This window comes from Sedimentibacter hydroxybenzoicus DSM 7310 (genome assembly GCF_013403245.1).
Taxonomy (GTDB): Bacteria; Bacillota; Clostridia; order Tissierellales; family Sedimentibacteraceae; genus Sedimentibacter; species Sedimentibacter hydroxybenzoicus.
The window spans coordinates 57,672-106,193 of the sequence record NZ_JACBNQ010000012.1; the positions used below are offsets into that span (position 1 = coordinate 57,672).

At 35.0% G+C, this 48,522-nt stretch carries 51 protein-coding genes and 1 pseudogene (1 of these 52 cut by a window edge); 16 read left to right on the plus strand and 36 right to left on the minus strand.

All coding sequences use genetic code 11. The features are described 5' to 3' along the window. A protein-coding gene (locus HZF24_RS11180; protein ID WP_179238407.1) for a TlpA family protein disulfide reductase crosses the window boundary here: on the plus strand, positions 1-45 show its end. It extends 495 nt beyond the left edge of the window; the window shows 45 of its 540 coding nt (coding positions 496-540); the start codon falls outside the window, past its left edge; it ends in the stop codon at positions 43-45. 135 nt (positions 46-180) lie between these two features. Here HZF24_RS11180 and ltaE read toward each other — a convergent pair whose 3' ends face one another. Beyond that, positions 181-1,206 (minus strand): low-specificity L-threonine aldolase, encoded by a 1,026-nt coding sequence (gene ltaE / locus HZF24_RS11185; RefSeq protein ID WP_179238408.1) that lies wholly within the window; start codon positions 1,204-1,206, stop codon positions 181-183. Beyond that, the gene (locus HZF24_RS11190) at positions 1,203-2,069 is read right to left on the minus strand and encodes a bifunctional 5,10-methylenetetrahydrofolate dehydrogenase/5,10-methenyltetrahydrofolate cyclohydrolase (protein ID WP_179238409.1); all 867 of its coding nucleotides are present in this window, start codon (positions 2,067-2,069) and stop codon (positions 1,203-1,205) included. Before HZF24_RS11190 ends, ltaE begins: the two co-directional genes overlap by 4 nt. A 137-nt stretch (positions 2,070-2,206) precedes the next feature. Here HZF24_RS11190 and HZF24_RS11195 point away from each other — a divergent pair, with 137 nt between their 5' ends. Further along, on the plus strand, positions 2,207-3,571 hold the full coding sequence (locus tag HZF24_RS11195; RefSeq protein WP_179238410.1) for an MATE family efflux transporter: 1,365 nt from the start codon (positions 2,207-2,209) through the stop codon (positions 3,569-3,571). Here HZF24_RS11195 and HZF24_RS11200 read toward each other — a convergent pair. Next, positions 3,559-4,107 (minus strand): GNAT family N-acetyltransferase, encoded by a 549-nt coding sequence (locus tag HZF24_RS11200; protein WP_179238411.1) that lies wholly within the window; start codon positions 4,105-4,107, stop codon positions 3,559-3,561. The two genes, HZF24_RS11195 and HZF24_RS11200, sit on opposite strands and share 13 nt — an antisense overlap. A 194-nt stretch (positions 4,108-4,301) precedes the next feature. Between HZF24_RS11200 and HZF24_RS11205 the strand changes: the two genes are divergently transcribed. Together HZF24_RS11205 and asnA are read left to right on the plus strand one after the other, a co-directional pair. Further along, the gene (locus HZF24_RS11205; protein WP_246346082.1) at positions 4,302-5,486 is read left to right on the plus strand and encodes an MFS transporter; all 1,185 of its coding nucleotides are present in this window, start codon (positions 4,302-4,304) and stop codon (positions 5,484-5,486) included. Positions 5,487-5,492: 6 nt separating this feature from the next. Then, the gene (gene asnA, locus HZF24_RS11210; protein ID WP_179238454.1) at positions 5,493-6,500 is read left to right on the plus strand and encodes an aspartate--ammonia ligase; all 1,008 of its coding nucleotides are present in this window, start codon (positions 5,493-5,495) and stop codon (positions 6,498-6,500) included. Between the two features lie 59 nt (positions 6,501-6,559). Here the strand turns inward: asnA and HZF24_RS11215 are convergent, their stop codons facing one another. From HZF24_RS11215 to HZF24_RS11240, 6 genes are all read right to left on the minus strand, one after another. Continuing rightward, on the minus strand, positions 6,560-7,867 hold the full coding sequence (locus HZF24_RS11215; protein WP_179238413.1) for an acetyl-CoA hydrolase/transferase family protein: 1,308 nt from the start codon (positions 7,865-7,867) through the stop codon (positions 6,560-6,562). A gap of 110 nt (positions 7,868-7,977) precedes the next feature. Beyond that, complete coding sequence (locus HZF24_RS11220) at positions 7,978-9,300, minus strand: GntP family permease (protein WP_179238414.1); 1,323 nt, start codon at positions 9,298-9,300, stop codon at positions 7,978-7,980. A gap of 140 nt (positions 9,301-9,440) precedes the next feature. After that, complete coding sequence (gene fabG, locus HZF24_RS11225; RefSeq protein WP_179238415.1) at positions 9,441-10,184, minus strand: 3-oxoacyl-[acyl-carrier-protein] reductase; 744 nt, start codon at positions 10,182-10,184, stop codon at positions 9,441-9,443. 21 nt (positions 10,185-10,205) lie between these two features. Beyond that, positions 10,206-11,378: a thiolase family protein gene (locus HZF24_RS11230; RefSeq protein WP_179238416.1), complete on the minus strand. Its 1,173-nt coding sequence runs from the start codon at positions 11,376-11,378 to the stop codon at positions 10,206-10,208. A gap of 17 nt (positions 11,379-11,395) precedes the next feature. Beyond that, on the minus strand, positions 11,396-12,223 hold the full coding sequence (locus HZF24_RS11235; protein ID WP_179238417.1) for a BKACE family enzyme: 828 nt from the start codon (positions 12,221-12,223) through the stop codon (positions 11,396-11,398). A gap of 49 nt (positions 12,224-12,272) precedes the next feature. After that, the gene (locus tag HZF24_RS11240; RefSeq protein ID WP_179238418.1) at positions 12,273-13,319 is read right to left on the minus strand and encodes a ketopantoate reductase family protein; all 1,047 of its coding nucleotides are present in this window, start codon (positions 13,317-13,319) and stop codon (positions 12,273-12,275) included. A 309-nt stretch (positions 13,320-13,628) separates the two neighbouring features. Between HZF24_RS11240 and HZF24_RS11245 the strand changes: the two genes are divergently transcribed. Next, a complete protein-coding gene (locus HZF24_RS11245; protein WP_179238419.1) occupies positions 13,629-15,056 on the plus strand; it encodes a sigma-54 interaction domain-containing protein in 1,428 nt (475 codons plus the stop codon). 114 nt (positions 15,057-15,170) lie between these two features. Here HZF24_RS11245 and HZF24_RS11250 read toward each other — a convergent pair whose 3' ends face one another. The 4 genes from HZF24_RS11250 to HZF24_RS11265 all read right to left on the minus strand — a co-directional run bounded on the left by HZF24_RS11250 (position 15,171) and on the right by HZF24_RS11265 (position 18,954). After that, positions 15,171-15,860: a KilA-N domain-containing protein gene (locus HZF24_RS11250; RefSeq protein WP_322790738.1), complete on the minus strand. Its 690-nt coding sequence runs from the start codon at positions 15,858-15,860 to the stop codon at positions 15,171-15,173. 226 nt (positions 15,861-16,086) lie between these two features. Next, a complete protein-coding gene (locus HZF24_RS11255; protein WP_179238420.1) occupies positions 16,087-16,749 on the minus strand; it encodes a DUF6320 domain-containing protein in 663 nt (220 codons plus the stop codon). 11 nt (positions 16,750-16,760) lie between these two features. Beyond that, a complete protein-coding gene (locus HZF24_RS11260; protein WP_179238421.1) occupies positions 16,761-18,032 on the minus strand; it encodes a hypothetical protein in 1,272 nt (423 codons plus the stop codon). Next, the gene (locus tag HZF24_RS11265; RefSeq protein ID WP_179238422.1) at positions 18,022-18,954 is read right to left on the minus strand and encodes an alpha/beta hydrolase; all 933 of its coding nucleotides are present in this window, start codon (positions 18,952-18,954) and stop codon (positions 18,022-18,024) included. Before HZF24_RS11265 ends, HZF24_RS11260 begins: the two co-directional genes overlap by 11 nt. 217 nt (positions 18,955-19,171) lie before the next feature. On the opposite strand from HZF24_RS11265, the gene rd reads away from it, so the two are divergent. Beyond that, a complete protein-coding gene (gene rd / locus HZF24_RS11270) occupies positions 19,172-19,330 on the plus strand; it encodes a rubredoxin (RefSeq protein WP_179238423.1) in 159 nt (52 codons plus the stop codon). 78 nt (positions 19,331-19,408) lie between these two features. Beyond that, a complete protein-coding gene (locus HZF24_RS19250; protein WP_218835294.1) occupies positions 19,409-19,852 on the plus strand; it encodes a response regulator transcription factor in 444 nt (147 codons plus the stop codon). On the opposite strand, the gene mnmA is transcribed toward HZF24_RS19250, so the two are convergent. From mnmA to HZF24_RS11290, 3 genes are all read right to left on the minus strand, one after another. After that, the gene (mnmA, locus tag HZF24_RS11280; protein WP_179238424.1) at positions 19,845-20,921 is read right to left on the minus strand and encodes a tRNA 2-thiouridine(34) synthase MnmA; all 1,077 of its coding nucleotides are present in this window, start codon (positions 20,919-20,921) and stop codon (positions 19,845-19,847) included. The genes HZF24_RS19250 and mnmA overlap by 8 nt on opposite strands. A gap of 92 nt (positions 20,922-21,013) precedes the next feature. Further along, positions 21,014-21,772 carry a twin-arginine translocase subunit TatC gene (gene tatC, locus HZF24_RS11285; RefSeq protein WP_179238425.1) on the minus strand — a complete coding sequence of 253 codons (759 nt, stop codon included), beginning with the start codon at positions 21,770-21,772 and terminating at the stop codon, positions 21,014-21,016. A 14-nt stretch (positions 21,773-21,786) separates the two neighbouring features. Then, on the minus strand, positions 21,787-22,701 hold the full coding sequence (locus tag HZF24_RS11290) for a ketopantoate reductase family protein (protein WP_179238426.1): 915 nt from the start codon (positions 22,699-22,701) through the stop codon (positions 21,787-21,789). A gap of 192 nt (positions 22,702-22,893) precedes the next feature. On the opposite strand from HZF24_RS11290, the gene HZF24_RS11295 reads away from it, so the two are divergent. Further along, positions 22,894-23,109 carry a heavy-metal-associated domain-containing protein gene (locus tag HZF24_RS11295; protein WP_179238427.1) on the plus strand — a complete coding sequence of 72 codons (216 nt, stop codon included), beginning with the start codon at positions 22,894-22,896 and terminating at the stop codon, positions 23,107-23,109. Positions 23,110-23,292: 183 nt separating this feature from the next. Here HZF24_RS11295 and speE read toward each other — a convergent pair whose 3' ends face one another. Both speE and speD read right to left on the minus strand, forming a co-directional pair. Beyond that, positions 23,293-24,141 (minus strand): polyamine aminopropyltransferase, encoded by an 849-nt coding sequence (speE, locus tag HZF24_RS11300; protein WP_179238428.1) that lies wholly within the window; start codon positions 24,139-24,141, stop codon positions 23,293-23,295. Beyond that, positions 24,141-24,977 (minus strand): adenosylmethionine decarboxylase, encoded by an 837-nt coding sequence (gene speD, locus HZF24_RS11305; protein WP_179238456.1) that lies wholly within the window; start codon positions 24,975-24,977, stop codon positions 24,141-24,143. Before speD ends, speE begins: the two co-directional genes overlap by 1 nt. A 126-nt stretch (positions 24,978-25,103) precedes the next feature. Between speD and HZF24_RS11310 the strand changes: the two genes are divergently transcribed. Beyond that, positions 25,104-25,811 carry a Crp/Fnr family transcriptional regulator gene (locus HZF24_RS11310; RefSeq protein ID WP_179238429.1) on the plus strand — a complete coding sequence of 236 codons (708 nt, stop codon included), beginning with the start codon at positions 25,104-25,106 and terminating at the stop codon, positions 25,809-25,811. Between the two features lie 141 nt (positions 25,812-25,952). Here HZF24_RS11310 and HZF24_RS11315 read toward each other — a convergent pair whose 3' ends face one another. From HZF24_RS11315 to hcp, 6 genes are all read right to left on the minus strand, one after another. Next, on the minus strand, positions 25,953-27,359 hold the full coding sequence (locus HZF24_RS11315; protein WP_179238430.1) for an MATE family efflux transporter: 1,407 nt from the start codon (positions 27,357-27,359) through the stop codon (positions 25,953-25,955). 141 nt (positions 27,360-27,500) lie between these two features. Beyond that, the gene (locus tag HZF24_RS11320) at positions 27,501-28,676 is read right to left on the minus strand and encodes an anaerobic nitric oxide reductase flavorubredoxin (protein ID WP_179238431.1); all 1,176 of its coding nucleotides are present in this window, start codon (positions 28,674-28,676) and stop codon (positions 27,501-27,503) included. A 70-nt stretch (positions 28,677-28,746) separates the two neighbouring features. Beyond that, positions 28,747-29,301 carry a hemerythrin domain-containing protein gene (locus tag HZF24_RS11325; protein WP_179238432.1) on the minus strand — a complete coding sequence of 185 codons (555 nt, stop codon included), beginning with the start codon at positions 29,299-29,301 and terminating at the stop codon, positions 28,747-28,749. A gap of 4 nt (positions 29,302-29,305) precedes the next feature. Beyond that, positions 29,306-29,905, minus strand: coding sequence for a hypothetical protein (locus HZF24_RS11330; protein ID WP_179238433.1), 600 nt, complete (start codon positions 29,903-29,905; stop codon positions 29,306-29,308). Positions 29,906-29,993: 88 nt separating this feature from the next. Then, entirely contained in the window at positions 29,994-30,203 is a 210-nt protein-coding gene (locus HZF24_RS11335; protein WP_179238434.1) for a DUF1858 domain-containing protein, read from the minus strand. Positions 30,204-30,297: 94 nt separating this feature from the next. Then, positions 30,298-31,941: a hydroxylamine reductase gene (hcp, locus tag HZF24_RS11340; RefSeq protein ID WP_179238435.1), complete on the minus strand. Its 1,644-nt coding sequence runs from the start codon at positions 31,939-31,941 to the stop codon at positions 30,298-30,300. A gap of 280 nt (positions 31,942-32,221) precedes the next feature. On the opposite strand from hcp, the gene HZF24_RS11345 reads away from it, so the two are divergent. Continuing rightward, positions 32,222-32,494, plus strand: a complete 273-nt coding sequence (locus HZF24_RS11345) for a GNAT family N-acetyltransferase (protein ID WP_179238436.1) — start codon at positions 32,222-32,224, stop codon at positions 32,492-32,494. Positions 32,495-32,639: 145 nt separating this feature from the next. Here the strand turns inward: HZF24_RS11345 and HZF24_RS11350 are convergent, their stop codons facing one another. Then, the gene (locus HZF24_RS11350; protein WP_179238437.1) at positions 32,640-33,221 is read right to left on the minus strand and encodes a glutathione peroxidase; all 582 of its coding nucleotides are present in this window, start codon (positions 33,219-33,221) and stop codon (positions 32,640-32,642) included. Positions 33,222-33,350: 129 nt separating this feature from the next. Between HZF24_RS11350 and HZF24_RS11355 the strand changes: the two genes are divergently transcribed. Next, positions 33,351-34,958 (plus strand): amidohydrolase, encoded by a 1,608-nt coding sequence (locus HZF24_RS11355; RefSeq protein WP_179238438.1) that lies wholly within the window; start codon positions 33,351-33,353, stop codon positions 34,956-34,958. 563 nt (positions 34,959-35,521) lie between these two features. Further along, positions 35,522-36,874 carry an alanine/glycine:cation symporter family protein gene (locus tag HZF24_RS11360; protein ID WP_179238439.1) on the plus strand — a complete coding sequence of 451 codons (1,353 nt, stop codon included), beginning with the start codon at positions 35,522-35,524 and terminating at the stop codon, positions 36,872-36,874. A gap of 82 nt (positions 36,875-36,956) precedes the next feature. Here the strand turns inward: HZF24_RS11360 and HZF24_RS11365 are convergent, their stop codons facing one another. Continuing rightward, the gene (locus HZF24_RS11365; RefSeq protein WP_179238440.1) at positions 36,957-37,658 is read right to left on the minus strand and encodes a B3/B4 domain-containing protein; all 702 of its coding nucleotides are present in this window, start codon (positions 37,656-37,658) and stop codon (positions 36,957-36,959) included. A 131-nt stretch (positions 37,659-37,789) separates the two neighbouring features. Here HZF24_RS11365 and HZF24_RS11370 point away from each other — a divergent pair, with 131 nt between their 5' ends. Continuing rightward, positions 37,790-38,353, plus strand: a complete 564-nt coding sequence (locus HZF24_RS11370) for a spore coat protein (protein WP_179238441.1) — start codon at positions 37,790-37,792, stop codon at positions 38,351-38,353. Positions 38,354-38,414: 61 nt separating this feature from the next. On the opposite strand, the gene HZF24_RS11375 is transcribed toward HZF24_RS11370, so the two are convergent. From HZF24_RS11375 to HZF24_RS19050, 5 genes and pseudogenes are all read right to left on the minus strand, one after another. Next, entirely contained in the window at positions 38,415-38,741 is a 327-nt protein-coding gene (locus HZF24_RS11375) for a branched-chain amino acid transporter permease (RefSeq protein ID WP_179238442.1), read from the minus strand. Then, on the minus strand, positions 38,738-39,436 hold the full coding sequence (locus tag HZF24_RS11380; RefSeq protein ID WP_246346084.1) for an AzlC family ABC transporter permease: 699 nt from the start codon (positions 39,434-39,436) through the stop codon (positions 38,738-38,740). Before HZF24_RS11380 ends, HZF24_RS11375 begins: the two co-directional genes overlap by 4 nt. 129 nt (positions 39,437-39,565) lie before the next feature. After that, positions 39,566-39,757 carry a Sec-independent protein translocase subunit TatA/TatB gene (locus HZF24_RS11385; protein WP_179238443.1) on the minus strand — a complete coding sequence of 64 codons (192 nt, stop codon included), beginning with the start codon at positions 39,755-39,757 and terminating at the stop codon, positions 39,566-39,568. Between the two features lie 259 nt (positions 39,758-40,016). Continuing rightward, positions 40,017-40,412: pseudogene (locus HZF24_RS19045) on the minus strand (C-GCAxxG-C-C family (seleno)protein); the annotation flags it as partial. Positions 40,413-40,436: 24 nt separating this feature from the next. Then, a complete protein-coding gene (locus HZF24_RS19050) occupies positions 40,437-40,670 on the minus strand; it encodes a hypothetical protein (protein WP_246346086.1) in 234 nt (77 codons plus the stop codon). A 391-nt stretch (positions 40,671-41,061) separates the two neighbouring features. Between HZF24_RS19050 and HZF24_RS11395 the strand changes: the two genes are divergently transcribed. Beyond that, positions 41,062-41,790, plus strand: coding sequence for a YetF domain-containing protein (locus HZF24_RS11395; protein ID WP_179238445.1), 729 nt, complete (start codon positions 41,062-41,064; stop codon positions 41,788-41,790). Positions 41,791-41,865: 75 nt separating this feature from the next. Further along, entirely contained in the window at positions 41,866-42,231 is a 366-nt protein-coding gene (locus tag HZF24_RS11400; protein ID WP_179238446.1) for a DUF4363 family protein, read from the plus strand. Between the two features lie 67 nt (positions 42,232-42,298). On the opposite strand, the gene HZF24_RS11405 is transcribed toward HZF24_RS11400, so the two are convergent. Further along, complete coding sequence (locus tag HZF24_RS11405; RefSeq protein WP_179238447.1) at positions 42,299-43,213, minus strand: DMT family transporter; 915 nt, start codon at positions 43,211-43,213, stop codon at positions 42,299-42,301. Positions 43,214-43,315: 102 nt separating this feature from the next. Here HZF24_RS11405 and HZF24_RS11410 point away from each other — a divergent pair, with 102 nt between their 5' ends. After that, the gene (locus tag HZF24_RS11410) at positions 43,316-43,669 is read left to right on the plus strand and encodes a two pore domain potassium channel family protein (RefSeq protein WP_179238448.1); all 354 of its coding nucleotides are present in this window, start codon (positions 43,316-43,318) and stop codon (positions 43,667-43,669) included. Positions 43,670-43,686: 17 nt separating this feature from the next. Here HZF24_RS11410 and HZF24_RS11415 read toward each other — a convergent pair whose 3' ends face one another. The 4 genes from HZF24_RS11415 to HZF24_RS11430 all read right to left on the minus strand — a co-directional run bounded on the left by HZF24_RS11415 (position 43,687) and on the right by HZF24_RS11430 (position 48,239). Further along, positions 43,687-45,663, minus strand: a complete 1,977-nt coding sequence (locus HZF24_RS11415) for an FtsX-like permease family protein (protein ID WP_179238449.1) — start codon at positions 45,661-45,663, stop codon at positions 43,687-43,689. Beyond that, positions 45,656-46,423 (minus strand): ABC transporter ATP-binding protein, encoded by a 768-nt coding sequence (locus tag HZF24_RS11420; protein WP_179238450.1) that lies wholly within the window; start codon positions 46,421-46,423, stop codon positions 45,656-45,658. The genes HZF24_RS11415 and HZF24_RS11420 overlap by 8 nt, the downstream gene beginning before the upstream one ends. Before the next feature lie 136 nt (positions 46,424-46,559). Further along, positions 46,560-47,567: a sensor histidine kinase gene (locus HZF24_RS11425; protein WP_179238451.1), complete on the minus strand. Its 1,008-nt coding sequence runs from the start codon at positions 47,565-47,567 to the stop codon at positions 46,560-46,562. After that, complete coding sequence (locus HZF24_RS11430) at positions 47,568-48,239, minus strand: response regulator transcription factor (RefSeq protein WP_179238452.1); 672 nt, start codon at positions 48,237-48,239, stop codon at positions 47,568-47,570. Positions 48,240-48,522: the final 283 nt, after the last annotated feature.

Below are 48,522 nucleotides of genomic sequence, written 5' to 3' on the forward strand. Positions count from 1 at the left end.
ACATATGAACAAATGGAACAGTTGTACGGATATTTTGAAGAATAATAATTAAAAGTCATCTAAGATTGCTTGTGTCATTCCGAGCGATAGTGAAGTGTGTCCCCTTACCGCTGACAGATCCCTCGCTGTCGCTCAGGATGACAAGTACAAACTTAAGCGCTTAGATGATTTTTGTTATGCCTATGATATTAATGACTTCATTGTATCAATCACATAATCTATATCTTCCTTTGTAACGTCTATGTGGCACACGAATCTGTATTCATCTGCTTCTATGCCGTTTATCTTTATGTTTTTTTCATACAGCTTTTCTATCAATGTTTTTTCGGATATGACGTCTTCTGCCATTCTGAAGAAAACCATATCTATATCTAATCTGTCTCTTACAACCTCAACGCCTGGAAGCTCCGACAATCTTTGTGCCATGTATTTAGCATTTTCATGATCCTCATGTAACCTGTCCGCCATTTTTTCCAAAGCAATGATACCTGCAGCCGCAATAATTCCTACCTGTCTCATTCCTCCGCCCATCAGTTTTCTGTATTTTCTTGCTTTGTCTATAAAGCTTTTGCTTCCTGCAATCATCGAGCCTGCCGGTGCGGCTAGACCTTTAGATAAACAAAACATTACCGAATCGCAATTTGCGGTAATTTCTTTAGGATCTACTCCTAAAGACACTGCCGCATTAAACAATCTTGCACCGTCCATGTGAACAGGTATGGAGTGCTTTTCCGCTATATCCTTAATCTCCTTCAAAATGCTTAACGGAACAACTGAACCGCAGCCGTGAGCTTCTTCGACGCAAATAAGCCCTGTTTCAGGCTCATGTATGTCATCCACACGAATTGCATTCTCCACATCGATTGGCTTCATTATTCCGTTTACAGTTTCTAACGTCCTGAGCTGCACTCCGGCTATAACTGCTGAGCCGCCTACTTCATGGACAACTATATGATTATTTTTGCCTATTATTACTTCCTGCCCTCTGTTTGTATGTGTCAAAAGGGCTAATTGATTTCCAAAAGTACCGCTGGGAACAAACAAAGCAGCTTCCTTTCCAACCTTTTCGGCAGCCAATTTTTCAAGCTTATTTATTGTCGGATCATCTCCGTAAACATCGTCACCGACCTCGGCGTTAGCAATTGCTTGTCTCATTTCATCCGTAGGCATTGTAACAGTATCACTTCTTAAATCTATAAATTTCATAATACACCTTCCTGTTTATTCAAAAGTTTGCATGCCTTTATAACATGTTTTGCAAGTATGGCAGTTGTGACAGAGCCAACTCCTCCCGGAACGGGAGTAATTAAGCTTGCCTTGTCTATACATTCATCTGTTTTTACATCACCTGTCATTGTTCCTTCTTCGTCAACATTTATTCCCACATCTATTACTACTGCGCCATCCTTTACAAAATTGCCGTCTACCATTTGTGATTTCCCCACCGCAGCAATTAAGATATCGGCGTTTCTCGTAACATCACTTAAATTCTTAGTTTTGGAATGACAAACAGTAACTGTAGCATCCTCTTTCAATAAAAGCATAGCCATCGGTTTACCTACAACCATAGACCTTCCAAGCACAACAGAGTTGCTTCCTTTTAAGTTAACCTTATTATATTTTAATATTTCCATGGCTGCTAACGGAGTACATGGAGGAAACCCTGTTTCATCTCCTTCATAAACCTTTGCGGCATTTATAGGGTTAAAACAATCAATATCTTTTTCAGGTCTGATAATAAATTTAACATCATCCTCATTGATTTGCTTTGGCAGAGGTCTGAATAACAGTATACCGTGGACTGATTCATCATCATTAACCTTTTTTAACGCCAAAATAAAATTTTCCTGACTGATATCTATAGGTAATTTTAAAACCTCACACAATATATTGCATGATTCCATCCTCTTTAATGCGGCTCTTTCATAAGCCAGATCATCTTCTCTTTCACCGACCCTTACGATCATAAGCTTCGGGTTTATACCTTTTTGTTTGATTTTTTCTGCTGCTTCCTTAACTTCCTGCGTGATAACGTTAGCAACATCCTTGCCTTTTATTAAATCGCCCATTTTCATCTCCTGTTTTAATTATAGCTATTTATTCATTATAGTATATATCAAAAACCTACCATATTACAATATATTAAATTGACAATTTATATCAAATTGATTAACATAGATAATAGTTTTATACAAAGGAGCAGAATATGAGTGACTTAAGACAAAATAAAATGGGAACTGAATCCATGACAAAGCTTGTGATAGGTATGTCTCTTCCTCCTATATTTTCAATGTTTATACAGGCAATGTACAATGTAGTTGACAGCATATTTGTATCAAAATTAGGTATGGAGGCATTGACGGCAGTATCTCTTGCATTTCCGATGCAGCAAATTTTAGTTGCCTTGTTTGTGGGAACCGGAGCAGGTACATCATCAATTATTGCCAGGCGCCTTGGTTCAGGAGATATGGAAACAGCAAATAAAGCCGCAAGCCATAGCATTATAATAAGCATTCTTTATTCTTTTATAATGGTATTTCTCGGACTATTTTTCACAGACTTTTTTGTTTCGATCTTTACTGAGGATCCATATTTACAATCTTTAACTTCACAGTATTTAAGAATAATATTGATTTTTTCATTCAGCAACTTCATCTATCATGCAGGTATGTCAATATTGCAATCTACAGGAAACACTCTGACTCCCATGCTGGCTCAGCTAGTAGGAGCCATAGCCAATATTATATTGGACCCGATAATGATTTTCGGTCTTTTGGGATTTCCCGCAATGGGTGTAAGAGGTGCGGCATATGCAACAGTTATAGGACAGCTTATATCGCTAATCATAATTTTTTACGTATTTAAAAAGGATAAATCCATAGAAATAAAGCTCAGAGGATTTAAATTTGAAAAAGTAATTTTAAAGGATATATTTTCTGTTTCGTTACCTGCAATTGTAATGCAATCCTTAGCTTCTGTCATGATAAGCGGATTAAATATAATTTTGATATCCTTCAGCGAAGCTGCAGTATCTGTTTTAGGGATATACTTCAAGCTTCAGTCCTTCGTATTTATGCCTGTATTTGGCATGATGCAGGCACATAGAGCAATTATAGGATACAATTTCGGTGCAAAAAACAAAGAACGAGTATTAGGTTCGTTAAAAACAACACTGATATTTTCTTTAATTATTATGGTTTTAGGAACCCTTATTTTCCAATTCCTTACGGAGCCTATGCTCAATTTGTTTGACAGCAATGAGGAAATGATGGAAATAGGTATCAATGCACTTAGAATCATAAGCTGGACATTTGCTCCAGCTGCTGTAGGTATAACCATAAGCTCGACCTTTCAGGCATTTGGAAAGGGAATTTTAAGCTTAATAATATCATTTGCCAGACAGCTGATAGTATTACTGCCTGCTGCTTATGCCCTATCAAAAATAGGAGGTTTGGACTTATTCTGGTACTCATTTACTATTTCAGAGATTGCAGCATTTTTAATTTCCGTTCCTACCATAATCTATTATCTGAAATCTACATTTAAATATTGGAACACTCAATCATTGTAAACAGCAAAATGAATGTGGTCTTCCCACTTTCCGTTAATCTCCAGGTAGCGTTTTGAGAAACCTTCCCTCTCAAAATTAAGCTTTTCCATTACCTTAAGAGATCTTAAGTTTCGGGGAACCACATTTGCCTCTATCCTGTGAAGTTCGAAATCGTCAAACATTATTTGAACCGTTCTTTCTATTGCTTCTGTCATATATCCGTTATTTATTTCATCTTTATCTAATTTATATCCTAAAAAGCACGATTTGAAGTTTCCCATAATTATATTGCTGTAGCATACATTTCCTATCAGCTTATTGTCATCCTTTTTAACAATCCAAAACCTCACTAGCCTTTTATCCTTAAACATATCATATTCCGTAAAAAGCTTTTTCTTTTGATATGACAAAGTATAGAAATCCCTTGTACGCCTTGGCTCCCATTCATTCAGGAAGCTATGGTTTCTTTTATAGTAATCCAATACTTCGGCTGCATTTTTTGGTTTTAAAATCCGCAGATATAATCTGTCTGAATCGTATCTTGTTTGCCTGAACATATTTTACTCCTTTTTAATTGTAATTGAGGACATTCCTCTGACTTCCAGAGAATTTCCCTTTAGAAAGAGGTGTGTCCACTTTTCTCTGACGTTTAATTCTATATGCCTTATAAATATAAGTCAACTATTTTGCTTTACTATATATTTTTTTTATGATAGTATATTAAAATATTGAAAGGTTAACGTATGAAAGGATGAGCTTTTTGGTTAAAAACAATAAAATATTTTTAATATTTACTTTGTTTTATTTATACATTACTATCGCGCTCTTTGAAAGCACAAAAGGGAACTTTATTCCTTTTTTTATGGAAGAGTTTAATATAAACAACAGTACTATAAGCTTAATCCTCAGCATAAATACGGTGGGAGCTATAATCGGAAGTTTTCTGGCAGGACATCTGTGTGAAACTAAAGGTCACAAGTTTGTATATATAATTGGCTCGGTAATTTCAACAATTGCAGTATTGATTGCCCCATTTACTAACAATGTATTCAGTTTGGGACTGTTCAACTTTATTTTTGGATTAGGAAGATCCTTTATAGCCATAGGTGTTGATTCCATGGTGCCGGTGCTTTCCGTAGGCTTTGAATCAATACTTATGAACATAACTCATTTCATGTACGGAATGGGAAACTTTGCGGGACAAAGTGCAATAGGTGTATTGCTTTCTCAAGGAAATACCTGGAGAAATATTTATATTTATCTTCTTATATTTTTCGTCATAGCAATAATAATGTCTTTGGTTATAAAAACACCCAATATACATATCAAAAGCGAAAAAACATATAAGAAAGAGGATTTTTATAAAAATCCTTATGTCTACATGCTTATCATAGCTCTTACATTTGGACTAATCTCTGAAACTGTAATGCATACATGGTTTATAAGCTATATGAGAGGAACGTACGGACTTGATCCTGCAGGTGCAGCAAAATATGCATCTATTTATTTTTTATTGTTTGCATTGGGAAGGCTGTTTGGAGGATTTGTACTGAACAAAACAGGCAACATAAAGGGTCTGGCAATGTCTTTAGTTATAAGCTCAGCTTTTATCATTATCGGCTTACAGATAAAAAGCAGCGGACTAATATTAATAGCAGCATCAGGATTGTTTGTATCCATAACCTTTCCTACAATGATGGTTATTATAAGCTCCGTATTTAATCAAAACGCATCCTATGCAATCGGCTTTATTGTAACGATAAGCAATATACTAAATGTAATAATGTTTAACATTGTAGGAGCATTAAATGACATTTTAGGAACATATCGAGCTTTTTATACCGCTCCGATTGCTCTGATATGCTGTGTAATTATGCTGATATTAATAATACTAAAAGAAAAAAAAGAAAATTCAATACATAAATTGGAGGATTAAATGTCAATAGAAAAATTAATAATACCTGAGGGCTATGTAAGCAAGCTTTCACTTTTAGAAACTCAAATTGCAATAAAAAAAATAAAGGATTTCTTTGAATCTGAGCTGTCAAGAAACCTATCACTCATAAGAGTATCTGCTCCACTTATGGTAAGACCTGAATCAGGTCTTAACGATGATTTGAACGGTATTGAAAGAGCAGTCCGTTTTGACATGCTGGAAACTAAGTATGATGTTGAAATAGTTCAATCATTGGCTAAATGGAAGAGAATGGCCCTTGGAAGCTACAGATTTGATACGTATACAGGACTTTATACGGATATGAACGCTATCAGAAGAGATGAGGATTTGGATAACATACATTCTATTTATGTTGACCAGTGGGATTGGGAAAAAATAATTAAAAAAGAAGACAGAAATAAAGATACCCTGATGCAAATAGTAAAACAAATTTATAATGCATTCAAATCTACAGAAAAGTATCTGGAAAGCTTGTATCCATTTTTAAGAAATGAGCTTCCTGAGGATATTTATTTTATTACAACCGAAGAGCTTTTACAGTTATATCCCGATAAAACTCCTAAAGAAAGAGAATATTTGATTACAAAGGATAAAAAAGCGGTATTTTTGACTGAAGTAGGTAAAAAATTATCTGACGGCACAATCCATGACGGCCGTGCGGCAGACTATGATGACTGGAACTTAAACGGAGATATATTATTTTATTTCTCTACATTGGATATTGCATTAGAGCTGTCGTCAATGGGTATCAGAGTTGATAAGGAGGCTTTGCTTAGCCAATTAACAGAAAGAAATCAGATGCATAAAGCTGATTTTCCTTTCCATCAGGATGTAATAAACGAAAAAGTGCCTTTTACTATCGGAGGCGGAATCGGACAATCAAGAATGTGCATGTACTTCTTACAAAAAGCACATATAGGAGAAGTTCAATCAGCGGTGTGGTCAGAGGACATGATAGAATTGTGCAGAAAAAACGAAATACATTTACTGTAGAATAACAATGCTGCTCTATAGCAATGAAATATAAAAAATTCAGGAATATCCTGAATTTTTTATATTAAATTCATTTTTCGGGCCTCGAACGAAAGCTCTTCTCTGAATTTCGGATGCGAAATATTTATTAACTCTTTTACTCTTTCTCTTATTGATTTACACTTTAACCTTGCAACTCCATATTCAGTTACTATATAATCAACTTCGTTACGAGGTGTTGTAACTATCGATCCCGCTGTTAAAATGGGCTTTATTTTTGTAATTGTTTCATTTTTAGCGGTTGACTGGATAGCAATTATAGATTTACCTCCATTAGATTTGGCCGCACCCCTTACAAAATCTACTTGACCTCCTACACCTGTATATTGTCTTGGTCCTAAAGATTCTGAACTTACCTGACCAAACAAATCCACCTCTAAGCATGAGTTTATAGAAATTAAATTATCATTCATTCCTATAACATAAGGATCATTGACATAATTTACAGGATGAAATTCCACTCCGATATTGTCGTTTATAAAGTCATACATTCTTTTAGACCCTAATGCAAATGTTACTATACTTTTGCCTTCATGTATGGTTTTTCTGCTGTTTGTTATAATGCCTTGCTCTATTAGATCAACCATGCTTTCAGTAAAAAGTTCAGAATGTATCCCTAAATCATATTTGTTTTTTAATGCAACAGCCGCTGCATTTGGAATCCCTCCGATTCCAAGCTGTAAGGTCGCTCCGTCAGGCACCAGTTCAGCGATGTTATCTCCAATAATTTGTTCAACATCTGAAATATTTTTAGAAGAAAGCTCCGGCAATGAGCGGTTGTGTTCACAAACCGCATCAACCTCATTAATGTGTATAAAGCAGTTACCATGAGTTCTCGGCATATTTTCATTAACTTCCAAAAATATCTTTTTAGCTGCCTTCTTTAACGTCATTGAGCAGTCACCACTTACTCCAAAGCTGAAATACCCATGCTCATCCATTGGGGATACTGCAGCATAAAACACATCAGGATTTAAGTAATCCTCATAATAAGAAGGCATTTGGTGATAATATGCGGGAATATATTCAATTTTATTATCCCAGACTGCTTTTCTTACAGTATCAGATCCTATAAACAAAGATATATGATCAAATTTTCCCTTTAAATCGGTATTTTCCCATAATGCATTATTTGAAATAGATAAAAGGGTTATTTGAATTATTCCATTTAAATTTTCATTAATTGCACGATTTGCAATGGCTTCCGGAATAGAAACCGGCTCTCCTGCTCCAATAACAGTTGCACACATTGTATTAGATTCGATTTGTTTTGCTATTTCATCAGCTGTTAAAAGTTTTTGATTGTAAACATCTTTCCATATATTCATAGTCTCTCCTTCAATTCAATGGCAGTGTCAGTAAGACACTGCCATTTTATATTTTTGTGCGATGTTGTCATATCGCAGTATATAATAGTAAATTTAAAATTTCTTTATTTTTAGAAAAATATAACCAGTACTGCTAAAGATACTACCGTAATAATAGTTGGTATTACTACAGTTGTCACAAATATATGCTTGTATGCATTCTTGTGAGTAAGTCCAAGTACTGCAAGTGTCAGGAATATTCCCGGTGAATGCGGTAAAGTATCTAATGCACCGGCAGATATACTCACCAAACGATGCAGAAGATCTAAATTTGCACCTGATGCTAAAAAGCTGTCTGTAAATGCACTGAACATTATTCTTAATCCGCCTGATGATGATCCTGTTATAGCAGATACTACGCTCGTAGCAACAACACCTTGTGTATATGGATTCATTTTCAAGCTTAATACCCAGTCAACTATTGATGCAAAAGCCTGAGAGTTTGATACTACGGCTCCAAAAGCAACAACTCCCGCAAATCCTCCAATAGCGCCGATACCGCCTTCTAATCCGGAAGATATTATCTTTTTAATATTTTTCCCTTTGAATTTATCAAGATTGAGAACACATACAACCACAGTACCGGCTAACATAGCTCCCGTAGCAAGCATGGTTGAATTAAGTCCGAATCTGCTTCCTGCTACAATAATAGAAAGCAATATTATTATAGGTAAAAATGCTTTGATGGGTGATGGCAGCATACTGCGATCCTGAATTTCATTTTTTTCAATATCAAAACCTTCAGGATTTACCCAGCATTCGTTATTAGCTCTTACTTTCTTTTCACTGTAATTAAAATAAAACAACGTCATTACAATAAATGCTATTGAAGCAACAATTCCGAAAATAGGAGCAGCAGTTAATGTTGTTCCCAGAAATTCAGTAGGGATTACGTTTGTAAGCGCAGGCGTTCCCGGAAGAGAAGTCATTGTAATTGTCGACGAGCCGGCCGCTGTTGCAGCTACTATTAAATGCCGAGGCAAATTTGCTTCTTTGAAAAGCGTGTATGCAATTGGTGCCAAAGCATATATAACAACAAACAGGCTTATACCTCCATAGGTCAGCACTACAGTAATCGCATAGCAAACAAGTAACACTCTTGCCCTGCCGAACCAGTCAATAAACTGATACGCTATAGATGTTGCACTTCCGGATTCACTCATAAAATTAGCGTACATGCTTGAGCAGCATAATAACAAGAAATATCCTGCATAAGCCCCTACGTAACCGTTCATATAGAATTCTGAAAATCCCTGCCATATGCTGATTCCATTTGTAAGTATTACTACAAGGGAAGCCAGAAGTGTAGATGCAAGAGCACCTAATCCTCTGTATGCGCCAACGGCAAGTACTATTACCGCTAAAAAAAGACCAATAATAGCAAACGTATTCATAATATTTTCTCCTTTATATTTTAATATTTTTTAATAAATAATTTTCTTTATTCATTGAAAACATCAAGTTGTACCCCTGCCTATAGAGGCAGGGAACATCTTAATTCAGTTATAAATACTTAATAAATGTTCTGTATTTTCTACGATCTATACATTGCACCATTTATGCTAAGTGTAACTCCGCTTACAAATCCTGCCTCTTCTGATGCAAGAAAAGCTGTGGCCGCTGCAATATCTTCAGGTTCGCCCGGTCTGCCAACCGGAATACTTGCAATTATTTCGTTTCTGATCTTCTCCGGAATTTCCTGTGTCATAGCAGTTTCAATAAAACCCGGCGCTATAGCATTAACAGTAATTCCCTTTTTCCCCAATTCCATAGACAGAGTCTTAGTCAATCCGATTATCCCTGCTTTTGCTGCCGAATAATTTGCCTGTCCAAAGTTTCCGGAAAGACCGACAACCGAACTTAAGCTTATGATTCTGCCGTATTTGTTTAACTCCATATATTTACTTAATTCCTGTGTAACAATAAATACAGATTTCAAATCAGAATCAATCACTTCATCCCATTGCTCATCAGTCATCTTTTTAAAAGATGAATCTCTGGTTATCCCTGCATTGTTGACTAATATGTCAATACTTCCGTATTTTTCAATAACCTTTTCTCCAAGAGCTTTAACCTCTTCCCTGTTTGTTACATTGCATTTAAGACCAAATGCTTCTCCACCATCATTTTTTATTTCAGCAACAGCTTCATTTACTTTATCTGCATTTCTGCTTGTTACTACGACCTTTACACCTTCTTTTGCAAGTCTTTTCGCTATTGCAAGTCCGATACCCTGAGTGGAGCCTGTTACAACCGCAACCCTATTATTAAATATCATGATATACCTCCCTTGGCGTTATTATTTAGGATTTTGTTCCATTTCAAAGATACCTGCCGCACCCATTCCCCCGCCAATGCACATGGTTATCAATGCATATCTGCCATTTGTGCGTTTCAGTTCGGATAGTGCCTTGCAAGTAAGAACTGTACCGGTAGCACCAAGCGGATGTCCTAAAGCCATAGCACCTCCATTTGGATTAATTTTCCCCAAAGGCAGCTTTAATTCACGTATACATGCGATTGTCTGCGATGCAAATGCCTCATTGATTTCAATTACGTCCATATCATCAATAGTCAGACCGGTACGCTTCATCACTTTAGGCACAGCAACAATGGGACCTAAACCCATAATATCGGCAGCAACACCACCGACAGCAAAAGATACAAATTTCGCAACAGGAGTATAGCCAAGCTCTTCTGCCTTTTCACGTGCCATCAATATAATAAATCCAGTTCCGTCAGTCATCTGTGATGATGTAGCAGCAGTTACTGCACCATCTTCCTTGAATGGTGTTTTTAATTCAGCCAGCTCTAACATATTTGTATTTGGTCGTATTCCTTCGTCTTGTGATATAACAATCAATCCGTTATCTGTTTCTACTGTTATGGGAATAATCTCATCAATGAATTTTCCGGCATCTCGAGCAGCTGCTGCCTTTCTATGACTTTCTACAGCAATTGCTTCCATTTCATATCTTGTTATTTCACAGCGTTCAGCAACATTTTCGGCAGTCAGACCCATAGAAATGTAAGTTCCGGGAATTTGTTCTGACAAAAGTGCATCCTGATATTCTACTGGATGCAGCATGTTCATGTCAGTCATCATTTCAATTCCGCCGGCTATTACTACATCCATCTGATTTGCCATAATTGCATTCGCAGCCGCAGCTACAGTTTGAAGACCGGATGAACAAAACCTATTGACTGTCTGCCCCGGTACAGAATCAGGCAAACCTGCGCGCTGAGCAATCAAACGACCTATATTATAACCTGTATATCTTTCCGGTGTAGCACATCCTACAATAACATCATCAATAACAGCCGTATCAAAGCCGGGCAGCTTTGCGATAACGCCTTTCAGTGTCTGTGCACCATATTCTATGGGATGAGTCTTTGCGAAAGAACCTTTATATGCTTTAGCTAAAGGTGAGCGTCCATACGCCACTACAACCGCATCTCTTTTGTTGTTCATAGTTACCTCCTAAAACTTTAATTAATACCAAGCATTTCACGTGCTTCTGCAGGAGTAGCCGGCTGCTTGCCAAATTCCCTGACAATTCTTACGGCTCTATCAACCATCGATGGATTTGTTGCCTTCTCTCCATGAGACATATAAAGATTATCCTCCAGACCAACGCGCAAATGTCCCCCTAGGGCTAAAGCTGCATACATAATCGGAAGATGTGCTTTTCCTATTCCGCAAGCCGACCATATAGTGCCTTCCGGAAGATGCTGTGACAAATATAGTAAATTTTCAACAGTTGCATCCATTCCTCCTAAAACCCCAAGGACAAGCTGGCACCACATAGGTTTTTCGATATATCCTTTTTCAATATAATGTTTTGCATTTCCAAGCATGCCGTAATCAAATATCTCCACTTCCGGTTTAACATTATACTGATTGTAAACATTACATAGCTTCTTTAAGAAAGAAGGATTGTTATCAAATATTCCAATATCTCCCCAATTAAATGACCCAATATCGCACGAGCCCATTTCAATCTCCGGAATTCCGATAAAATGGGCCATCCTTTCTTCTTCTGATAAATCAGCTGCTCCGGATGATGTGCAGTTAATAATTACATCACAATCCTTATGTTCTCTTATTAAGCGAACACTTTCTCTGAATCTTTCTATGTCCATAGTACCTTGACCATTTTCATCTCTCATATGAAGATGTACAATAGCAGCTCCTGACTTCCAGCTTGCATAAGCAGCATCAGCTATTTCCTGAGGCGTGTATGGAACAGCCGGATTCTTCTCTTTTGGTGACCAGGCACCTGTTAAAGCACATGAAATTATTACTTTATCTTTCATAATAAATCCTCCTAAATTTTTTATTTTTATGATTCAGATATAATTTATGTTATTTTGCTTTGTACATATCGTAAGTAAACCAATTGCTACTAAAATATTTTAGATTGCTCATGGACAAAGGTAATTCTTTGTTCTCAATTTTTTTAACGATTTCAATAACAGTATCGTTAAATGGAGTCGTAATTCCATGCTTTTTGCCTACTTCAGAAACGTAACCGTTAATCATTTCAACCTCTGTAATCTTGCCTTTTTCCAAATCCTGAAGCATACTTGCCTTGGCATTAGGTGCAAATGAATACATGTATATAAACATCTTCTGATTTTCATTAAATTGCTCTTGATCCTTAATAGACAAGGAATCAGGAGATAAACCCAAAACCAATGGCGGTAATTTATAGCCTTCTGCCTCACAACAAACCTTAACCTCACGTCCTAAATAGCTCACGCAGGCCCTTGCTTTTTCATTCTGCATCACTTCACCAAATGTACATCCGCAAGCAGCAGACATGCCGCTCACACATGCATTATTGACCAGCTTACCCCACCTGGAAGCCATAAGGTTAGCCGACACCGACGTTGTACCCATATGGTTCAGAATCTCTGCAATTTTCTGTATACGGTCGGTAATTTTCCCGTTAATTTCTCCAATATCAAAGAAATGGTCAAGATTGCTCACATCTTGTGTCAATTCTGAGACTCCGGGAGCAGAAAAAGTTGCACTCCATAATACTGCACCGCCAACCGTACGGTTTTCACCAATATACTTTGCAACAAAAGGCTCCGGTACACCGTTCTGAAGTGTACAAACAGTACTGTTTTCACCAAGATGAGGAATCAACCGAGGAAGAACAACTTCATTAGCTGTTTGTTTCGTAAACAAAAAGACAATGTCATAAACACCTTCCATTTCATCGGGTGTATATGCTTTGACAGGAACCTTGAAATCGACTTTTCCAATAATATGAGCACCCTTTTCATTCAATGCTTTTACATGCTCTTCGTAGCTGTCGATAAAATCTACAGGACATCCATTCTTTATTAAGAATGCACCTAGTACGGTACCCATAGCCCCACAACCCACAATAGCAATTCTCATAATATTAACCTCCTAATATTACATTCAAAAAATATTTATATTAACAACCTTATAAAAGCAACTATTATGCCAATATGTTTTATTTATATAAACGGATATAATTATTGTAAATTTCTGTTATTTAAAGTGTTGAAAACACAACGAAACCACATGATATAAATTTTTAGGCTTCGTATAATATATTTGAATTTTTCCATAAAAATATATTTGCGATATTGCAAATATTCGCATTTACGCAAATTATTCTTGCATTATCGCGAATTTGATAATATAATTTAACTTAACGTATATAGCGAAGGGGGATTTTTAATGGAACAAAACTGCGAATTTTTATCTATAATATTAGAAAATATAGATATTGGTATTTTTGTATTGGACGCAGAAGGCAATTACCTGTACGTTAATAATGAATATTGCAACATTCTTAATAGACCAAAGGATAGTTATGATGGCATGTCTATTCCAAAATTTAAAGAGCAGGGATACCTGACTTACAGTGTCTGGGAAATGGTCATGGAGAAAAAAGAGCCCGTAACCACTATTGTCACAATTAATGATTTTATATTTCATAAGGTGTATCATTTTTTTACTACCGCTACCCCGACCTTTAATACAGATGGCTCAATCAAGTACATTTTTTTTACACAGGAGCCAATTGAAAAGACAAGCAAGCGTATTCAGACCGGTATGCTAAACCGTCATGTCATAACAGATCATATGATTAATCCAAGGGATAAGCAATTTGATATCATAGCTGAAAGTCCCCAAATGAAGCAATTGCTGGAAATGCTATCTCAAGTATCGAAGACAGATGCATCAATACTAATTTCGGGACCATCAGGAGTCGGAAAAGAGGTTTTAACAAAGTATGTTCATCAAACGAGCCTTCGCAGCAAGGGACCGTTTGTTGTATTGAATTGTGCTGCAATTCACGAAAATCTTATAGAATCCGAACTGTTTGGTTATGAGAAAGGTGCCTTCAGCGGAGCATCTTCTTCAGGGAAAGAAGGGATGATAGAAACAGCTAACGGCGGAACCTTGTTTTTAGATGAAATCAACTCTATGCCCCTTGAGCTTCAGGCAAAACTTTTACGTGTGCTTGAAACTAAACAGGTTATTCGTTTAGGATCTGTATTACCGAAAAAAATTGACTTTCGTTTGATATGCGCAACGAATGAAAATCTTTTAACTCTTGTTAATGAAAAACTGTTTCGTGAAGATTTATTTTACCGTATTAATGTAATATCAGCATATATACCTCCGTTAAGTGAGCGCAAGGAAGATATAATACCCTTAGCTTTATTTTATTTGCAATATTTTTGTGATAAATACAGCTGTGTAAAAGCATTTCATGAAGATCTGTTAAATTCCATGCTTTCTTATGAGTGGCCCGGAAATGTCAGGGAGCTACGAAATTTTATCGAACGTCTGATTATAACATCCCCTGATACAGAGCTTGTAATTTCAGACATTCCGCAGAAAATTATCGTACAAAATGCAGGGAAAGCAACCAGTACAGTTACACAGCCAAATTTGCCGTCAATTGACGGTATCCCTATGAAGCCCAACGAAACATTTTCATTAAAATCTTATATGGATGAATGCGAAGAGCAGTTGCTGCGCAATCTTTTAGCACAGCATAAATCACCATCAAAGGTGGCACAATTACTAAAGCTCAATCTATCAAATGTTTATCGCAAAATAAATAAATATAATTTGAAGTCTATAATAGAATAGTCTACATTATAAGACATCGTAATCACTTAGAACGCAGTGACAAAATATAACTAAAAAGAGATAATTGAACAATTTTCAATTATCTCTTTTAATGCTGTGTATTGGTTCTACGATTCATTTTACTCTACATCCTTGGACCCACACTTCCTTTAAAATTGCGTTATAGTTTTCCATATTTGCCAAAACCAACAATTGATTTAATGTAGCGTAATCTCTGATGTTTCCACTTTTACCGGAGTTTTCGTCTCTCCATTGCTTAGCGGTTATTCCAAACAAAGCTACATTTAATACGTCGGCTTCGTTAGCATATGTCATCGAAATTTGGTAAGAAGTCAATTCCGGCGGAATTAAATTTTCTTTGATGGCATCTGTATGAATTCGATAATTTAGCTTTGAAATTTCACGGTTCAAATTCCAGTTCAGTGAAAGTGTGCTGCTTTTATCACTCTTGAGTCTTTTATAGTCTTTAATAATATAGAGTTTGAATTCTGCCGATATCCAAGATGCAAATTCAAAAGCAATGTCAGAATGTGCAAAAGTTCCTCCGTAACGTCCTGATTTAGATACAATGCCAATGGCATTTGTATTTTTTATCCATTTTTGAGGTGATAGTGTGAAAGCATTATAACCGGCTTCTTTTTTAAACCTATCGAATTCGATAGGTTTAAAATTAGGATTATGCAATTGTTCCCATAATCCTAAAAATTCAATAGTATCTTTGCTTCTTATCCAATTATTAATAACAATAAATGGTTCGTCGCTTTTGTATCGTGCGATGTCTGTAAGAGATATAAACTCATCCACTGTTAATGTTTCATACAGGGAATAACCTGAATCTCATATATATCTTAATATTTGGTAAAGCATCTACATAAGCGGTGTCTATTTTTTAAATGGATTCTCGAATACTATGAGTATCTCTCTCATAGGACTATCGTACTTATTACTGTCTTTGAAGAAATCCTCAGCATATCATAATGGTGCATTAGTGGAAATTGAAGCGATTGCCGAATTTCAGGATTAGGGGATATCACATATGCAATCTTCGCTTTATTTCGGCTAAAAGCTTTCTATCTTCAAATATTAAGATTGTCGATAGAGAGATTATACTTGTTACGATACATATGAGGGATGGGTACAATACGCTCAACCCTCCGGTAAATATGAATATTATGGGTATTATGCCGAACAATCCGTCAATGATTATATATACGATATAATCCTCAATGTAAAGCTTTAACACCTTCGAAATAACTGCCATTGAGAGCATTGCAAAAAAGCATACAAATGGTATCACATAGCTTATGGACCAGCTTCTCCATCCGGTCAAATAATCCCAAACGATGGCTATTACGGATATTATCATTACCTGGTAGATTATGTTTTTATGAATGTTTTTTCGTTTATTGATTGCAGTAATCAAGCTTGCCCAGACAGAGCCAAGCCCTCCCAATATAAATATCGACCATGCTCCCCAATCATCGAGAAGAATATTTAAAGCAGCCGTCGTGCTTGCTATTATAATTGAAACTAACAGCAATATTTTAAAAAAGAAGCTGTGTTCTTTGTATACAAACATAATCTGAGGAAAAACCTCGTCCTGGGATTTATCTCCCTTTAGTGTTTCCTGACACAGCGGGCAATTCTTTCTGTTGCCTACAACTTCAACTTTACAATTATTACAATATTTCACTTTAGCACATCCTATTCTTCATTTACTATATTTGATTCTATTATAACCGGCAGATTTAAGCTTGTAAGCTGCTTGAAAAAACGCCTCTGTATTTCCGTGCTCACAAATGCCGACGTAAAGCTGATTCTCAATTTATTTTCATAAGAACATACACATGCCTGCAGTTTGTTTGTACTGACAAATATGTCAAATGATGATATGAACTGCTTGATTTCATCCGGAACTACAACCTTTCCCACATTTGACAATGTTGATGTATAGCTTCTGTCTACAATGCTGTTGGCTATCTTTAAGGCTATATCCTTTATGCCGAGGGGGATTGCCCTAAGCAAGAAATTGTGCTCTAAGGATGAAAGGTTGTTTATTCTTTTAGCTAATATTTCCTCAGTAAGATTTTCCTCAAATTCTTTTTTCAAATGCTCAATCACTTCTCTTAAATCACTGCTTCCGGATGCAAAATTGTAGCTTACGTTGATAACTCCAAAAAAATTTCTTGCGGTTTCCGAATAAAAATAATTTCTTAAATTAACCGGAATACTTAAAACAACTGACCTCTTTTTATGTCTGATTGGTATTTCTTCATTTATGGCACACATCAAAATTGCCGCTAAAAAAATTGTCAGAGATGTATTATATTCCTTTGCCTTTTGTATTATAGCATCTACGGGGACAATTCCTTCAATTACACTTATTCTGTATTCCGGAATTTTCATTCCACGAAGCTTATATGCTGTGACGTTTTTCTTTTTAGCACCTACAACCGTAGAGGAATAATATTTTTGAAAGCTGTCATCCATTTTCTGAGCCACCGACGCTTCTATATCCAAGTGAGGAATTTTGTCTTTAAATTTATATTCATATTTTATGATTATATAATGAAAAACAAGGGTCTTAAAAAACTGAAGAGCTCCTGCTCCGTCAGACAAAGCGTGGTAAACCTCAAAGCTTATCCTTTTTTTATAATACATAACCCTAAAAAGTAATGTTTTATTGTTTTTATCATATAGAGGTGAGCATGGCGGAAGATTCTCCTCCATTACCACCGGCTTAAAATGACTCATTTCAAAATAATACCAAAATAAGCCGCTTTTAATTATTGATTTATATAACGGAAATGCATCTACCGTTATATTTAACGCATTCTGCAGCGCATTTTTATCGACATTATCATATAGCTCACATGCAAATCTGAAAACCTTCGTGTCACTTTTCTTACTGTTGGGCGGAAAAATTTTAGCTGCGTTATCTAATTTTTTCCAATCCGTTACTTTCTTATTTTTCAATTGTTTCACCCCGTTGTCTGCTGAGAAAACTGTTTATAATTTCATAGCTTAATCTAACCTGAGGAAATCTCAAGGGTAGAGCAAAATAACCGTGAAGTGCATCCTTAACCCTGTATATTGAAACATAATTTCCTGCCTCTCTAAGCATTTTACCGTACTCTTCCCCCTCATCCCTGAGCGGACAATATTCTGCCGTTATAATAAGTGTATCCGGCTGTTCTGATAAATCCTTTGCCAGTAAAGGTGCAAAATATGGACTTTCTAAATCTTCTTTTTTGCTTATATATAAGTCCATATAGTCATTAATTCTTTTAGAAGTAAGCAAATAATCTGTTCCATAATCATGAACCGATTGAAACGTTGAAGTTTCGCTGTGGTCATTACATGTTGCCGGATAAATTAATATTTGGCTGTCAATCTTAAATTCGTTGCGTTCCTTCGCTAAGAGAGACAAACAAGCCGCTAAATTTCCTCCGGCACTGTCACCTATCAGCGTAACCTTTCCGTTGTTAATTTCTTTGTTTGTAATAAAAAGCTTTGCAACCTGATAGCAATCCTCCAATCCTGCCGGAAAGGGATTCTCCGGTGCAAGCCTATAATCTACTGACACTACCTTGTGATTTGTCATTTTGGCCATATTGGCACAAACTTTACTATAGCTGTCAATATTACCTGCAACCCAACCGCCGCCATGGAAAAATAATAGAACAGGAAAATCACCCTCTCCCTCAGGCGAAAAAATTCTTACGGGAATAGCATGCCTGCCGGAATCAACGGCACAATCCCATGTATTGTATAAGGGCTTTAAAGATTTATTAGCTAAATTAACTAAATTTCTATATTGTAAATAATTTTTCTTTATATCAAACTCTCTGTAGGATATAGCTTTTAACGCTGCTCTTACTACTTTATTTATAGCCATAATAACCTCAATTTATTAATTTACATTATTATATCATAAGTGCAAGCCGCTTATCGTCTTGCTTCACACCGATATATGCATTATATATATATATAACATATGTGTCCACTAATATTTGAATTTCTAACTATAATTTTAATTTCAGTAATCTGTTGACATTTTAAACTATTATATTTACAATATTATGTAAGTATAATATAGAAGAGGAGGAAACAATATGCAAAAATACGTTTGTGATGCATGTGGTTATGTATATGATCCTGCAGAAGGAGATCCTGATAACGGTATAGCACCTGGAACATCTTTTGATGACCTTCCGGAAGATTGGGTATGCCCGTTGTGTGGAGTTGGTAAAGACGAATTTTCACCGGAATAAATTGTAAAAGACTGTGAGCTTCCCCCCTTTTGAAGCTCACAGTCTTTATCAGTAATTGGATTATTCGGTTTTTTCAACTTGGGATGCCTGTATACTCAAGTTCTTATCAGATATGTTATAAGTTATAATAATTGTTATACCATCATCGTTGCTTATATTAAACCTATACATAATGCAATAAATATAATTAAGCAAAACCCAAGCACAGGTACAAAAACAAATATACCTGAATTTGATGATCTTATTGAATGCATATCGACAAAAGAGGAAACTGACCCTGACTCATTAATTCTAAATGAATTTTTGAGCAATCTAAGGACGCTTTCCCCTTCAGAACGTGCGGTATTTAATTTATATGCCGAAAACAATACGGCTAAGGAAATTGCTGAAAAGTTGTTCTTAAGCATTAATACCATAAAAACTCACACTAAGCATATTTACGCCAAGCTAAACATAAAATCAAAGGATGAGCTTTTGCTTTATGTTGAAATGCTTAAGGAATCAGGTAAAAAAATTATATGATTGTGCCGCCGCCGATAACAATATCCCCGTCATAAAATACAACGTGTTGACCGGGAGTTATGGCTCGTTGCTTATTAATAAATTCAACCAATATTCTATCATCGTCAACCGGGTACAGTAATGCCTCCGTTTCTTTTTGGCTGTATCTGGTTTTTACTGTTGCACTCATTGTTTGAGTCAATTTTTCAATAGCAATCATGTTAATATCTACTGCTGTCAGCCTGTTTTTATAAAGTTCTTCTTCACTTCCCAGAGTAACAGTATTTGTATCTTTGTGCTTATCAATTACATACGCAGGCTTGCCAAGAGCAATACCGAGTCCTTTTCTCTGACCTACGGTGTAATGAATAATGCCCTTATGCTCACCCACCGGCTTGCCCTGAGTGTCTATGAAGCTGCCTTTTTTAGATTCAACACCCATTTTATTCTCAAGGAATCCCGCATAATCTCCATCCTGGACAAAGCATATATCCTGACTGTCCGGTTTCCTTGCATTAATCAGATTTTTTTCTTCGGCGATTTTACGAACCTCAGATTTGCACATACCGCCTAAGGGCAGTAATGTTCTTGATAAATCGTGCTGCGTCAATACGTACAATACATAGCTTTGATCCTTGGATTCATCGACTGCCTTTTTTAACAGATATCTTTTGCTTACATTGTCAAATTCTATTTGGGCATAATGACCGGTTGCAATATAATCTTTTTCCATCAACATTGCCCTTTGAATAAGCTTGCTGAATTTAATGTATCTGTTGCAGTCGATACAAGGATTGGGAGTACTTCCCGATTCATAGCTTCTTGCAAATTTTTGAATTACTTCATCCTTGAAGGTTTCCTTAAAATTAAACACAAAATGTTCTATCCCCAATTTATGACACACTCTTCTTGCATCCTCCACATCCTCCAAGGAACAGCAGGTTCTTGTTCTGCAAGATGTTAAAATATCTTCGTTGTCAAATAATTTCAATGTTGCTCCGCATATATCATAGCCCTGGTCTCTAAGCAATACTGCCGCAACAGAGCTATCCACTCCGCCACTCATAGCTACCATAACTTTTTTATTCATGTTTTTCTCCTTTAAAAAAACAGGACAATATTGTCCTGTTTAAATTGTAATTACAAATTATTATATAGCTAATGATTTTTAATGTCAAACAGTTAGTTATCATCCAATTCGGCTTTTTTCTTTTTTTCTTTTCTTTCAATGAGGGAAGCAAACAATACTCCAACCTCAAACAATAAAATCATAGGTACTGCAAGCAGTATTTGCGTTATAACCTCAGGCGGAGTAAGTATTGCCGCTACAATAAATATAATTAATATTGTGTATTTTCTGTTTTTCTTTATGAAGCTTACGCTTATGATACGGAATCTTGTCAGTATAACCATAATTATAGGCAGCTCGAATATAATTCCGAATGATAAAAGAGTATTTATTACAAAGGTCAGATAACTGCTGAAGCTTATCATCTCTTCGATTTCTTCAATCTGGAATCCCATGAAGAATTGAAGCATTATCGGAAGTACTACTAAAAATGCAAACACTACTCCTGCTATGAAAAATATCCCCCCTACAAACAACGAGGTAGCTATAGTCCTTTTTTCTTTTTTTTTCAGACCGGGACTTACAAAAATCCATATCTGCAAAATCAAAAACGGAGCAGACACTACAAAGCCGCTTATAACGGCAATTTTAACGTATGACAATAAAAGCTCTGCCGGAGCAATAAATACAAAATTTATATTTGGAGCTATATCAATTATATACCTGACTATCACCTCAGAAAAATTATAGCTTACAAATACTGAAACAATCAAAACAACACTTGAATATATTAACCGCTTTCTAAGCTCTGTCAAATGCTCAACCAAGGTTAAGCTTTTCGCATCATCCTTTTCCTGTTTCTTACGCATCATTATCACCTTCTATATTAATATAATTCTTCTATTGATTTAATTATGCAATACAACACATGATTTACAGGTGTAGGTATATTAAGTTTTTTACCCATTTCAATAACTGTTCCGGCAAAGTAATCAACCTCTGTTTTTCTTTTCGCCTCAACATCCTGAAGCATTGAAGTCCTACCGTTCGGTGAAAAGCCGCTCATCAAGGTTACAAATTCCTCTATGTCTTCTTCCCTTAAATCAATGTCAGATGATTTTGCAATTGCCAAAACCTCCATCATTGCTTCTTTGTATAATGTTAAATTAGTATCTATACTCGTTATTTTTCCATAAGGAGCTCTTGTTATTGCTGTTATCTGATTAGCTCCCACATTAAGCATGAACTTCTTCCAGATTGTGCGTATCATGTCAGGAAATACAATATTCTCTATACCCGCTTTGTTAAAGCAATCAGAGACAGCTTGTACATCTTGGGATATTGTGGTATTGTCTGCTTCACCAAAATGTATTACTCCGTCAACCGTATTGGTTACTCCTTCTTCCGACCTCTGAGCATCAATCTTCATAGACAATCCGTAAAGAACCTTGTTTTCGGGATATGCAGCATGAATTCTTGACCTTGCTGTTACTCCGTTTAGAAGTGTAATTAAAATTGTTTCCTTGCCGACAAAATCTTTCACATCATCTATTGCTTGTGCCAATTGATAATTCTTTACACAGAATATTATCAAGTCAATTTTTTTATTTAAATCACCGTTTGAAATAATCTCCGGATAAAATGTTTTGCCGTTCAGGGTAAAACCATCTTTTTTTAGCTTTTCCTTTCTGCTCTTATCAGCAATAACCGCAAAATCTGAACCGTATGTGTTATACAATAAATTTCCGTAAACTGTTCCAACAGCACCCATTCCAATTAATGCAACCGATTTTATCTTCATTTTCATACCTCTTTGTTAAATTATAACTAAATTAAATGTCACATGCCTCTATATGTGACATCAAAACCTATTCCATTATAACGGAATTAAATATATTATGCAATGCAAATAACCATACTTTTGACTTAAATCAAATAAATATAATTTGAAATCGTATATAATAGGTTATAATAGAAAAACGGAGGTATGTTTATGAAAAAATTAACATTGCAATTAGAAGAGCTTGGTTGCCCAAGCTGCGTGAAGAAAATCGAAACAGCATTGAAAAAACAGAATGGTGTAACTGAGGTAAGCGTATTATTCAACTCAAGCAAGGCAAAAATTGAATACGATGAAGAAAAAATCGATCCTGACAATATATCCAAGGTTGTGACAAATCTAGGTTATGAAGTATTAAACTCAAGGTAAGCAGATGACCCAAATCTCTGATTTGGTGTCAGTCGCTTATCCTGAACGATAGTGAAGGATCTCGTATGACAAACGATGAGATCCTTCACTGCGTTCAGGATGACAGAACAGACAGCGATTAAGAATTAAGCACACTGACAGAGACCCGTTCGCTTTTGTTAGCGAACGGGTCCCAAAATCAAATCAGGCATTACTAAGTAATTTTTTTACGTAATTAGGTAATGCAAAGCAGCCTTTATGCAGCTCCGTATCATAATACCTCGTATCAATTTTAATTGAATTCCACCATTCCTCATTTAAATCCTTAACAGGGTCATATTTTTTAGAAGCGAATCCAAACAACCAATGCCCCGAGCCGTATGTCGGTATGTGTGCCTGATATACCCGTGCTATAGGAAACACTTCCTTGATTTTTTTGTGAGCTTTTTGCATTGCTTCCTGTTCTCTTTTGTAATATGGGCTTTCATGCTGATTAACCAATATCCCGTCTTCTTTTAAGGCTTTAAAGCAATTTTCATAAAATTCCTTTGTAAAAAGCTCTACACCGGGTCCTATTGGGTCCGTAGAATCAACAATGATTAAATCGTATTCATTTTCTTTGGTTTTAACAAATTTAAGACCATCCTCAAAATACAATTTAACCTTTTCGCTATTTAACCTTGAAGCGGTAAAGGGCAAATACTCCATAGAAATATCCACAACCTTTTTGTCGATTTCAACCATTTCAATCTTCTCCACCGAGTTATATCGTGTAAGCTCTCTTACCGTTCCACCATCTCCGGCGCCTATAACCAATATATTTTTTATATTTTGATTTACAGCCATAGGAACGTGAGTTATCATTTCATGGTATATGAATTCATCCTTTTCTGTAAGCATAACAAAATCATCTATTATCAACATCTTGCCAAACTCCGGTGTTTCAAATACATCAATCTTTTGAAAATCACTTTGTTCACTTACAATATGTCTGTCTACTCTTATTGAAAACCTAACATTCTCTGTATGTTCTTCAGTAAACCATAACTCCATTAATTGTCCTCCTGAAAAATATTCATACCGCTAAATATTTCTATCATTTCTTTCCTCAAGTTATCAGAAATCTCTAATCTTTTCCTGGGCGGAAGTTCAAACACATCCTTATTAAATAAATAATTTTGCAAATCAATATCCTTAATAAGCATTTTTGTATGAAATGTATTTGCCTGAAAAACATTTATATCAATAGCATCATATTTTTTTAATGTTTCTCTATCTATATAATCTTGTATTGATTTTATATCATGATCAATAAAGAACTTCTTACCATTTATATCTCTTGTAAATCCTCTGACACGATAATCTATAGTTATGATATCCGAATCAAAACTATTTATCAAATAATCCAGCGCATTAAGTGGAGATATTTGACCACATGTTGAAACGTCTATATCAACACGAAACGTGGAAATTGCATTTTCCGGATGATGCTCCGGATATGAATGTACGGTAACATGGCTTTTATCTAAATGTGCATGTATGGTTTCGTGTTCAAGCGATTTTTTACAAATATCCTTGCCAAGATTGCATGATTCATCAATTTCTTCGGGAGTTAATGCTCCCTCTGCTATTAAAATATTTACCGATGCTCCCTGCGGATCGTAATCCTGTTTAGAAATATTTAGAATATGCGCTCCGATTATATCGGTTACGTCGCATAAAATCTGCGTAAGTCGTTCAGAATTATACTGTTCGTCAATATATTCTATATACTCCATTTGCTCTCTTTCGCTTTTTGCATAACAAACATCATAAATATTAAAACTAAGCGATTTTGTAAGATTATTAAATCCATACAATGCCAGCTTTTTTTCCAACCCTAACACCACTACCTTTCTTTTTCTAATTTGTTTATCATTATAAACTATACATACTTCTATAGCAAGGTATAATTTAGCTTGATAAAAAACCAATAAATTGGTATCATTAGAAACAAAATAGCCAAGGGGGGAAATATGAAATCCTGTAGCCATTGTAATCACAAGGACCATTACTGTATTGATAATGTGCCTATTTTTCGAGATCTTCTTCCTGATGAAAAGGAAAGCATAATGAATTCATCGAATCAGAAAAACTTCAAAAAAGGAGAAATAATATTCACTCCCGGTGATTCCTTCGATGATTTGTTTGTTGTTAATAAAGGTATGGTTAAAATCTCCAAGGTTTCAAGTTTAGGAAAGGAACAAATTTTAAGAATTCTTAAGCCTGGAGATTTTATGGGGGAATTAACTCTATTCAGCAAATCAATATTAAGCAATACCGCGGAGGCGTTGGAGCAAACGGAAATTTGTATTATTCAAGGAAATAGAATCCGTCAGCTTTTAATTCAAAGCCCTGAAATAGCAATTAAATTTCTTCAAAAATATACGGAAAGAATTGAAGAAACGGAAGAATTGATTGAACAGATAGGACTTAGAGATGTCGAGCAAAGAATTGCCAATTATTTATTGATTGAAATAGAAAATAACCGGATTATTAACAATAATGGAAAATATGAAGTAGCTCTGCCTGTAAGCAAGGGCGATTTAGCGGCACTTATCGGTACTACTCAAGAAACATTGAGCCGCAAGCTTTCACTTTTTCAGGATAACGGATGGATAAAGCTTAAGGGTCAGAGGATAATTGAGGTTGCTGACATTAAAAGATTAGAGAGTATCAGATGATACTCTCAGGCTGCTGAAAAAGCCCCCCTGCATCGTTACCGTTCATCCGGTCAATCCTCACGTATGTCTAATACGCTGCGGTTGCCCGGCTTCCGGCGCCTTGCAGGATGAACTTTTTCAGCAGCCTATCATCTTGTTATTTTATACTTTTATTTTTGTCCAGCTGCCTTTTAAAAACCTCATATAATTTATAAATAACCTTAATACCTGATCAGTGCCAAATGCAAACCAGGCGCCAATCAATCCAAATCCTAAAGGATAACAAAACAGCCACGTAGCACCCGGTCTTACTAAGCCAATACTTAAAAATGATGTTATAGCTACAAATTTTGTATCACCCGCGCCTCTGAGTATTCCGCCTACAACTACGTTTGATGATTGTATTGGAGCCGTAGCTGCAATGGTGAGCATAATTGCCGCTCCTGCCGCTATCACGGCTGCATCATCTGTAAACAGAGATACAAGGAAAGATCCCCCAAACAAAAATATGAATACAAATATTAAGCCAACAGTCAAAGCTATCCTCTGAAGAGATTTACCGTATATGGTTGCCAAATCGGATCTTTTTGCACCTAAGCTCTGACCTACCAATGCAGATGCCGCAATCCCCAAACCATCACCAAATGCAAATGAAATACTCATAATATTCACACATATCTGATGAGTTGCATAGCTTATCATTCCTAAGCCGGCGACTAATTTATTTGTAGTGAAGAAGCCTACACGCATAAATACCTGCTCAACAAATGCACTGCTGCTAATACCTAAAACACTTGATATTATTTCCTTTTCTAATTTCCAAGATTGTTTTTTACGAAGCTCTAAAAATTCATGAGCAAATGTAATGGATTTTAATGAAAGTAAAAATCCTACAGTATTGCCTATGGCAGTAGCTATGGCTGCACCCGTAACACCAAGTTCAGGAAATCCTAAATGTCCTTTTATCAGCAAAAAATTAAAGAATAAATTCACCAAGTTTGCTGCTATGTTTGTTTTCATTGATATTTTTGTATTGCCCGCACCCCTTTGCGCAGCATTTATTGTTAAGCTTAAGGAAGTAAAAAAATTACCTACACAGATTATTCTAAAATAAGTTACCGCAATTTCCACTACTTCCTCTTGAGCACCGGCAAATACAATCAACGGTCTTGCATAAATAATACCCAGCACTGATAATATTAATGATAAAAAACCACATATAACTAATGATTGCCTTAACGCTTTGTTAGCATCCTCTCTGTTGTCTTCACCTTTTCTTCTGGCGACGACAGCAGTAACCCCTATATTTAAAGAAAATATAACTGCTAAAAGTATCAGCCTCGGTTGGGTGGTTATACCGACTGCTGAGATGGCAGCCGCTCCTAATGAGCCAACCATTATTAAATCTGCAGATGATATAAGCTGGACCAGAACAGCTTCTATCGCTGATGGCCACGCAACCTCTATTGCATTTTTATATACTTCTTTATCAGAAGGAATATCCCCAACAATCTGGTCTTGTCTCACCATAAATTTATTGGAATAAATACGCCCTAAAAATTTTGTCATTTCTTTCTCCTTTATTTCAATCCCAATTATATGTTACCTCTTTTATAATAATAATTCAATACGCATTATGTTACTGATAGATAATAAAAAACTGCCTAGTTATTCACACTAAGCAGCCTCTATTGCTTTTTATTAAAATTTTTAGGTTAAGGAAGCTCCGAATTCTTTACATCTGTTGATTGCATCTTCATCAGGATTCCAAAGCTCTTTTATTCCTTCTGATATTACTTCAAACTTACTTTCCTTTAGATCTTCCGTAACTATTTTTACCGCTTCTCCACTCCATCCGTAAGATCCAAATGCTGCAGCCTTTTTATCTGTAAACTTCAGCCCTTTTATCATTTCCAGCAAGCTTGCCACAGATGATAAAATCCCATTGTTGATTGTAGATGAACCGATGAGTATCATTTTGGATTTAAACACTTCGGTGATAATATCGTTTTTATCTCTTTTCGCACAGTTAAACAGTTTAATAGTTACGTCCTTATCCTTGCTTTTAATACCTTCTGCTATTGCTTCAGCCATTCTTCTTGTGCCGTCCCACATTGTGTCATAAATTATGGTTATTTGATTTTCTTTATAACTCTTCGCCCATTCAACATATTTATTAACTATCTGCAGAGGATTATCTCTCCATATAATTCCGTGACTTGGGCAAATCATACTGATTGGTATGTTTAGTGCAACAACTTCCTCAATTTTGCTTACAACAAATTTACTGAAGGGAGTAAGTATATTTGCATAATACTTAAGAGCTTCAGTAAACAATTCTTCTTGGTCTACCTTATCATTGTACATCAATTCGGACGCATAATGCTGACCAAAAGCATCATTGCTGAAAAGTATATTTTCTCCTGACATATACGTCATCATAGAATCCGGCCAATGCAGCATTCTTGCTTCAACAAAGACTAATTTATTTTTACCTATGTCAAGAGTATCACCGGTTTTTACCTCAACAAAATTCCAATCCTGATGATAATGTCCCTTTATTATTTTAACTCCGTTTTTAGTACAATAAATAGGCGTATCAGGTATTTCTCTCATTAAATCGACCAATCCACCGGAATGATCCACTTCGTTATGATTCATAATTATGTAGTCAATTTTGTTTAAGTCAATTTCTTTTTTTAGATTTGCAACAAATTCCTTTGAAAATGGCTTCCACACGGTATCAATTAAGACCGTTTTCTCATCCCTTATTAAGTACGAATTGTAAGATGATCCCTTGTGTGTTGAGTACTCATCTCCATGAAATCTGTTCAGTTCCCAATCAATTTTTCCTATCCAGCTTACAGTATCTGTTAATTTAAACATATTTGCACCTCCCGATTTCCATTTATATTAAATATATATCAAATGATTAACTATTACAACATTTTAATCATTACAGATATCTTTTTTCCAAGTTCTCCAAAACATCAACATAATATTTTTGTGTTCCCTTTTTTTCTGCTTCGAGCTCAAATGCTTCTGTTTTTAAATTAATTTCATCAATAATCTCTTTAGGAAGATTTGTTTCTCCAAATTTATAAACCGCATCGTTTTCTTTAGCAATATGTCGTTTCAACAGATGAGTATATCCTACCGCATTACTTATTATGTCAAGCTTACTTTCCTCATCTCCGTTTTTAACTCTTTCCAAGGCATCTCTCAGATCACTCATATACAATCTTCCTAAATCGTGCTCTACAAGCATGCCGTGAGTTATTAAGTTTTCACCTAACTTTCCCAGCTTAGTTTGCATTTCCTTAAACAAGAATTTTTCTTCTTTACCGTGATGATGTTCATCAGCATAATTTTTTATAAATTCAATCATTTTATAAAAATCATCGTAATTTATATCTTCACCCTTCATCACTTTGTAGCATGCTTTTCTCACAACATTCAACATTCTAAGTATATAATCATGCTCCATTACCATTACTTGCACACTGTTCATACTTTTAACTCCTTGAAATTTTATATGTATCATCACTTATTTTTTCATATTTGATATTTGATGGATTTAACAATCCTTTAATGAATTCATCTCTAAGCATGTAATAGATTTTTATATCTCCCTTTGCTTCACTCCAGTATTTGCTGTGTACGCATTCATATCTTTTCCAAACAACTTCATTTTCATCTTGATTTACAACAGCATTTACATGGTCGCAGGGCATTCCGTCCAATAGCGTATCGTTTACGGCCTTAAATGCTTCCTCTATCTGCGAATTACTGTTTAACGGCGAGTAGTTCTCTCCGTTTCTAAAGAAAATTTCCTTGATTTTTTCAACCGAATCAGATGTTTTGCTAAGCAATGCGGTCACTGCAAAAGCAAGTTTTGTTTCAACCTTTGATACTTGGTTCTGAAGCCATCCATGAATATTTCCTACATCAATAACCTCATCTAATGGCTTTAAATCTCCGTCACCATATTTTTCACACAAATTTTTTTTAAAATATGTGTCATCCGTCAAAGCTAATATATCTTCAACTATATTATTTTGAATTTTAATTTTATTGTATAGCCAAAAATGTATTGGTCCTAAAAAAGCGCTCATTTGTGCATCCCCTTTCCTCTGGTAAAATAATGAGCATGATATATCATGCTCATTATATCATGCTCATTGTTTTACGTCAATTTATTCATTATTGTTCAGAATTCTGAAAATTATTCAATCTCTGAAGCAATTCGTCCACGTTAAATCCATGTACCATCGCAGCATCTTCGATTGATTCCATTTGGGATGAAGGGCATCCTAAGCAATGCATTCCTGCACCCATCAATATTTCCGCGAATCCCGGATTGATTTGCAATATTTCACCTATATACATGTCTTTTGTAATTTCCTTTGCCATAAAAACCTCCTTATTACGTTTGATAATCAATTGATGTGTAATTGTTAAGCAATTGATTAGCTATTGACTTCAAAACCTCTTTTATTGTTACCAATTAACCTAAAAATATTTTTAAATCGTCTTCTACAGTTCCTATACCTGCTATTCCAAAGTTTTTAACCAATACGTCAGCTACGTTTGGTGATAAGAATGCCGGCAATGTCGGTCCTAAGTGAATATTTTTAACTCCTAAATACAACAGTGCAAGCAATACAATAACAGCTTTTTGTTCATACCATGCAATGTTAAATGCCAGTGGTAATTCATTGATATCCTCTAATCCAAACACTTCTTTTAATTTTAATGCTATGAGAGCAAGAGAGTATGAGTCGTTGCATTGTCCTGCGTCCAGTACTCTAGGAATACCTCCGATATCTCCCAATTCCAATTTATTGTATTTGTATTTAGCGCATCCTGCCGTTAAAATAACTGTATCATCCGGAAGTGCTTTAGCAAAATCAGTATAATAGTTTCTTGATTTCGCTCTTCCGTCACATCCCGCCATTACGAAGAATTTCTTAATTGCTCCTGATTTAACTGCATCTACAACCTTATCTGCTAAAGCAAATACCTGTTCATGAGCAAAGCCGCCAACTATTTCGCCTGTTTCAATTTCTGTAGGCGCAGAGCATTTTTTTGCAAGTTCGATTATTTCCGTAAAATCTTTCTCTGAACCTGTAACACCTGCTATATGCTTACATCCAGGATATCCTGAAGAACCTGTTGTAAACAATCTGTCCTTGTAACTTTCTCTTGGAGGCACTATACAGTTTGTTGTCATTAAAATAGGTCCGTTGAATGATTCAAATTCTTCTTTTTGCTTCCACCAGGCATTACCGTAGTTACCAACTAAATTCTTATATTTTTTAAGATGTGGATAGTAGTGAGCAGGAAGCATCTCTGAGTGAGTATAAACATCTACTCCTGTTCCTTCTGTTTGCTTCAACAGCTGTTCCAAGTCTCCCAAATCATGTCCTGATATTAATATACCCGGGTTTTTACCAACTCCTATATTTACTTTCGTAATTTCCGGATTTCCGAATGTACTTGTATTAGCTTTATCCAGCAACGCCATTGCAGATACTCCGATTTTCCCTGTTTCTAATGTTAAAGCAACTAAATCATTTACATCTAAGCTGTTGTCTAAAAGCTTTGCCAATGCAGATTGCATAAATGTATTTACTTCTGAATCATCATATCCTAACACATTTGCATGCTTCATATATGCTGACATACCTTTCAGCCCGTAAGTTATAAGCTCTCTTAAGCTTCTTACATCTTCGTTTTCTGTTGCCAACACACCTACTTCATCCGAATTTGCTTTGACTTCAAATTCAGTCTCTGCATCTGCAGTCCATAAAGCTGCTTCTGATAAGTTTGTACTGTTATCTAGTTTATTTAATAAGTCATTTTTAACTTTTAGTGTCATTTTAATTCTATCATTAAACACGCTGTCATCAAAATTTGCATTTGTTATGGTTGTAAATAAGTTAAGAGTTACTAAATGATCTACATCTGATGAAATCTCTTTGCCTTCTTTTCTTAATTTTGAAGCAACTTCCGATAATCCCTTAGATGTATAAATCAATAAATCTTGTAAATTTGATGTTTCAGGCGATTTACCGCATACTCCTACCTTAGTACAGCCGGCACATCCCGCTGTTTCCTGACATTGATAACAAAACATTGCATTTTTCATTAATCTTCCTCCAAAACTTTAATCATATTTTAATTTTTAATTTTTGTCTGTCCTTTATAGTTATATTAAAACATACGCCCTGTAATTTCTGTAACATTTGTTACAATGTTTGATTGTTATATATCTATTTTTCTAATACCCTGATAATAAAATTATAAACATTCAATAATTGCCGGCCATTTAACGATATAAATATTCTGATATTGCTTTATTGACATCATGTTATATTTAATGTATTGTTTAGTTAAGCTAATTTTAAATATTGGAAATCGGAGGTACTATGGATTTTAAACACGAGAAAAGCAGAATTTATCTGGAAAATGAAGACGGCAATTGTATAGCTGAGGTTACATTTCCCGAAGTATCAAATGATAAGGTTAATGTAAATCATACATATGTAGATCGTTCCTTGAGAGGTCAAGGGGTTGCTGATAAGCTTATGACCGCATTAGCTTTAGATTTAAGAAAAAACAATAAAAAAGCAACGGCAACTTGCTCGTATGCAGTCGATTGGTTTGAAAAACACCAGGATTTCGAAGATGTGTATAAATAAAAACAAATTTACAAAACAATTTATATGTGTTATTGACTATAAGACAGAAACTTTGTCATAAGGAAAGATAAGTAGAAGAACGATAAAAAGGATTTGTGCACATTCACAAATCCTTTTCTATATTTTCACTGTTCACTGTTCATTGTTATATGCATCCATCAGAAAAATCCGAATGGCATATTATTTCAATTTCATCATTTCTTAACAACTTAATGATATGTTGTTCTATTTCTTCAGGTGTAATATTTGGAGCAAATCTCGCCACCACATTACCGCCTTTATCTACTAAAAACTTAGTGAAATTCCACCTGATATCATTTTGTTCTAAATCAGGCGTAAATTGTTTTACCTTTTCATAAAATTCTACAGTTTCTTTGTTTCTATATTCTTCTGCCTGAGTTTTTAAGTATTTATACAATGGTTCCTGATTTTCTCCGTTTACATCTATTTTAGAAAACTGCTTAAACGCAACACCGAAGCTTAATTTGCAGAAGCCTACTATTTCCTCATTGGTTCCAGGTGCCTGACCTAAAAACTGATTGCTTGGAAAATCTAATATTTCAAATCCTTCAGGTTGAAATTTATCATAAAGGTTTTGTAACCCGTCATACTGAGGAGTGAACCCGCATCCTGTAGCCCCGTTAACTATCAATAATACTTTTCCTTTATAATCTGATAAAGATATATCTTTATATTCTGCATCTTTTACAATAAAATCATATAACATAAATTCCTCCTATTGGTAAATTATTTATATTTAATATACCCTCATTTTATTATTTAAAGCATATTTTTTTGATATCCGATTTATAAATATGGTACAATATGTACAACAAACATTAAATAGGAGTTTATAATGATAACAATTTTAAAAAATGCTAAAATATATGTGGATAAAGGAAATTTCCAGGAAAGCATACTGATAGATAATGGGATAATAAAGGAAATTGGAACTAATGAATACATATCAAAATTTGGGGCTGATAAAGAAATTGATCTTTGCGGAAAAACTGTACTTCCTGGGTTAAACGACAGCCATATGCACCTTTTGGCAACAGGTGAAGCTATGTCGTTATGTGATTTGACACAATGCAGATCAATTGATGAAATTATAGAAACATCCAAACGGTTTTTAACAAACAATACAAATCCAAATATTATAGTCGGAAGAGGCTGGAATCAGGATAACTTTGCAGCAGGTGAAAAAAGAATATTAAACCGTTTAGATCTGGATAAAGTATCAACAGATATTCCCATAATTTTCAAAAGAATATGCGAGCACGTAGCGACAGTTAACAGTAAGGCACTAAAAATGCTAAACATTGACGAAAGTACATTCGTCGACGGCGGAGAAATTATTATCGGAAGTGACGGCAAACCGAACGGTATATTAACGGAAAATGCCATTTCACTTACTGACGCAATTATTCCTACAAAAACTGATGCTGACAGAGAAAAAGAATTTTTAAAAGCTGCTGAATATGCTGTAAGCGTTGGCTTAACATCTGTTCAATCAAATGACGTCATCAATGGCAATCATAGAGATATATTCAGAATACTTCATAACATATATGATAACAAGAAAACGAAACTAAAATACGATACACAGTTCAACTTCCAAAATATCAATTATTTTAATGAATATCTTGAAACAGAATTTAAAACCGGAACTTATGACGGGAAATTCCTGTCTAAAGGTGCGTTGAAGCTTTTCAAGGATGGATCCTTAGGCGGAAGAACCGCACTTATGTTAAATGACTACCATGATGAACCGGGAATTAAGGGTGTCGCTGCACTAAGCGATGATCAATTGGAGGAAATGTGTTATGCAGCAACATCCCATAATATAAGGGTGATAACTCATGCCATAGGTGATGGCGCTATCGAAAGTGTTATTAAAGCTTATGAAAAAACTATTGATAAGCGCAACAAAAATAATTCTCTTCGGCATGGAATCGTGCATTGCCAGATAACCAACAAAAATCAGCTTAAAAGAATCGCAGAATTAAATATAAGCGTTATGTATCAACCGATATTCTTGGACTGTGATACTAAAATAGTTGAGCAAAGAATAGGAAAAGAATTGGCTTCTACATCTTATGCCTTTAATACGCTAAACAAACTATGTGTACCAATAAGCTTCGGAACGGATTCTCCCGTTGAAAATTGCAATCCATTTCCCAACATTTATTGTGCAGTAACAAGACAAAGATTAGACGGTACACCTATTGGAGGATATGTACCTGCCGAAAGATTAAGCGTAGAAGATGCCATAGACATTTATACCGCCGGAAGCGCTTATAATGAATTTAAGGAGAGCATTAAGGGTAGATTGTATAAAGGTTATGCTGCGGATTTAGTAGTGTTAAATACAGATATTTTTACTATTGATCACAACGAAATAAAAAATATTAAAGTAGATTTAACCATGATTGACGGTGAAATAGTTTTTGAGCGGAAATAACCGCTCATTTTTTTACATATCTTTATGATTTTAGAAACCTCCCTTTTAACTTCCAAACCTTAATTAAATTTTTTTTATTTTTTTGTCATAGTATTAAAATTAACGAATATTTTTTTTTTTTATTATAGTATTTTTTTCGTTATATTGCAGAAAATAAAATGTAAGTGAAAAATATGCTGCCGTTAAAAAATATTGTCTTAGCCAACAATTGAAAAATCAACCTTTTATTAATAAACGTATAATATTGTTATGTATTCTAATATTATTAAATTGAAAAATTTGTCGGATTCTAATTTGTTACATAATTAACCGTTATTTAAAATTTCGTAATATTTGAGAGTCAAAGTACTTAGAATCATAAAATATTGTCGGATATTTTTGTACAAATTTCAAAATGTTACTTTATTTATCATACTTATGAACTTTTTTTCATTTTAATTGTGTTGTGCATATGTTTTCATAATGTTATAATTAGAAAACGTTATATTTCGTAATAACATATTTTATACGTTATAACGCATTTATTTTAAATTACTAAATTTTTTTTACTACAAGGAGGAAACATGGAACAAATTATGGCGGTAAATGATTTTATTAACGGTATTGTGTGGGGACCACCAATATTGGTATTAATCGTTGGAGCAGGACTATTTTTATCTGTAAAAACAGGATTTTTCTCAATAACCAAATTAGGTTATATCTTAAAAAACACCCTTTTCAAGATGTTTGCAAAAGGCGGAGAAGGCGAAGGCGAAGTAACACCATTCCAGGCAGTTGCAACAGCACTTGCTGCAACAGTCGGAACAGGTAACATCGCCGGTGTTGCAACCGCAATCGCAGCCGGAGGACCCGGAGCTATCTTCTGGATGTGGCTGGCGGCTATTCTTGGTATGACAACAAAGTTTGCTGAAGTTGTTTTAGCCGTTAACTTCAGAGAAAAGACAGAAGACGGACGTTTTGTCGGCGGACCTATGTACTATATAGAAAATGGACTTAAATGGAAGTGGTTGGCTGTATTGTTTGCTATATTCGGAGGATTTGCGGCATTCGGTATAGGTAACATGGTTCAGTCTAACTCAGTTGCAGATGCTTTAGAAACTTCTTTCGGCATTGCTCCATGGATGACAGGAGTTGTGCTAGCAATTTTAACTGCATTGGTAATCATCGGCGGTATAAAGAGAATCGGTGCTTTCACTGAAAAGTTGGTTCCTTTCATGGCTGCAGTTTACATTCTTGGCGGATTGGCAATTTTAGTTATTAATATAGCTAAAATTCCGGCGGCAGTTGGATTAATATTCTCAAGCGCATTTACAGGTCAGGCGGCAGTTGGTGGATTTGTAGGTGTAGGTATAAGGCAAGCAATCAGATATGGTATTGCTCGTGGAGTATTTACTAACGAAGCAGGTTTAGGTAGTTCTCCTATAGCTCATGCGGCGGCAACTACGGATCATCCGGTACGTCAGGGACTTTGGGCAGTATTCGAAGTATTTATGGATACTATTGTTATTTGTTCAATCACTGCATTAGCAATTATCACTTCAGGTGTTTGGCAAACGGGCGCAACAGGTGCGGCTCTTACTACAGAAGCATTTGGTGCAACTTTACCTGGCGGTGGATATATAGTTTCTATCGGTATCGTATTGTTTGCTTTCTCAACAATAGTTGGTTGGGAATACTACGGCGAAAGATGTGCCGAGTACTTATTCGGACCTAAAGTAATTATGGTATATAGAATTTTATGGATACCTTTCGTAGTTGTAGGTGCAATAGGCGGTCTTGGATTTATTTGGAGTTTAGCTGATACATTAAACGGCTTAATGGCAATTCCTAACTTAATAGGTGTTGTGTTCTTAAGCGGTACAGTATTCAAGCTTACTAAAGAATTCTTTGCAAAAGAAAAACTTTCAGAAAAATAATATAATGACTCAAAAAGGTTGGAGCAAAAAACTCCAACCTTTTTTAATTCTTCGAAGCAACATTGGAGTTTTGGGGGTATAATTAAAATTCTATGGAATTATTATGAATATCAACTAAGTATTTTTTGCAATTTCCTTTAAATCTATTGATTATCAGAGATTCGATGTCTTCCATAGCATTGTATAAAGATGAATCCTTCTCATATTCAAATCCGACAAGCTGGAAAAATATATCAGAGCTGTCAAGCGTAATTTTCCCCAATTCACTTTGTCTCCAAACCCATTTTAAAGTCTGAACAACATTGCCGCTTGTAAAAACTAATTCATTTTCCTGTACATCTTCATACTCTTCACAGCCAAAAGGTAAAAATATATCTCCCTTCCTACTGAAACGAACCTCTAAATCCTCATGTATATCCTTCAAATCGTGACCTCCCAGGGATATACCCTGCTCTATAGAAATTGCATTGCAAAGGTCAACAAGAGCATTAATAACAGGCAGCCGGCCTCCCTTGATAATTCTTTTAAACATCGCTTCCACTGATGGAGGATACTTATTTGGATTAATTCCCGTCTCAGTCATAACCTCTCTGTAATTCTTCACATTGTGCAGTTCTCTTAATTGCTCCTGACTTACTTCATTTCTCATTTTGTTTTCCGCATTTCTTAATCTTCGTTCATCCTCATCAGAGGTTTCTGAATTAATAATATTATGTCCTACTATTATCCCGAACTTAATATTCGGCTTTAATTTAAATATTGATTTATCAATTGTATATTTCATTTTATCACTCCTCGTTTGTCTTTTAAAAAATATTATACCAATAATACCATAATCAAGCAATTACCTATTTAAATTATTTAGTCGGAATATTTTTTTACAAATTGAAAATAATAATATTGGAGGTGTTTCATATGAATTTTACGAATAAAGAAAGAACTTTACTAGAGGATCAAAAAAATCATGAAAAAATCTGCGTCCTAAAATATTCCAATTATGCAGACTTAACAACAGACCCACAGCTTAAAAGCATTTTTAAACAAATCGGTCAAACCGAGCAGGAGCATTATAATACCATTGAACAGCTTTTAAACGGACAAATGCCTCAAATGCAGCAATCAGGTCAAGGTGGTTCACAACAAAGCAGCGGCGGTCAACAATCCGGTTCTCAGGCACAGGGTTCCGGTCAAGGCGGTTCACAGCAAAGCGGCAGTCAGAATCAAGCGCAATCTATGCAGTATCAATCAAGCTTTATACCGCAAAATCAATCTTCAGGATACAATACATCCGATAAGGATTTATGCACGGATTTGCTTATGACTGAAAAATACGTTTCAGGAGCGTACGATACTGCTATCTTCGAATTCAGAGATCCGCAGGTTAGAAACATTTTGAATCATATTCAAAAAGAAGAGCAACAGCACGGCGAGACATTATATAAATATATGGCAAGCAAAGGGATGTATCAGGCACGGTAAATGCAGAAGTGGTTTAGCCGGCGAGCTAAACCACTTTTTCTGTTTTATTTTCAGCGACCTACTATATGAAAATATGTTGTACCAGAACCATATACACCACGGTTCCCGCACCAATACTCAATAAAGTATTTTCCTTCCACAAATGCAAAGCAGCAATTATCAAAATGGATATTCCCTCCGGCATACCATAAGGTGATGCGTTTAAATTTACTTCCTTTAAGCAATAAACCACCAATATTCCAATCGCAGCATAAGGCAATACCTTTCCTAAATAGCTTATATATGGACCTTCACTTTTACGGGAAAATAAAAAAAACGGTAAAAATCGTGTAGATGCAGTTGCTAAAGCCACTACCACCAATATAGTTAAAGCTTGAAATGTTGTCATTCAGCCTCATCCCCTTCTATTTTATTTTTCATAATTGTTAATAATATCAAGATTACAATCATTGAAGGAATTATAAAATTATTCGGACCGAAAATAATTAAACAAGCAATTGAGCTTAGTACTCCGATGATAGCGGGAATATGCTTCTTTTGACTTTTCCATTGACTGATAAATATCACTACAAATAATGCCGTCAAAGCAAAATCCAGACCCTTCGTATTGAACGTCATCATATTGCCAAGCAGGCTGCCCATTGCGGTTCCCAGCGCCCAATAGCAATAATTAAGCAAAGATATAAAAAACATGAAATAGCCTTTATCCACACCTTCTTTTGGTTCTGCGGCACACAATACAGAAAAAGTTTCATCACTCATCCAATATATTATAAATGGTTTTAACTTGCCTGTATCTTTTATCTTATTCATTAAGGATAAACCGTAAAATATATGTCTTGCGTTTACCATCAAGGTTAGAAATAAAGCATATATCGGATTAAATACAGATGTAAGAAATGTAATCGCAACATATTGCGCTGATCCGGCATAAACTATTAAACTCATAAGCAATGCCCATATTACTCCATAGCCTTTGCTGTTCATTATTATGCCGTAGGCGGCACCCAAAAATATGTATCCTGTCATAATTGGAATGGTGTGAGGAAATGCCTCTAACAATGCTTTTTTCTTTTCTGTCAACTTAACTCCCCCTAATTAGTTATATTGACTTATTTTATATGAACGGCAGCCTTATTTCAAGAAAAAAATAAGTATACTGTAAGTACAATAAAAAATACCTAAATGAGCTTTAAGTATTTTTTATTGTATTTAAGATTTTTTTTCTTCGCCATTATCACTCATATCTATTTTTATTTCTTCCGTAACCTTATTTGCTTGCTTTTTAAAATTTCCAAAGGCATCTCCCAAGGACTTGCCTATTTCAGGAAGTTTAGCAGGACCAAATATAATCAATGCAATGGCTAAAATTAAAACAAGCTCCATAGGACCAAGTCTTCCCATGTTCTTACCTCCGTTTAACATAAATTTAACTATGAAATATCATCAACATAACAAGCTGGACAGGCAGGGGATTTCTCCCCTGTCAGATTGATGACAAAGTCATCAAGATGATAGGCTGTTGAAAAAGTTCATCCTGCAAGGCGCCGGAAGACGGGCAACCGCAGCGTATTAGACATACGTGAGGATTGACCGGCGCAGCGGCAACGAAGCAGGGGGACTTTTTCAGCAGCCTGACAGGGGATTTCTCCCCTGTTTATTATTATGCTAATTCAGCATTTAAGAGTTCAACCATTTTTTTAGTAACGTCAGCTGCTACACCTGCACAACGTGTTTTTCTTTCGTCACTTCCCATTGCAAAGCCTGTTTTCTCCATAAATTTACCAACTGAATCCGCACATAGAATTGAATCGGCAACAGTCGTATCTAATGTCATATCAGGTTGATAAATCGGAAGTTCTGCTCCTCTATACCAATTTTCTAATTCAACTAATACTTTTTTTGACGTATCAGGGTCACAAACTGCTCCTATACATACTGCCGCAACACCTAACGAACCGCATAATGCCGCTTGTTGATATCCTGCGCCTGCATTTACAAACATTGCTGTTGGATATTGATTATATGGATATCCAACTTCTTCCGCTAATATTCTGAAGAACCCTTCAGCAACACCGCTGCCTCAGCCACCCTTTTCTTTATATCCAATAAAAGCTGCTGCCTCTGCCTTAGCAGGATCGATTTTCTTGTACGGAAACGGATGTTGTGGTTCTTGTGATGTATCAACAGCTGCTGGTGCCGGTTGAGAACATCCTGTTAGCAATCCGCCTAATGAACCTACTACTGCTACACTTGCCGCAGTATAACCCATTCCTTTGAGAAAATCCTTTCTTGAAATTTGTTTGTTTTCTGACATATTTAATCTCCTTAATATAAATTTATGTAATTAAGAAAAACTTTTACATGTCTATATTATACTACTTGTCTTATTTTTGTTCAAGTATTATTTATGTCATTTGTCAATAACTGTTGCAAATATAATGTATACACTAATCTTAACTTTTTATTAACAATTTATAAATTATAGAAAACGCTCTTATAGTATAAAATATAACAAATTATACTTTAAGATAAAAATAACAAACTTACTCTATAATCAAAATTGTAGCGATGATGCTTCACAGAGTCAATTTGCTGACTCTGCTTTTTTATATAGAATAATATTTAATTTTTGCTGAATAATATTCAGTAAGGGATTTACATGATATTCGAGGATTTATAAATTCAACCGTAAGGAGGCAGTAAATTTGAGTGAAGGTTTGGTTGTAGCTGTACGCGCTATAATAGCTTTTTTTTCATTGCTTATTTTTACAAGATTATTAGGAAAGCAGCAAATAAGTCAGCTTAATTTCTTTGATTATACTCTTGGCATTACCATCGGTTCAATCGCCGCAGAATTAACTGTAGATTTGTCAAGCAGGGCATGGCCTCATTGGGTCGGCTTGTTAAGTTGGGCACTGTTAGGTTTTACTATGGAATTTATAACAATGAAATGGAGGTATGCAGCTAAATACATAGAAGGTGAACCCACAATAATAATAATGAACGGCAAAATTATGGAGAATGCACTAAGAAAAATGAAATACAATGTCAGTGATATCATGGAGCAATTAAGAAATAAAGATGTATTTGACTTAACGGAGGTTGACTTTGCAATCATTGAATCTAACGGGCAATTATCCGTTCTTAAAAAACCGGAATATGAAAATGTAACCTGCAAGGATTTAAATATAAACAAGAAGAAATCCGGCATTAGTACGGAGTTGATTTACGACGGTATATTAATAGAGGAAAATTTAAAACAGCTTAATAAAGATAAAAAGTGGCTGATTACCCAGCTGAAATCGCAAGGTATTAAAGATGTGTCTGAAGTTTTTCTTGCTACCTTAAATCCCGGAGGTTCTTTATATGTAGATAAATATAAGGATCATATAAAAAAAATATTGGATATAGGTGATTACAAGGGACCATATTAAGGAAGGGCGACACACCTCTTTCATAGGGCAAGTCTCTGTGGGATAGGAGGAATGTCCCCGTCAGAAGGAGAATTTATGAGAAAGTTTTTAGTCAGGGCTATACCCGTTGCATCTATTATACTTTTTATTTTAATTATGGTAAGCGATAATTATTTAAAACATTCCTACAGCGAAAACGATAATGTCGTAAAATCCATAGAGCTGATTATGAATGATGTAAACATGGAAAACTGGGATGAAGCAAATAACAAGATTGCTGATTTAAATAATGCATGGATGAAAATAGTTAAAAGAGTTCAATTCAGTGCTGAAAGAAATGAAATCAATGATTTTGACAAAAGTGTCGCACGACTTAGAGGGGCTATACTGGCAAGGGATAAGGCCGGTGCTATGATGGAACTTTCAGAAGCTTACGAGCATTGGGAAAATTTAGGAAAATAAACAAGCATCATCCTCAGCTTCTTTCACTTATAGTTTAAGCGACTGACATAAAATCAAAGATTTGGTGTCAGCCGCTTGTTTTAATTGATTTTATCCTTAATTTTTTTAATAAGGTTCTATGATCCACTTCCATTATAAACAAGCTTAAAATCATCAGAAATGCTCCTATATATGATTTTAAAGTAAGAACCTCGCGAGCAAATATATACGCAACTATACCCGCAAACAACGTTTCAAGAGAAAATATAACTCCCACGTGAGATGCGCTCGTATATTGCTGAGCTACCGCCTGTATTATAAATGCAAGTCCCGTGCAGAATATAGATAAAAACAATACCGAAGCCCATATATTTGGTGTTGTGGGAAAATTCGGTTTTTCAAATATGAATGCAAGAAGTAAATTAAGTGTTCCTGTAACCCCCAGTTGAAGAATTCCAAGCTGGAAGGGATTAACCTCTTCCTTTTTAACGGCTCTCTCAGTAATCAAAAGGTCGATTGAATATACAAAGGCACACATGATAGACATCGAATCACCAAACAAATTTTCAGAATTAATTGCAAAGTTATCCTTTAAGGTTAATAATGCAATTCCAACAAAGCTCATTATTATTACAATGCTGAGCTTTTTATCAGGTGCTTTCTTATATATAACACTTGATAAAATAGGGGTAAAAACAACAGACAGACCGCATAAGAATCCTGTATTTGACAATGTTGTATATTGAACACCCAAGTTAGCGCCTATGTATACAAACACCAGAAGAAAACCTAAAATAATACTGTATTTTAAAGTTTCCTTAGAAATATTTCTCAGTTTACGATAAGATAAAGCAACTGCAACTGCAAATGCAATCAGAAATCTGTTTGCATTTAATGTAAATGAGCCCATATCTTCCAAACTTATGTCTACCAACAGGTATGAAACTCCCCAGCCTAAGGTAACTAACAGCAGCATCATATCAGCCTTTATTTGCTTAGTCATAATTAAACCCCCTTTAACCTATAGAAATTATACATCATTAAAAATTAAAATGCTATAATTTTTAATTTAACATATAATTTATATATAATCGGGGGTAATTTTGTGAATCGTAAAAATATAGTAATTTATAATATTATAATTTTATTTAATTTGTATTTTTTTATAGCGGTATGTTTTTCAATAGTTTATATAGCCTTAACATTACTTAAGCTTGGTTATATAGTAGATCATTATGCTTCAGCCGCACATCAAAACCAGCTTATAGATTTAATCAGCCGCTCTCTGTACTTCAGCTATATAACATTGTTTGCCGTAGGATACGGAGACATGACTCCTTTAGGACTTTCCAAAGCAGTATCAATGGTACAGGCATTTGTGGGATTTATTCTGCCATATGCTATATTGTTAAAATATTTGATTTATAAGCCAAGCTTTTTAAGAAGCCATAAAAAATAAATAAGTCCCTGATATTATTAACTCACTATTTGATAGTAGACTCTTGCAGTTAAATAATATACAACCAGATAGAATAAGGCAAACACAGCTATAGTTGCTACCGTGCACATAGCGAATAATGGTACATTTGTCATACCAAATATTAAAAGCAATTTAGTAATTACCTTAAATGCAAATACGATGTGTACAACTGTGGTTATAAGCGGTAAAAAAAACACGGTCAGCACCTGGCTTTTAATTGCTTTTTTTATTTCACTGCGGCTCATTCCGACCTTTTGCATAATATCAAATCGTTCCTTATCATCGTAACCCTCTGCAATTTGCTTATAATAAATTATTAAGACAGTTGCCATTATAAACAGTATCCCTAAAAATATACCTAGGAAAAACAGCCCTCCGTACATTGTATAAAAGCTTTCTCTTGAAAGTTCCGGACCATCTGCTCTGCCGTAAGTATCACTTTCTCTGATAGAGCTGTTTATATTATTAATGAGGTTTACATGAACTTCGCTGTCTTCATCAATATTAAACCCATAATAATACGAACGAATATCAACTCTTTCAGTTATATTCATGGAAGCAGATATTCGATTTACTGTATCTAAGCTTTTGACCACAATAACATAGGAATTTGTTATGCTTGCCATAGCCTCCCTGTCCAATGAACTTAAAGACATTAATTTTTCTTTTATTGTTATATTGTATCCGTTTAAATTTAATTCATTTTCTGTTATGCTGCCTCTTTGTGAATACAATAAACATTCGTCATCCTTCAGCTCAACAGCTTTATTTTCCATTCTATTGAATTCCTCGAGTGTAATAATTCCTATTGTTGAAATACTATCCATTGTATCAAATTGATTTTCTACCGGCTTAAAATATGTTCCTTCCTGAATAGCAAGAAGTTCCGTAGAACGATAGTAAATTACATCTTTTTGTTCAATGTACGCGGCAGATGTTTGCTGATTTATAATTTCATTTAACGTTTTTGCTTCTTCATCCGAAATTTCATAAGCACTGATAATTATATCTTTGGGATATTGTGTTTTCAGAATATCCTCCATACCCGTGTATAATGATATGGTTGACGAAATCATTACAATAACCATTGTAGATAAAATACAGATGTTAGACAGCCCTGCGGCATTTTGTTTCATACGGTATATCATACCCGAAACGGAAATAAAGTGATTAGCTTTATAGTAATATTTTTTGTTTTCTCTTAAACGCTTTAATACTGCTATACTGCCTGCCGTAAACAAACAATACGTCCCCACTATAACTAATATAACAGCAACGAAAAATAAATTTAAAGCAGCTAATGGTGATTCGGTAACAACCGCTATATAATACCCTGTGCCAAGGCACAATGCTCCGACTATTGTTAACAACCACTTTGTTTTCGGTTCCCTTTCACCTGCATTTCCGCCTTTTAATAACTCAACGGGCTTAGACAGATGAACCTGAGTAATATTGAATATAAAGTTTATTACATTGATTGAGCCGAAAAGGCACAGAGAAGCAAGTATAGCTGTTGGTGATATTTCAAATCCAAAGGTTGCATTGAAGGATAGTATTTTAAAAAGAAATAAGATTATTAACTTGCTTAATAAAATACCTGACAATATACCTACGGTAAGTGTAATTGCCGAAGTAATCAATGTTTCGAAAAATATTATTTTGGATATATGCTTTTTTTCCATACCAAGTATGTTAAAAAGCCCGAACTCCTTTTTACGCTTTTTAATAAGAAAGCTGTTGGTGTAAAATAAAAATATCAATGAAAATATTCCGATTACCATAGCACCTAATAACATTACCTGTCTTAAGGACCCGCTGTCCTGTACAATTTCTATATCTTTCGCCACAACTAAAAAACAAATATTATAAAACATCATGATAGTCCCTATGCAGGTTAACATGTAAGGAATATATGTTTTAGAGTTCTTCTTAATATTATTTACGGCAAGCTTAGGATAGAAAAATTTATTCATTTCTGTCACCGCCTGTAGCTATCATAGTAAGTGTGTCTGAAATTTTCTGATAAAGGTCTTCATTTGACATAGAAGCTTTATAAAGCTGGTGATAGAGCTGCCCGTCCTTTATAAACAATACTCTTTTTGCGTGGCTTGCAGCTTTAACGCTGTGTGTAACCATAATTATTGTCTGTCCGTCATCATTAATTTCATTAAATAATTTTAAAACACCGTCAGAAGCTCTTGAATCAAGAGAGCCGGTCGGTTCATCCGCAAGTATTATCTTTGGATTAGTTATAAGTGCTCTTGCTATAGCTGTTCTTTGTTTCTGACCTCCGGATATTTCATACGGATATTTGTTTAATATATCAGAAATCTCTAATTGCCTTGATATAGGTTTTAATTTTTCATCCATCTCATTATAAGGTCTTCCTGCTAAAACCAAGGGTAAGAATATATTATCTTTAACCGAAAATGTGTCCAGCAAGTTGAAATCCTGAAATACAAAGCCAAGGTTATCTCTTCTGAATCCGGAAATATCCTTTTCGTTGATTGTTACAATGTTTTTTCCGTTTAACAATATTTCTCCATTCGTTGGTTTATCCAGTGAAGCCAGAAGGTTTAACAAGGTTGTTTTTCCGGAACCGGATTCACCCATAATTGCTACATATTCACCCTTTTCCACAGAAAAGGAAACATTTGATAGTGCTTGAACAGGATTACCCCCAAAGCGGGTTGTATATATTTTTTTCAAATTTTTAACTTGTAAAAGTGACATATTTACCTCCAATAATTTTTCTTCCTGCTCATATTATCAAAACATTAATGCATCCTGCCATAACTTTGGCTTACATTTTTATTGTTATTCTTACATATATGTAAGTTTACAGGCTGAACTTTCCAGCAGCATGAGGCTATTCTATATTAATTTTAACAGTATCTAGTCCTATTTTAACCTTTGTACCCTTGTTTACATCTGATTCAATAGCAATTGTATGTGAAAGCTTATTCAGTATCTGCTTGCATAAATACAGCCCGATACCTGTAGATTTTTTATCTTCTCTGCCGTTATATCCGGTAAATCCTTTTTCAAATACTCTCGGTAAATCCTCCTGTTCAATTCCTATGCCTGTGTCTTCTATGACTAAGGCGTCTGATAATTTCGGATCCATGAAAATTCTGATTTCACCGTGATGCGTATATTTCAAAGAGTTTGATAATATTTGTTCTATAACAAAAAGCAACCACTTTTCATCTGTCAAAACAGTGTGGTTCAACTCATCATAGACCAATACTATTTTTTTTCGTATAAATAGTTTGGAATATTTCCTGATTGCTTGTTTTACAATATCATCAAGGGAATATTTTTTGAACAGTAAATCCGAGTTAAGGCTGTCGAGACGAATATATTGCAAAGCCATTTCAACGTATTGCTCCACCTTGAAAAGCTGCTCTAAAAGCTCGTTGTTTATTTCGGATTTCTCTGATTGAAGTATTAACCTCATCGCAGAAATAGGTGTTTTTATCTGATGTGACCACACAGTATAATAATCCATCATATCTGTGTAAGATTTATTCTTTTCATTAATATTTTCTACGCTGTTATTATGTATTATTTTGATTAAATCCTGATAATCTTTTTCAATCAGATTAAGTGAGTCATTAATTTTAATGTTCACTTCCGTAACATTGTTTTTTAATCTTAAAAGCTCCTTATGTTTTTTATAAAACCTTATAAAATCCAATAGCACAACAATTAAAATAAACATTACCGCAAGCAGCATTGCATACAATACCGGTTCTACAGGCAATGAATAAAGCAAAAAAACAACGATAAAAACAGTGATAAATATTACAGCAGATATGATTGCAACAGTTTTTCCTGCAAAATATTGAAACAAAACTTTAAAAAACTCTCTCATTTAACCCACCATATATCCCATACCTTTTTTGGTTTTGATAAAATTATCAAGTCCTATTTCTGAAAGCTTTTTTCTCAGTCGTGTTATATTTACAGTCAATGTATTGTCATCAATGAATTGGTCGCTTTCCCAAAGATGCTGCATTATTTCTTCTCTCGAAACAACTTTCCCTATATTGTCCATAAGAAGCTGCATTATCCTGTAATCATTTTTTGTCAGTTCAATCTTTGTATCGTTGTATGTAAGGGTTGTGTCGTTTAAATTCAACAAAACACCATTATATTCTATTTCATGAATATATTCCTGAAGTGAATAGGCTCTTCTCAATAATGCTCCTATTTTTGCAGTTAAAACGTTTATGTCGAAGGGCTTTACAATAAAATCATCACCTCCCATATTCATAGCCATTACGATGTTCATATTGTCAGAAGCAGAGGAAATAAACATAATGGGCACCTTTGATATTTTCCTGATTTCATTGCACCAATGAAACCCATTGAAAAAAGGCAGCATCACATCTAATAAAACAATATGCGGTTTATGCTCATTAAATTTCTCTGTAACATTCTTAAAATCCTTAACATATTCCACATCGTAGCCCCATTTTAAAAGATGAGCCTTTAATGTGTTCGCTATTGTTAAATCATCCTCTACGATCAGTATATTATACATTTTTACCTCCACTCCTAATTCTGCTTATCTCCGCCTTTTAACTTATTTTATATTAATATCTCGATTTTATCAATCAAAATCACCCTTAGGGTGATTACAGAATATTTTTATAAACAGACCTGCGAAAATATCGTTTGTATCATCCTGATAACTTTAGCTCGAAGGATCTCAGCACTTCAAAATCTAAAGGCGCCGGATACCGGCGCCTCAGACTGCTGACAAAGTCAGCAGCAAGTAACAAAAATTACGAAAACTTAACAGAGAAACAGTTGGAAAACCAACA

Bases quoted from the DNA above. Each gene is read 5' to 3' on its own strand.
- ltaE (WP_179238408.1), bottom strand. From the start codon at position 1,206: ATGAAATTTATAGATTTAAGAAGTGATACTGTTACAATGCCTACGGAT.
- HZF24_RS11190 (WP_179238409.1), bottom strand. From the start codon at position 2,069: ATGGGCGATTTAATAAAAGGCAAGGATGTTGCTAACGTTATCACGCAG.
- HZF24_RS11195 (WP_179238410.1), top strand. From the start codon at position 2,207: ATGAGTGACTTAAGACAAAATAAAATGGGAACTGAATCCATGACAAAG.
- HZF24_RS11200 (WP_179238411.1), bottom strand. From the start codon at position 4,107: ATGTTCAGGCAAACAAGATACGATTCAGACAGATTATATCTGCGGATT.
- HZF24_RS11205 (WP_246346082.1), top strand. From the start codon at position 4,302: ATGAGCTTTTTGGTTAAAAACAATAAAATATTTTTAATATTTACTTTG.
- HZF24_RS11215 (WP_179238413.1), bottom strand. From the start codon at position 7,867: ATGAATATATGGAAAGATGTTTACAATCAAAAACTTTTAACAGCTGAT.
- HZF24_RS11220 (WP_179238414.1), bottom strand. From the start codon at position 9,300: ATGAATACGTTTGCTATTATTGGTCTTTTTTTAGCGGTAATAGTACTT.
- fabG (WP_179238415.1), bottom strand. From the start codon at position 10,184: ATGATATTTAATAATAGGGTTGCGGTTGTAACAGGCTCCACTCAGGGT.
- HZF24_RS11230 (WP_179238416.1), bottom strand. From the start codon at position 11,378: ATGAACAACAAAAGAGATGCGGTTGTAGTGGCGTATGGACGCTCACCT.
- HZF24_RS11235 (WP_179238417.1), bottom strand. From the start codon at position 12,223: ATGAAAGATAAAGTAATAATTTCATGTGCTTTAACAGGTGCCTGGTCA.
- HZF24_RS11240 (WP_179238418.1), bottom strand. From the start codon at position 13,319: ATGAGAATTGCTATTGTGGGTTGTGGGGCTATGGGTACCGTACTAGGT.
- HZF24_RS11245 (WP_179238419.1), top strand. From the start codon at position 13,629: ATGGAACAAAACTGCGAATTTTTATCTATAATATTAGAAAATATAGAT.
- HZF24_RS11265 (WP_179238422.1), bottom strand. From the start codon at position 18,954: ATGGCTATAAATAAAGTAGTAAGAGCAGCGTTAAAAGCTATATCCTAC.
- rd (WP_179238423.1), top strand. From the start codon at position 19,172: ATGCAAAAATACGTTTGTGATGCATGTGGTTATGTATATGATCCTGCA.
- mnmA (WP_179238424.1), bottom strand. From the start codon at position 20,921: ATGAATAAAAAAGTTATGGTAGCTATGAGTGGCGGAGTGGATAGCTCT.
- tatC (WP_179238425.1), bottom strand. From the start codon at position 21,772: ATGATGCGTAAGAAACAGGAAAAGGATGATGCGAAAAGCTTAACCTTG.
- HZF24_RS11290 (WP_179238426.1), bottom strand. From the start codon at position 22,701: ATGAAGATAAAATCGGTTGCATTAATTGGAATGGGTGCTGTTGGAACA.
- HZF24_RS11295 (WP_179238427.1), top strand. From the start codon at position 22,894: ATGAAAAAATTAACATTGCAATTAGAAGAGCTTGGTTGCCCAAGCTGC.
- speE (WP_179238428.1), bottom strand. From the start codon at position 24,141: ATGGAGTTATGGTTTACTGAAGAACATACAGAGAATGTTAGGTTTTCA.
- HZF24_RS11310 (WP_179238429.1), top strand. From the start codon at position 25,104: ATGAAATCCTGTAGCCATTGTAATCACAAGGACCATTACTGTATTGAT.
- HZF24_RS11315 (WP_179238430.1), bottom strand. From the start codon at position 27,359: ATGACAAAATTTTTAGGGCGTATTTATTCCAATAAATTTATGGTGAGA.
- HZF24_RS11320 (WP_179238431.1), bottom strand. From the start codon at position 28,676: ATGTTTAAATTAACAGATACTGTAAGCTGGATAGGAAAAATTGATTGG.
- HZF24_RS11325 (WP_179238432.1), bottom strand. From the start codon at position 29,301: ATGAACAGTGTGCAAGTAATGGTAATGGAGCATGATTATATACTTAGA.
- HZF24_RS11330 (WP_179238433.1), bottom strand. From the start codon at position 29,905: ATGAGCGCTTTTTTAGGACCAATACATTTTTGGCTATACAATAAAATT.
- HZF24_RS11335 (WP_179238434.1), bottom strand. From the start codon at position 30,203: ATGGCAAAGGAAATTACAAAAGACATGTATATAGGTGAAATATTGCAA.
- hcp (WP_179238435.1), bottom strand. From the start codon at position 31,941: ATGAAAAATGCAATGTTTTGTTATCAATGTCAGGAAACAGCGGGATGT.
- HZF24_RS11345 (WP_179238436.1), top strand. From the start codon at position 32,222: ATGGATTTTAAACACGAGAAAAGCAGAATTTATCTGGAAAATGAAGAC.
- HZF24_RS11350 (WP_179238437.1), bottom strand. From the start codon at position 33,221: ATGTTATATGATTTTATTGTAAAAGATGCAGAATATAAAGATATATCT.
- HZF24_RS11355 (WP_179238438.1), top strand. From the start codon at position 33,351: ATGATAACAATTTTAAAAAATGCTAAAATATATGTGGATAAAGGAAAT.
- HZF24_RS11360 (WP_179238439.1), top strand. From the start codon at position 35,522: ATGGAACAAATTATGGCGGTAAATGATTTTATTAACGGTATTGTGTGG.
- HZF24_RS11365 (WP_179238440.1), bottom strand. From the start codon at position 37,658: ATGAAATATACAATTGATAAATCAATATTTAAATTAAAGCCGAATATT.
- HZF24_RS11370 (WP_179238441.1), top strand. From the start codon at position 37,790: ATGAATTTTACGAATAAAGAAAGAACTTTACTAGAGGATCAAAAAAAT.
- HZF24_RS11375 (WP_179238442.1), bottom strand. From the start codon at position 38,741: ATGACAACATTTCAAGCTTTAACTATATTGGTGGTAGTGGCTTTAGCA.
- HZF24_RS11385 (WP_179238443.1), bottom strand. From the start codon at position 39,757: ATGGGAAGACTTGGTCCTATGGAGCTTGTTTTAATTTTAGCCATTGCA.
- HZF24_RS19050 (WP_246346086.1), bottom strand. From the start codon at position 40,670: ATGTCAGAAAACAAACAAATTTCAAGAAAGGATTTTCTCAAAGGAATG.
- HZF24_RS11400 (WP_179238446.1), top strand. From the start codon at position 41,866: ATGAGAAAGTTTTTAGTCAGGGCTATACCCGTTGCATCTATTATACTT.
- HZF24_RS11405 (WP_179238447.1), bottom strand. From the start codon at position 43,213: ATGACTAAGCAAATAAAGGCTGATATGATGCTGCTGTTAGTTACCTTA.
- HZF24_RS11415 (WP_179238449.1), bottom strand. From the start codon at position 45,663: ATGAATAAATTTTTCTATCCTAAGCTTGCCGTAAATAATATTAAGAAG.
- HZF24_RS11420 (WP_179238450.1), bottom strand. From the start codon at position 46,423: ATGTCACTTTTACAAGTTAAAAATTTGAAAAAAATATATACAACCCGC.
- HZF24_RS11425 (WP_179238451.1), bottom strand. From the start codon at position 47,567: ATGAGAGAGTTTTTTAAAGTTTTGTTTCAATATTTTGCAGGAAAAACT.
- HZF24_RS11430 (WP_179238452.1), bottom strand. From the start codon at position 48,239: ATGTATAATATACTGATCGTAGAGGATGATTTAACAATAGCGAACACA.